Here is a 56,541-nt window from a genome sequence, read left to right as displayed (position 1 = left end):
CTCCGTCCTCGGTGTCCTCGCGATCAAGGTGTTCGTCGAGGCGCAGCGGCTCGGCCGCCAAGTGGCCGACACCACACAGAAGATCAACAAGGCCGCCGAGGACCTGGAGCGAGCCGCAGTTGAACTCTCGGCCACCGGGGAGACCTTGCGCTGACCGTGCGCGGGTCGTGCGGACTCCTGTCTGTCCGTCCCTTTAGGTACGCTTCAGAGCGCGGACCACGGAGCGAGGCAGTGGGCCGTGTCACGGGAGTACGCACGGGGATTGCCCAGCGTTTACCCCTGCGCGTTACGATCGCTGCACGCATGCGATCGGACACCAGTCCGGTCGAACCCACGCAGCCCCACCCATGTCGCCTCGGTGAGAAGGTAAAAGCTTATGTTCGGAAGGCTCGGCGCCCCCGAGATCATTCTCATCCTCGTCGTCATCGTCCTGCTGTTCGGCGCGAAGAAGCTTCCGGACATGGCGCGCTCGCTCGGCAAGTCCGCGCGCATCCTCAAGAGCGAGGCGAAGGCGATGAAGTCCGAAGGCCAGCAGACCGCCCCCGCCGACCCGCCGCACCCGGGCGAGCAGCCGCCGGTGCAGCGCACCATCCAGTCGGCCCCCGGCGACGTCAGCAGCTCGCGTCCCGTCACCGAGCCGACCGACTCCACCCGCTGACACCTGGGCCGAAGCAGGCACTGATCACCAAGGTGCCCTGCCGCACGAGATGAGGACGTGGGTTGCTGAAGTCTGCCCGCAATCAGCAGAAGGACCCGGAGGGGCGGATGCCCCTCTCGGATCATCTCCGTGAGCTGCGCAACCGGCTCGCCAAGGCGGTCCTCGCGATCCTGGTCTGCGCCGTGGTGGCGGCGTTCTACTACAAGGACATCGTCGACCTGATCATCAAGCCGATCAAGGAGTCGGTCGGCTGCACGCAGGGCTTCGGCGAGCTGGCCAAGCAGGGTGACAAGGACCACTGCGGCAACGTCACGATGTCCGGCCTCATGTCGCCGTTCACCTTGATGATCAAGACGTCCCTGGTGGCGGGCGTCGTGGCGGCCAGCCCGGTCTGGCTCTACCAGCTCTGGGCGTTCGTCGCCCCGGGCCTGCACAAGAACGAGAAGAAGTACTCCCTGGGCTTCGTCGCGGCGGGCTTCCCGCTCTTCGTCGCCGGCGGCTGGTTCTCCTACCACGTGCTGCCCGCGGCGGCGAAGGTCCTCCTTGAGTTCACCCCCGACGGCGCGCTGAACCTGCTCCCGCTGAACGAGCTCATCGACCTCGTGCTGCGGATGATCATCGTCTTCGGCCTCTCGTTCGAGCTGCCGCTCTTCCTGGTCATGCTCAACTTCAGCGGAGTGATCACCGGCCGCCGGATGCTGGGCTGGTGGCGCGGCATGATCATGGGCGTCACGGTCTTCGCGGCCTTCGCGACGCCGACCGTCGACCCCGTCTCGATGCTCTCGCTGGCCACCCCGATCGTGCTGCTCTACTTCATCGCCGTCGGCGTCTCCATGCTCAACGACAAGCGCCGCCGCCAACGCGAGGAAGCCAAGCCCGCCGACGACGAGGCCTCCGACCTCGACCTCACTCCGGCGGACATCGGCGAGATCGAGCCGGTCACCACCCCGTCCCTGCCCGAGCAGGCCGACGGCGGCCGCTCCAGCAGCCGGGTCAACGGCTACGACGACATCACCTGATCCCACGCCGCGAAGCGGCCGGGGCGCGCACGGCGCGCACCCGGCCGCTTCCGCGTTCCCGGCCGCCCCGCACTCCGTCCCGGGCCCCGGTCCCGATAAAGATCGAGACCTCTGTCAGAGGCGGCGGGTAGGCTCGAAGACAAGATGACAGAGGACCTCTCACCAGCCGAAGCGTACGCAGCTGCCCGGCTCCGCGCCGCCGAGCAGGCCACCGCGCTCGCACCCTTCCGCGACCTGTACGACTTCGATCTGGACCCCTTCCAGATCGAGTCGTGCCAGGCACTCGAAGCCGGCAAGGGTGTGCTCGTGGCCGCCCCGACCGGCTCCGGCAAGACCATCGTCGGCGAGTTCGCCGTGCACCTGGCCCTCCAGCAGGGCCGCAAGTGCTTCTACACCACGCCGATCAAGGCGCTCTCCAACCAGAAGTACGCCGACCTGGCCAGACGCTACGGCGCGGACAAGGTCGGCCTGCTCACCGGCGACAACAGCGTCAACTCCGAGGCGCCGGTGGTCGTGATGACCACCGAGGTGCTCCGCAACATGCTCTACGCGGGCTCCCAGTCGCTGCTCGGCCTCGGCTACGTGGTCATGGACGAGGTGCACTACCTCTCCGACCGCTTCCGGGGCGCCGTCTGGGAAGAGGTGATCATCCACCTGCCCGAGTCGGTGACGCTGGTGTCGCTGTCGGCGACCGTCTCCAACGCGGAGGAGTTCGGCGACTGGCTGGACATCGTCCGCGGCGACACCGAAGTGATCGTCTCGGAGGACCGCCCGGTCCCGCTGTGGCAGCACGTGCTGGCCGGACGGCGGATGTACGACCTCTTCGAGGAGTCCACCGACCACGGCGGCCGCGGCGGCGCCCGCCGCGAGGTCAACCCGGACCTGCTGCGCATGGCCCGGATGGAGAACCAGAAGACGTACAACCCGCGCGACCGCAGGCGCGGCAAGATGGTCCGCGAGGCCGACCGAGAGCGCGAGCGCCGCCAGCGCTCCCGGATCTGGACGCCGGCTCGCCCCGAGGTCATCGAACGGCTCGACGCCGAGGGCCTGTTGCCCGCCATCACGTTCATCTTCAGCCGGGCCGGCTGCGAGGCCGCGGTCCAGCAGTGCATGTACGCGGGCCTGCGCCTCAACGACGAGGAGGCGCGCCACAAGGTGCGCGAGATCGTCGAGGAGCGCACCGCCTCCATCCCCGGCGAGGACCTGCACGTCCTGGGGTACTACGAGTGGCTGGAGGGCCTGGAGCGGGGCATCGCGGCCCACCACGCGGGCATGCTGCCGACCTTCAAGGAGGTCGTGGAGGAGCTGTTCGTGCGCGGCCTGGTGAAGGCGGTGTTCGCCACCGAGACGCTCGCCCTGGGCATCAACATGCCCGCCAGGACGGTGATCCTGGAGAAGCTGGTGAAGTGGAACGGCGAACAGCACGCCGACATCACCCCCGGTGAGTACACCCAGCTGACCGGCCGCGCCGGGCGCCGCGGGATCGACGTCGAGGGCCACGCCGTGGTGCTCTGGCAGCGCGGCATGGACCCGGGTGCGCTGGCGGGTCTCGCGGGCACGCGTACGTATCCGCTGCGCTCCAGCTTCCGGCCGTCGTACAACATGGCGGTCAACCTGGTCGAACAGTTCGGCCGGCACCGCTCGCGCGAGCTCCTGGAAACCTCCTTCGCCCAGTTCCAGGCGGACAAGTCCGTCGTCGGCATCTCCCGCCAGGTGCAGCGCAACGAGGAGGGCCTGGAGGGCTACCGCGAGGGCATGAGCTGCCACTTGGGGGACTTCGAGGAGTACGCGCGCCTGCGCCGCGACCTCAAGGACCGTGAGACGGAGCTCGCCAAGCAGGGCGCCAGCCAGCGGCGGGCCGCGGCGGCCGCGTCCCTGGAGAAGCTCAAGCCCGGCGACGTGATCCATGTGCCGACCGGGAAGTTCGCCGGGCTCGCGCTCGTGCTCGACCCGGGCATCCCGGCCGGGCGCTCCAACGGCCACCGCGGCTTCGAACAGCACGACGGGCCGCGCCCGCTGGTGCTGACCGCCGAGCGGCAGGTCAAGCGGCTCGCCGCGATCGACTTCCCGGTGCCGGTGGAGGCGATCGAGCGGATGAGGGTCCCCAAGTCCTTCAACGCGCGCTCGCCGCAGTCCCGTCGCGACCTCGCCTCCGCGCTGCGCACCAAGGCGGGCCACATCGTGCCCGACCGGCACCGCAGGGGCCGCGCCGAGGCCGCCGACGACCGCGAGATCGCACGGCTGCGCGCCGAGCTGCGCGCCCACCCGTGCCACGGCTGCGACGAGCGGGAGGACCACGCGCGCTGGGCCGAGCGGTACTACCGGCTCAAGCGGGACACCCAGCAGCTGGAGCACCGCATCGAGGGGCGGACCAATACGATCGCCCGCACCTTCGACCGGATCGTGGCGCTCCTGACCGAGCTGGACTATCTGCGCGACGACGAGGTCACCGAGCACGGCCGCCGCCTCGCCCGGCTCTACGGCGAGCTGGACCTGCTGGCCAGCGAATGCCTGCGCGCGGGCGTCTGGGAGGGCCTCAGTCCGGCCGAACTGGCCGCGTGCGTCTCGGCGTTGGTGTACGAGGCCCGTCAGGCCGACGACGCGGTGGCGCCCAAGCTGCCCTCGGGCGCGGCCAAGGCGGCGCTCGGCGAGATGGTCCGCATCTGGGGCCGGCTCGACGCGCTGGAGGAGGACCACAAGATCAACCAGGCGGAGGGCGTCGGCCAGCGCGAGCCCGACCTCGGCTTCGCCTGGGCGGCCTTCCAGTGGGCCTCGGGCCAGGGGCTGGACGAGGTGCTGCGCGAGGCGGAGATGCCCGCGGGCGACTTCGTCCGCTGGTGCAAGCAGGTCATCGACGTACTCGGCCAGATCGCGGCGGCGGCCCCCGGCTCCTCGGCCGGAAGCACGGTCGCCAAGAACGCCCGCAAGGCGGTGGACGCGGTGCTGAGGGGCGTGGTGGCGTACAGCTCGGTGGGCTGAGGCGTAGTCCCTCCGGGGGTGCGGGTTTCTTCTGCGGGCAGGTGGGGGCTGGTCGCTCCCCCCTGTTCTCGGCTTCGCTCGAACAGGGGCCCCCATCGCGGCGGAGCCGCACATGTCGCAGGCCCGCGCCCCTGGATGGGGTGGGGGCCCCGGAGAGGGCCCCCGGGCCTCACGCCGCCTCCTGCTCCCGTTCCACCTGCTCGTTCCATTCGCGCTTGACCGCGCGCCAGGCCTCGTCGCTCTGGCCGAGGCGCCAGTAGCCGGAGATGGAGAGGCGGTCGCGGGGGATCTCCCGGTCCAGGCGCAGATGGCGGCGGAGTTCCTTCACGAAGGCCGCCTCGCCGTGGACGAAGGCGTGCACGTCGCCCTCGGGGAAGGCCAGCTCCCGCACCGCCGCGACCAGCGCGTCGCCCACCGGGGCCTCGCCGCGGTGCAGCCAGGTCACCTCGACCCCGTCGGGAGCGGGGATCTTCTGCTCCTCCTCCGGGCCGGGGACCTCCACGAAGGCGTGGACCACCGCGCCCTCGGGCATCTGCTCCAGCGTGGCGGCGATCGCCGGGAGGGCGCTCTCGTCGCCGACCAGGAGGTGCCAGTCGGCGGCCGGGTCCGGCCCGTAGCCGCCGCCGGGGCCGGAGAGGTGGATGACGTCGCCGGCCTGGGCGCGGGCGGCCCACGGTCCGGCCAGGCCCTCGTCGCCATGGACCACGAAGTCGATGCTCAGCTCGTCCCGCTCGGCGTCCCACGTCCGGACCGTGTACGTCCGGTTGCTCGGCCACTGGTCGCGCGGGAACTCGGCGCGCACGCGCTCCAGATCGAACGGCTCGGGGTAGGTCACCCCGGGCGCCGGGAAGAGCAGCTTCACATAGTGGTCGGTGTACTCGCCGACGGCGAAGCCGCTCGCCGCCGCGCCCCCCAGGACCACCCGGACCATGTGCGGAGTGATCCACTCCGTGCGCACCACGTGCGTCTCATGAGCCCGTGACCCCTTGCGGGCCGGTCGTTCTGCCACAGCGTTGCTCCCCTGATGTGTGCCGGACTCGTCTGCCCGGCGCGCTGAACCGTCTGCTCTTCTTAGGTTTGCCTAAGTTAGCATCCCGGCCATCTGGGCTCACCCTTTTACCGGCCCCCCGAACCTCAGCGCCCCAGCGTCGTCAGCAGCCGGGTCAGCGAGCTTCCCAGCCCCCATCGCTGCGCCAGTTCGTCCACCGTCTCCGGGTGCAGCGCCTCGGCCGGGAGCGCCGGGTCGAACGCCGGCAGCGGCACGTCCAGCGCCACCCGGACCACCTTCGGGGCCACGTCCAGATACGCGGCGGCCTCGGCGATGCCCCGGCGCTTGGCGGGGGTGAGGCGGGAGGTGCGGTCCCCGGCCGCCGTGCGCACGCCCGCCAGATCGCCGTACTCCGTGATCAGCTGCGCGGCCGTCTTCTCGCCGATGCCCTTCACGCCCGGCAGGCCGTCGCTGGCGTCGCCGCGCAGGGCCGCGAAGTCCGCGTACTGATCGGCCCGTACTCCGTACTTCGTACGGATCAGGTCCTCGTCGACCGTGTCGCAGTCGCCCACGCCCTTGCGCGGGTACAGGACCCGCACCCCGCGCTCGTCGTCGACCAGCTGGAACAGGTCGCGATCGCCCGTGACGATGTCCACCGGGCCGGGGGCCGCCGAGGCCAGGGTGCCGATCACGTCGTCCGCCTCGTACCCCGCGACGCCGACCCGGGCGATGCCCAGCGCGTCCAGGACCGCCTCGATCACCGGGACCTGCGGGGCCAGCGTGTCCGGGACCTCCTCCTCGTCCGGGACGCCGTCGGCCGTCTCCGCCGCCACCCGGTGCGCCTTGTACGACGGGATCAGCTCCACGCGCCAGTGCGGGCGCCAGTCCGCGTCCATACAGGCGACCAGGTCGTCCGGATGGTGGTCCTGGACCAGGCGGGTGATGAAGTCGAGCAGGCCGCGCACGGCGTTGACCGGGGTGCCGTCCGGGGCCCGGACCGAGTCGGGGACCCCGAAATAGGCCCGGAAGTACAGGGAAGCGGTGTCGAGGAGCATCAGGCGTCGCGTCACACCCCGATGATGCCGTACGCCACTGACAGTCACCGTGCGCCGACAGTCACTACGCGCGGTAGTGAACTGGATCACGTTGGCGTTTGCCCCGGGTAAAGCCGGGCAGGCGCGGCGCCGGAGCGGACCCTCGTATCGGTCTCAACGACTACGGCACCGCATACACAGGGCGACGGACCGAATCCGCGCCGCTCCACGGCCCGCCCGCGGGGGATGCGGGCCGTTCTCAGTTCTACCCGTGAGGTTTATGTGTCCACGCTGCAAGCCGAGCAGCTCTACAAGGTGTTCGGCAGACGACCCGACGACGCGGTGCGCAAGCTCGAAGGCGGCGCCGACCGCGAGGAGCTGCGGGCCGACGGGACGACCGCGGCGGTGATCGACGCGTCGTTCACGGTCGAGCCCGGCGAGATCTTCGTCGTCATGGGTCTGTCCGGGTCCGGAAAGTCCACGCTGCTACGGATGCTCAACGGGCTCCTGGAGCCCACCTCCGGGCGGGTGCTCTACGACGGCCAGGACCTGACCGGCCTGAGCCCGCGCGAGCTGCGCGCCGTACGCTCCACCAAGATCAGCATGGTGTTCCAGCACTTCGCGCTCTTCCCGCACCGCAACGTCCTGGAGAACGCCGCGTACGGCCTGGAGGTCCAGGGCGTGCCGCGCGCCGAGCGCGAGAAGCGCGCCGCCGAGGCCCTGGAGCTCACCGGGCTCGCCGGCTGGGGCGACTCCTGGCCGGACGAGCTCTCCGGCGGTATGCAGCAGCGCGTGGGCCTGGCCCGCGCCCTCGCCACCGACGCCGACCTGCTCCTCATGGACGAGTCGTTCAGCGCGCTCGACCCGCTGATCCGGCGCGACATGCAGGACCAGCTCCTCGAACTCCAGAAACGCCTGAAGAAGACCATCGTGTTCATCACCCACGACCTCAACGAGGCCATGCGGCTCGGCGACTCCATCGCCGTGATGCGCGACGGGCGGATCGTGCAGCTCGGCAGCGCCGAGGACATCCTCCTGACGCCCGCCAACGACTACGTCGCCTCGTTCATCCAGGACGTCGACCGCTCCCGGGTGCTCAGCGCCGTGTCCGTGATGACCGCACCGCACCGCCCCGACGCCGGGGACTGCGCCTGCGAGAGCGTGACCGCGGACACCAGCGTCGCGGACCTCTGCGCCGTCGCCGCGCGCGTGCCGCACCCCGTGGCCGTCAAGGACACCGACGGGTCGCTGCTCGGCGTCGTACCGCAGGAGCGGCTGATCGCCTTCCTCGGGGACGACCAGCGCGGGCCGGTCGCCTGCTCGATGCAGGAGGTGGCCCGTGCCTAGGCTCCCTCTCGGCGAGTGGGTGGACAGCGCCGTCACCTTCCTCCAGAACCACCTCTCCTGGCTGTTCGACGCCATCACCAAGGTCGTCAACGGCATGTACGACGGCATCGACGCCGTCCTGTCCGCGCCGCACCCGCTGCTCTTCGCGGGCATCCTCGCCGTCGTCGCCTGGTGGCTGCGCGGTCTGGTCGCCGGTGTGCTCGCCTTCGGCGGGTTCGCGCTCATCGACTCGATCGAGCTGTGGGACGAGGCCATGTCGACGCTGTCGCTGGTCCTCGTGGCGACCGTCGTCACACTGCTCCTCGCGGTGCCGCTCGGCATCTGGTCGTCCCGGTCCAAGACCGTGAGCGCGATCAGCCGCCCGGTCCTGGACTTCATGCAGACCATGCCCGCCATGGTCTACCTGATCCCCGGCATCATCTTCTTCGGCGTCGGCGTGGTCCCCGGCATCATCGCCACCATCGTCTTCTCGCTGCCCCCGGGCGTGCGCATGACGGAGCTCGGCATCCGCCAGGTCGACCCCGAACTGGTCGAGGCGGCCGAGGCGTTCGGCACCACCCCGCGCAACACGCTGCTCAGGGTCCAGCTCCCGCTGGCGCTGCCCACGATCATGGCGGGCGTCAACCAGGTCATCATGCTGGGCCTGTCCATGGTCGTCATCGCGGGCATGGTCGGCGGCGGCGGGCTCGGCGGCGCGGTCTACCGGGCCATCGGCAACGTCGACATCGGCCTCGGCTTCGAGGCGGGCATCTCCATCGTCGTCCTCGCCATGTACCTCGACCGGATGACCGGTGCGCTCGGCCGTCAGGTCTCGCCGGTCGGCCGCCGGGCACTGGCCCGGGCCAGGACGTCCGGCGCCAAGATCTGGAACCACCGTCCGCAGCCCGCCGTCGCGGTCGTCGGCGTGGTCGTCCTCGCGCTCGTGGCCGGCGGCATGGGCATGTTCGGCTCCTCGTCGACGGCCACCGCCTCCGGCGCCGAGAACGTCGGCAAGGGCAAGAAGGTCTCCCTGGGCTACATCCCCTGGGACGAGGGCATCGCCTCCACCTTCCTCTGGAAGGAACTCCTTGAGCGCCGCGGCTACAAGGTGGACACCAAGCAGTACGAGGCGGGCGCGCTCTACACCGGCATGGCGGGCGGCCAGATCGACTTCGAGACGGACTCCTGGCTCCCGGTCACCCACGCCACGTACTGGCAGAAGTACCACGACAAGCTGGAGGACCTCGGCTCCTGGTACGGCCCGACCTCGCTGGAGCTCAGCGTGCCCTCGTACATGAAGGGCATCGACTCGCTCGACGACCTCAAGGGCAAGTCCGGCCAGTTCAAGGGCAGGATCATCGGCATCGAGCCGAGCGCCGGAATGATGGGCCTGCTCAAGGACAAGGTCCTCAAGGAGTACGGCCTGGACGGCGAGTACAAGGTCGTCGACGGTTCGACGCCGTCCATGCTCGCCGAGCTCAAGCGCGCGTACGCCAAGAAGGAGCCCGTCGTCGTCACGCTCTGGTCGCCGCACTGGGCGTACAGCACGTACGACCTGACGAAGCTCAAGGACCCCAAGGGCAGCTGGGGCAAGGGCGACGGGGTGCACACCCTGGCCCGCAAGGGCTTCTCGGACGACAACCCGAAGGCCGGCGCCTGGCTGAAGAACTTCAAGATGACCGAGCAGCAGCTCACCGGTCTCGAAGCGAAGATCCAGTCGACCGGCAAGGGCCAGGAGCAGCAGGCGGTCCGCGCCTGGCTCGACGCCAACCCGGGCCTCGCGGACAAGTGGACGCCCACCGCCGGGTAGCCGCGCGGGCACGGCGAACGGGCGAATGGTTCCAGCCGCCCGCACACGGATGGGGCCCCGCCGGACACCGGCGGGGCCCCATCCGTGCGGATAAGCCCAGCACGCCGTCCGGGCACTCTTCTTCCACGTGATGGTGCCCCCGGGCGCCGAAGCTGCGTAGGGTGCATGCAGTGCGGCGGCCGCAGTGGTCCAGGTGACGGGGAGGGAGCCGGAGAGATGGACGACAAGGAAACTCTTCGGGTGGGAGTGGCGGTGCGGCGGCTACGCCGCGAGCTGGGGCTGACGCTCGCCGCGGTCGCGCAGCGCAGCGGCCTCTCGGTGCCCTTCCTGAGCCAGATCGAGAACGAACGGGCCCGCCCCAGCGCCCGCTCCCTCGCGCGCGTGGCCGACGCCCTGGGCACCACCGTCCCCGAGCTGTACGACGCCGCCGACACCGCGCGTACGGTCGAGGTCGCCCGCGCCGACGACAGCGACGGCGGCGGGGTGCGCCAGCTGCTGCGCGGCCACCACCAGCTGCACGCCATGGAGTTCACCGGCGAGCACGACACCGCGCGCGAGTTCCAGCACCGCAACGACGAGTTGATGTACGTGGCCGACGGCGCCGCCGAGGTCGAGGCGGAGGGCCGGGCCTACCGGCTGGAGCGCGGCGACACGCTGTGCCTCTCCGGCGGGGTGCGCCACCGCTGGCGCGCGGCCGTGCCCGGCACCCGGATCCTGCTCGTCGCGGTCGCCGACCACATCGAGGCGATCGAGGAGACCCGCCACTGATGGCGTCCCCGGCGGCCGGTCCCCGGGTCGTCTCGCTGGTGCCCTCGCTGACCGAGGCGGTCGCGGCCACGGCCCCCGGGCTCGTCGTCGGCGCCACCGACTGGTGCACGCACCCGCCGGACCTCGCGGCGGCGCGGATCGGCGGCACCAAGAACCCCGACACGGAGGCGATCGCGGCGCTGCGCCCTGATCTGGTGATCGCCAACGAGGAGGAGAACCGGGAGCCCGACCTCGATGCCCTGCGCGCGGCGGGGCTGGAGGTCCTGGTCACCGAGGTCCGCGTCCTGGACCAGGCGTTCGCGGAGCTGGAGCGGGTCCTGGTGGACGCCTGCGGGCTGCCCCTGCCCCGCTGGCTCGACGAGGCGCGCGAGGCCTGGGAGCACCTGGTGCCTCCGGCCGAGCCGGTCGCCGCCGTGGTGCCGGTGTGGCGCCGTCCCTGGATGGTGCTCGGCCGCGACACGTTCGCGGGGGACCTGCTGCACCGGCTCGGCGTCCGCAATGTGTACGCGGAGCACGCCGAGCGCTATCCGCGCGTCCCCCTGGACGAGTTGAGGGCCGCCGGGGCGGACCTGGTGGTCCTCCCCGACGAGCCCTACCGCTTCACCGCCGACGACGGCCCGGAGGCGTTCCCGCAGCTCCCGGCCGCGCTGGTCGACGGCCGTCTGCTCACCTGGTACGGGCCGTCGCTCGCGGCGGCGCCGGGCGCGCTCAGCGGGGCGCTGCGAGCAGCCTGCCGGTGACCAGGCCGCGTACGGTGTGGGCGCCCGCCACCAGCCAGGCCGCGGCGAGCAGCGCGTACAGGCCGTAGGCGAGCCAGGTGAAGGCGTCCAGTCCGGTGTGGTGGGCCAGGCCCTCGGCGCCGGTGACACAGGTCCCGACGGGGAAGGTGAACGCCCACCAGGTCATCGCGAAGGGCATCCCGGAGCGGGCGGCGCGGACCACCATGGCGGTGGCCAGGGCGAGCCACATCAGGACGAAGCCCATCACGGGGACGCCGTAGATGACGGCGAAGGCGCTCAGGCCGCCCGCGTTGGTGGCGTCGATCGCGCCGGGGGCCACGTCGGCGAGCTTGTTGACGGCGGTGGTGGACTGGCCGAGGGGGCCGAGCACCAGGAACAGGGCCGGGGTCAGGGCGAGGGGCAGCGGGCCCTGGTGGACCAGGCGCGCGAAGACCAGGGGCAGCAGCACCAGCACGGCGAGCAGGCTCATGCCGAACATCGCGTACGAGGCGAGCAGCATCGCCTCACGGGGCTGGCCGGCCGGGAGGTGGGAGACCAGGAGCGCGCCGAGGGTCGCGGAGACCATGGGGGCCACCACGGGCAGCAGCCAGACCGGGGAGGCGGTGCCGGGGGCGACCTGGTGGCGGACCACCATCAGGTACGGGATGCCCACGGCGACGGCGAGGCCGGTCGCGGTGCCGATCGCGTACAGCGCCCAGGCCAGCGGGACCGCCGCGCCCTCGCCGATCACGTCCTTGCCGACGGTGAGGGTGCCGATGCCGACGGCCAGGAACGCCATCGACATACAGCCGTAGAAGGGAGCCACGCCCGGGTCCATGAGGTGGGCGCGGGCCCGGTCGCGGTGGTGGCGCCAGTGTGCGGCGCGGGCGGCGACGAGGACGGTGAGCATGGCCAGCGACAGGGCCCACACCACCGGCAGTCCCGGCACACGGAACGGCAGCCCGGCGCCCGCGTTGGCGATGATCGCGGTGCCCATGACCGTGGCGTACCAGTTGGGACCGAGGTGCCGCAGGGGTGCGAAGCGCGCGGTGACCGTGTCGGCGCGGGGGTGGGTGAGGGTGACCATGTATCCACCTTCGCGCCGGTCCGAGGGGGGTCACCAGACCGGATCTCCCTATGGGGACATAAGCTGGGCTTATGAGTATGAGCAGTGCGGAGGACGCCGGTCCGCTGTCGAAGCGGGTGCCCGACCTGAGCGCGATGGAGCTGCTGATCGCGGTCGCCCGGCACGGCAGCCTCGGGCGCGCCGCGCGCGATCTGGGGATCACCCAGCCCGCCGCGAGCAGCCGCATCCGCTCGATGGAGCGGCACCTCGGCGTCGCCCTCGTCGACCGCTCGCCGCGCGGGTCCAAGCTGACCGCCGAGGGCGCGCTGGTGACGGACTGGGCGCGCCGGGTGGTGGAGGCGGCCGAGGCGTTCGACGTGGGCGCGCAGGCGCTGCGCGGGCGGCGCGACTCGCGGCTCCGGGTCGCCGCGAGCATGACCATCGCCGAATATCTGCTGCCGGGCTGGCTGATCGCGCTGCGCGCCGAACGACCGGGCACCGCCGTCTCGCTGCTCGCCGGGAACTCGGTGTTCGTGGCCGAGCGGCTGCTCTCCGACGAGGCGGACCTCGGGTTCGTGGAGGGCCTGACCGTACCGGCCGGGCTCGACGGGGCCGTGATCGGCCACGACCGCCTGGTGGTGGTCACCGCGCCCTCCCACCCGTGGGCCCGGCGCCGCACCCCGCTCGGCGCGGCCGAACTGGCCGCGACCCCGCTGATCCTCCGCGAGGAGGGCTCGGGCACCCGGCAGGTCCTGGATGCGGCGCTCGCGGATCACGGCGGGGTGGCCCGGCCGCTCCTGGAGCTCGCCTCCACCACGGCCGTCAAGGCGGCGGTGGTGAGCGGCGCGGGTCCCTCGGTCCTGAGCGAACTCGCTCTGGGGGAGGAGCTGGCGGGCCGCCGCCTGGTCCGCATCCCCCTGGACGGGCTGCGGCTGCGCCGGGATCTGCGCGCGGTCTGGCGCACCGGCCACCGCCCCACGGGCCCGGCCCGCGACCTGCTGTCGCTGACGCGGTCTGGGCCGGGGAAGGGGACGGGGAAGGGGACGGGGACGGGCTGAGGGCCCTCAGGGCCCCCAGGGCACCGGCACCGCCGTCCGGGCCCCCGCTGCCGCCACCAGCGCCCGCATCACCTCGGTGTCCTCGCCCATCTCCGGGTGCCACTGGACGCCGAGCACCCAGGCCTCGCCCGGCAGTTCGACCGCCTCGACGGTGCCGTCCTCGGCGCGGGCCGACACCACCAGGCAGTCCGCGAGGCGGTCCACGGCCTGGTGGTGGTAGGTCGGCACGGACGCCTCGTACGGCTCGATCCCCGCGTAGCGCGTGCCGGGCACGGGGCGCACGGTGTGGCGGCCGACGACGCCGTGGCCGCCGGTGTGCCCGTCCAGGTGCTGGACGAGCGTGCCGCCGAGCGCCACGTTCAGGAGCTGCATCCCCCGGCAGATGCCGAGCAGTGGCGTCCCGGACGCCAACGCGGCCTCGATCAGGGCGGTTTCCCAGGCGTCCCGCTCCGGCGCGGGCGGCCCGGTGCGGGCGTCGAGAGTGGCCCCGTACCGTACCGGCTCCACATCCGGGCCGCCCGCGATGACCACGCCGTCGAGCCGGGCCACCACCTCCGCGGCCGTCTCCGGGTCGTCCGGCGGGAGCATCGCCGTGAGGCCGCCCGCGGCCCTGACGAGGCGCGGGTAGTGGGCGGGCAGCAGGGCGGCGGGCCAGTCCCACACCCCCCAGCGCACCGAACCCTCCAGATATGTGCTGACACCGATCAGTGGCCGTCCCACCGCGTTCTCCCTCTCGTGCTGCCGATCCCGAACTGCCTGGACACTCACTCGCGCTCCAGCTCGGCCTCCGCCGCCGCGAGCGCGGCGAACTCCTCCTCGGGTGCCCGCGCGACCAGGTGCTTGCGGCTGTAGAGGCCGAAGTACGCGACGGCGACCGCGTACACCCCCAGCGCGATCAGCGCCGCCACCACGTCCACCAGGAACGTGGCCACCAGCGCCGCGCACGCGAGGACCAGCGCGACCGAGGAGGTCAGCGCTCCTCCCGGCGTACGGTAGGGCCGCTCCAGGTCCGGCTCACGGCGGCGCAGCACGATGTGGGAAAGCGACATCAGTGCGTACGAGACGGTGGCGCCGAAGACCGCGGCGTTCAGCATCCGCGCTCCGTCGCCGGTCGCGGCCGCCAGCGAGAAGGCGATCGCGCCGGGGACGAGCAGGCCCAGGTAGGGCGCCTTGCGGCGGCTGGTCAGGGACAGGAAGCGCGGCAGATAGCCCGCCCGGGACAGGGCGAAGAGCTGGCGCGAGCCCGCGTAGATCAGCGAGAAGAACGACGCCACCAGCCCTGCCAGGCCCGCGTAGTTGACGATCCGGCTCAGCGCCGTGGCCTTGCCGTCCGGCTGGAGCGCCTCCACCAGCGGATTGCCCGCGTCCTGGATCGCGGCCGAGCCGCGGGCGCCCGCCGAGGCGAAGAAGGTGAGCAGGGCCAGGACCACCAGGATGCCCATGGACCAGCGGATCGCCTTGGGGAGCGTACGGGCGGGGTCGCGGGTCTCCTCGGCGGCCAGCGGCACGCCCTCCACGCCGAGGAAGAACCACATACCGAACGGGAACGCCGCCCAGATGCCCATCAAGCCCATCGGCAGCCAGGAGCTCGCGCCGACCGCGTCCCTGTGGACGGCGATGTCGTCGAGCTTGGAGGCGTCGAAGTCGAGGAACGCGCCGACCGCGAAGACCAGCAGGGCCACCACCGCCACGCCCGTCACGATGAAGCTGAACCGCAGCGCCTCGCCGACGCCCCACAGATGGATGCCGATGAAGACGACGAAGCAGGCGAGGTAGACCGGCCAGCCGGAGGTGAGGCCGAACAGGCCCAGGGACTCCACGTAGTCACCGATGAAGATGGAGATCGCGGCGGGGGCCAGGACGTACTCGATGAGGATGGCTGTGCCGGTCAGGAAGCCGCCCCAGGGGCCGAGCGCGCGCCGGGCGAAGCCGTACCCGCCGCCCGCCGTGGGCAGGACGGAGGAGAGCTCGGCGAGCGAGAAGACCATACAGACGTACATCAGGCCCATCAGGGCCATGGCGATGGCGAGGCCGCCGAAGCCGCCCTCGGCGAGGCCGAAGTTCCAGCCGGAGTAGTCGCCGGAGACGACGTACGCCACGCCGAGGCCGGTCAGCAGCAGCCAGCCTGCGCTGCCGCGGCGGAGCGTACGGCGCTCCAGGTAGTCGTCCGCCGGTTCGGCGGTGGCGGCGGGCTTGGCGGATTCCGTGGACTCCATGGTCATGACGCGGCTCCCGAACTGGACGGTGGCACGCAGGGCACGGCGATGCGGCGCCGGGCAGAGCGGCGGGCTCAAAGGACTGGGGCCATACCTTTGCGGTGTTGACGGCCGGAAATCAAGCCCCCTGCGTTACGTCGCGGTAAACGGCCGGTCGGCGCGGCCACGGCCGGGGTGCCGCGAGCCGCGTCCCGGCCCCGGGGTCCGCCCCCGTCACGTCAGGAAGCCCCGCAGCAGCGCCGCCGTCCCCGCGCAGTGCTCGCGCATCATCTCCCGTGCCCCGTCCGCGTCCCCGTCGAGCACCGCCTCGACCAGCGCGGTGTGCTGGCGCTGGGAGTGCTCCAGGTTCCGTACCAGCAGCGGGATGCAGTCCAGCAGGTCGTTCACGGTCGCGCGGACGGCGGCGTACTGCGCGGTCAGCGTCGCCGAGCCGGAGAGCTCGGCGAGGGTGAGGTGCAGCAGGGTGTCGAGCCTGCGGTAGTCGCCGAGCGGCGCGTCATGGGTGCGGGCCAGGGCGTCCCGCAGCCGGTCGGCCTGCTCGTCGGTGAGCCCGTGCGCCGCGCAAAGGCCGGCCGCGCCCACCTCCAGGACCTCGCGGAAGCGCAGCGCGTCCTCCACGTCGACCCCGGCCACCCGGCGCCGCAGCTCGTCCTCGCCGGGCGACTCGGTCCTGGGCAGCACGAACGTTCCGCCGTACCGGCCGCGCCGCGCCTCCACCAGGCCCTGGTCGGTCAGCACCTTCAGGACCTCGCGCAGCGTCACCCGGCTGATGCCGAGGCGCTCGGCCAACTCCCGCTCCGACGGCAGCCGTTCGCCACCGGGCACCAGCCCCAGGCGTACGACCTGGAGGATCTGCTCCAGTGCCTCCTCGAAGCCGTTGCCGGCCCGTACGGTCCGCAGTACCGGCGCGAGCCGGTCCGAGGAATCCGGTTGCGACATCTGGCCGCACCCCCTTCCCAAGCAATGGTTCTCGGCAATACCTTATGGGTTCTCGGCTGACCGAAGGAGGCTTTTCCCGTGGCAGACCGCACACCCCCGCTCGACATCGAGGCGCTGCGCGCCCTCGTAGAGAGCGACGAGATCGACACTGTGGTCCTGGCGTTCCCCGATATGCAAGGGCGGCTCCAGGGCAAGCGGTTCGCCGCACGATTCTTCCTCGACGAGGTCGTGGCACACGGCACCGAGGGCTGCAACTACCTCCTCGCCGTCGACCCCGAGATGAACACCGTCGACGGCTACGCCATGTCGTCCTGGGAGCGGGGGTACGGCGACTTCGCCATGCACTCCGACCTCGCGACCCTGCGCCGCGTCCCCTGGAACGAGGGCACCGCGCTGCTCATCGCGGACCTCGCCTGGAACGACGGCTCGCCCGTCGTCGCCGCTCCGCGCCAGATCCTGCGCCGCCAGCTCGACCGGCTCGCCGAGCTCGGCCTGACCGCCCAGGTAGGCACCGAGCTGGAGTTCATCGTCTTCCGGGACAGCTACGAGCAGGCCTGGGACGCCGACTACCGGGGCCTGACCCCGGCCAACCAGTACAACATCGACTACTCGGTGCTCGGCACCGGCCGGATCGAGCCGCTGCTGCGCCGCATCCGCAACGAGATGGCGGCCGCGGGCCTGACCGTCGAGTCCGCCAAGGGCGAGTGCAACCCGGGCCAGCACGAGATCGTCTTCCGCTACGACGAGGCCCTGGTCACCTGCGACCAGCACGCCGTCTACAAGACCGGCGCCAAGGAGATCGCCTCCCAGGAGGGCGTCTCGCTCACCTTCATGGCGAAGTACAACGAGCGCGAGGGCAACTCCTGCCACATCCACCTCTCGCTCACCGACGAGGAGGGCCGCAACGTCATGCAGGGCGACGGGCCCGAGGGCATGTCGCCGCTGATGCGCCACTTCCTCGCGGGCCAGCTGGCCGCACTGCGGGACTTCTCGCTGCTGTACGCGCCGAACATCAACTCCTACAAGCGCTTCCAGCCCGGCTCCTTCGCGCCCACCGCCGCCGCCTGGGGCCACGACAACCGCACCTGCGCACTGCGGGTCGTCGGCCACGGCCGCTCGATGCGGTTCGAGAACCGGCTGCCCGGCGGCGACGTCAACCCCTACCTCGCGGTCGCCGGACTCGTCGCCGCGGGCCTGTACGGCGTCGAGCGGCAGCTGGAACTGCCGGACGCCTGTACCGGCAACGCCTACACCGGCGACTACGAGCACGTCCCGACCAGCCTGCGCGAGGCCGCCGAGCTGTGGGAGAACAGCCCCATCGCCAAGGCCGCCTTCGGGGACGAGGTGGTCGCGCACTACCGCAACATGGCGCGCGTCGAGCTGGACGCCTTCGACGCCGCGGTGACCGACTGGGAGCTCCGCCGCTCCTTCGAACGCCTGTGAGGCTCCCGTTGTCCGACACGTACGACCCGCACGAGCACCAGGTGCTCAACCCGGCGACGGAGGAGGTCATCGCGACCGTCCCCGCCGCCACCGCCGCAGACGTGGACGCGGCGGTCGCGCGGGCCTCGCGGGCGCAGACCAAGTGGGCCGCGCTCGCCCCCGCCGACCGCGCCCGGCTGCTGCGCCGCTTCGCCGCCGCCGTCGACGAACACCTCGAAGAGCTCGCCCAGTTGGAGGTGCGCGAGGCCGGGCACACCATCGGCAACGCCCGCTGGGAGGCGGGCAACGTCCGCGATCTGCTCGACTACGCGGCCGGGGGAGTCGAGCGTCTGACCGGGCGCCAGATCCCGGTCGCGGGCGGCCTGGACATCACGATCCTGGAACCGCTCGGTGTCGTCGGCGTCATCGCGCCCTGGAACTTCCCGATGCCGATCGCCGCCTGGGGCACCGCCCCCGCGCTGGCGGCCGGCAACGCGGTGATCCTCAAGCCCGCCGAGACCACCCCGCTCACTGCCCTGCGGCTCGCCGAACTCGCCCTGGCGGCGGGCCTGCCCGAGCACCTCTTCCAGGTGCTGCCGGGCGCGGGCGCCGTCGCGGGCGACGCGCTGGTCGAGCACCCCGGCGTCGCCAAGATCGTGTTCACCGGCTCCACCCGCGTCGGCAAGCAGATCATGGCCAAGTGCGCCCAGCGGGTGAAGCGGGTGACCCTCGAACTCGGCGGCAAGAGCGCGAACATCGTCTTCGCGGACGCCGACGTCGAGGCCGCTGCGGCCGCCGCCCCCATGTCCTTCCTCGACAACAGCGGCCAGGACTGCTGCGCCCGCACCCGCATCCTCGTCCAGCGCCCGGTCTACGACCGCTTCCTGGAGCTCGTCGCCCCCGGCATCGAGTCCGTCGTGGTCGGCGACCCGGCCGACGAGAAGACCCAGATGGGCCCGCTGATCTCGCGGACCCAGCTGGAGCGGGTGCGCGCGTACGTCCCCGGCGACCTGCCGGGCATCCGGGGCACCGCCCCCGAGGGCCCCGGCTTCTGGTTCGCACCGACGCTCGTCACCGGCGCGGCGCCGGACGCCCCCGTGGCGGTCGAGGAGGTCTTCGGGCCGGTCGCCGTCGTCCTGCCCTTCGACGACGAGGCCGACGCCGTACGGCTGGCCAACGCGACGGAGTACGGCCTGTCCGGCTCGATCTGGACCCGTGACGTGGGGCGCGCACTGCGCGTGTCCGGCGCCGTCGCCGCCGGCAACCTCTCCGTCAACTCGCACTCCAGCGTGCGCTACTGGACCCCCTTCGGCGGCTACAAGCAGTCCGGCCTCGGCCGTGAACTCGGCCCGGACGCACTCGCCGCCTTCACCGAAACCAAGAACGTCTTCATCAGCACGGAGGCCTGAGCACATGACCGAAGCGAACAACGTCTGCCGCCGCCTGGTCGGCCGTACCGCCGTCATCACCGGAGCCGGCAGCGGCATCGGTCTGGCGACCGCGCGCCGGCTCGCCTCCGAGGGCGCCCACGTCGTCTGCGGCGACATCGACGAGGCGGCCGCCAAGAAGGCCGCGGACGAGGTCGGCGGACTCGCCGTACGCGTCGACGTCACCGACGCCGAGCAGGTCGACGCGCTCTTCAAGGCCGCGTACGACACCTACGGCAGCGTCGACATCGCCTTCAACAACGCCGGTATCTCGCCCCCCGACGACGACTCCATCCTGGAGACCGGTCTGGAGGCCTGGAAGCGGGTCCAGGAGGTCAATCTGACCTCCGTGTACCTGTGCTGCAAGGCGGCCATCCCGTACATGCGCGAGCAGCGCCGGGGGTCGATCATCAATACCGCGTCCTTCGTGGCCCGGATGGGCGCGGCGACCTCGCAGATCTCCTACACCGCGTCCAAGGGCGGCGTCCTCGCCATGTCCCGCGAGCTGGGCGTGCAGTTCGCCCGCGAGGGCATCCGTGTCAACGCGCTCTGCCCGGGGCCGGTCAACACCCCGCTGCTGCAGGAGCTGTTCGCCAAGGACCCGGAGCGGGCCGCGCGGCGCCTGGTGCACATCCCGCTCGGCCGGTTCGCCGAGGCCGACGAGATCGCCGCCGCCGTGGCGTTCCTGGCCAGCGACGACTCCTCGTTCGTCAACGCGACCGACTTCCTGGTGGACGGCGGAATCTCCGGCGCGTACGTGACGCCGCTCTAGGCGTTCACCCGTACCCCATCCTCCCGACAGCCGGGCGTCGCACGACGCCCGGCTGTTCTGTCCACCGTCCCCGGTGATCTTCCGTTTGTGACAGGAGTGTTCATGCGCAGTGCACGTCGTTGGCAGGCCGCGGCCGCCGCCCTGGCGATCGCGGGCAGCGCCTTCGCCGCCGCCCCCGCCGCCCAGGCGCGGACCGGCGCGTGCCCCGAACTCACCGTGACACAGGGCTGGTACGGGCAGAACAAGGCCCGCCTCCAGGAGCTCGTCGACACCTACGGCAAGTGCGACGGCGCGGCCCGGGCCAAGGGCCACAAGCCCGTCGCGGTCTTCGACTGGGACAACACCGTCGTCAAGAACGACGTCGGCGACGCCACGATGTACTGGATGCTGCGCCACTCCAGGATCCGCCGCCCGCAGCACGGCGACTGGCACACCACCAGCCGCTACCTCACCGGCCAGGCGGCCACCGCACTCGCCACCGCCTGCCCGGCCGCCCGCGGCACCACCCTGCCCACCGCCACCGACACCCGCTGCGCCGACGAGATACGCACGGTCTACGGGGACGGGAAGACCACGGGCGGGGCCACCGCCTTCGCGGGCTGGGACCGGCGCACCGTCGAGCCGCAGTACGCCTGGCTCGCCCAGCTGATGAGCGGCTGGCGCACCGCCGACGTCCGCTCCTTCGCCCGGGCCGCCCGCGCCGAGAACCTGGCCGCGCCGACCGGCACCGAGCAGCGGGTCGGCACGGCCCATGTGACGGGCTGGGTGCGCTACTACGACCAGCAGCGCGATCTGATCCGTACGCTCCAGAAGGCCGGGTTCGACGTCTGGATCACCTCGGCGTCCCCCGAGCCGGTCGTCGATGAGTGGGCGGGCGGCGCCGGCGTCGCGCCGGACCACACCATCGGCATCCGGCCGGTCACCGCGCACGGGCGGCTCACCCCGCACCTCAAGGGCTGCGGCACGGTCGCCGACGGCGAGGACGCCATGATCACGTACATCGACGGCAAGCGGTGCTGGATCAACCAGGAGGTCTTCGGGGTGCGCGGGGCGGCCGCCGAGCGGGTGCAGCCCGCCGCGCGGCGCCAGGTGTTCGCGGCCGGCGACTCCGACACGGACGTCTCCTTCCTGCGCGACGCGACCGGGCTGCGGCTCGTCCTGAACCGCAACAAGAACGAGCTGATGTGCCGTGCGTACGACAACGGCGACGGGCGCTGGATCGTCAACCCCATGTTCATCCAGCCCAAGGGCCCAAAGAGCGGCGCCTACCCGTGCGCCAGCACCGCGTACACCGACCGTGACGGCACCGCCGCGCCGGTCCGCCGGGCCGACGGCTCGGTCGTGCCCGACCAGAAGGACACGGTGTACGGCGGCTGAACCGCCGCTTTAGGGTGGCCCGATGAGCATGACGACACCGCCCGGCTGGTACCCGGATCCGGGCACCCCCGTGCTGGAGCGCTGGTGGGACGGCACCGCCTGGACCGGGCACACCAGGGCCGCCGGTCAGCCGGCGGTGCCGCCCGCGCCGCCGACCGTTCCCCTGGGCCTGGGGCCCGTCGCCCCGCAGCCCCGGCCGCGCGGCCGGGGCCCGGTGGTCGCCGTGGCCGTGGCCGCCGCGGTGCTCGTCACGGCGCTGGTGGCCGGGGTGATCGTCCTGAACGAGGACGACGGGGGACCGGCGGCCGACGCGGCGCCGGGCGGCGGCGCGACCCGGACGACCGCCTCGCCGACGCAGAGCACGGCCCCCTCGACCGCGGCCCCGTCGCCTGCGGCTTCCGCGAGCGACGACCCGAACCTCCTGGTCGACCAGCTCAACGGCATCACCCTGCCGGTCCTGCCGGGCTGGGAGAAGGCCGAATCCAGGATCGACGGCCTGCCCACCATGCAGACCAAGGACACCTTCGACTGCCCGGGCGACTCGGGCGCGTTCTGCCACCACGCGACGGTCAACACCCGTACGCCGACCGGCACCGACCTCAAGACCGCCGAGGCCCTCGCCAAGCACGACATCGCGGACGCGGCCGACGCCGCGTTCGAGAAGGACGCCCTCGGCCGTCAGCGCTACGGCGGGATCGTCTCGCACCGCGAGGTGAGGTCCGCGTCCGTGGTGGTCGCCGGGCGCACCGGGTACGTGGTGCGCTGGAGCGTCAAGACGGGGGCGGGGCCCGGCGGTTACGTACAGTCGCTGGCCTTCCCGTCGAGCGTCGGCAGCGAGTCGATGATCATCGTCCGCTTCGCCTTCGACGCGGTGAAGGGCGCCCCGCCGCTCGCCGTGCTGGACCGGATCACGGCGGGGATCCGGGTCCTCGGCGGCCAGGGGAGCGGCGGGGTGGGCAGCAGCGTGGCGCCCCCGGCGCCGGCGCTGTGAACAACCGCGAGGCCTGTTCAAGGGGCCGCGTCGTCCTCAGAGGAAGGTGCGCCCCTCGCCCCGGTACGTGGGGACGGTCGCGGTGACGCGGTCGCCCTCCACCAGCTGCAACTCGTCGAACCGCTCGCACAGTTCACCGGCCTTGGCGTGCCGGAACCACACCTTGTCCCCGATCAGCAGATCGTCGGCGGCCGTGCCGAGCAGCGGCGTCTGCACCTCCCCGGGGCCTTCCTGCGGGTCGTAGCGCAGCCCCTCCGGGAGGTACGGAACGGGCAGCCGGTCGACGCCCGCCGCCCCGGAGGCGGGGTAGCCGCCGCCGAGCACGGTGACGACGCCCACGCCCGGGCGGCGCACCACGGGCTGGGCGAAGAGCGCGGCGGGACGCCCGGTGAACGACGTGTAGTTGTCGAAGAGCCGTGGCACATAGAGCCCCGACCCGGCGGCGATCTCCGTGACGGCGTCCTCGGCCGCGGTGTGCTGCACGCTCCCCGTCCCGCCGCCGTTGACGAACTCCAGGTCGGGCGCGACGGCCCGGACCGCCCGCACCACCTCGGCCCGGCGGGCCGCGAGCTCCTTGCGCGCGGCGGCCTGCATCAGCCGGATCGCCCGCGACCGCACCGGCCGCCCCGCGATGTCGTCCCCGACCCCGGCGACATGCCCCTCGTACGCCATCAGCCCGACCAGACGGAAGCCCGGGCGGCGGGCGACGGCACGGGCGAGCTCGGCGAGTTGCGCGGGCTCGCGCAGCGGGGAGCGGCGGGCCCCGACGCGCACGCGCCCGCCGAACAGCTGGAGCGAGGTGTCCAGTTCCAGACAGATCCGTACGGGCAGGTCGTCGCGGTCCCGGGCCCGGTCGATGAGGTCGAGCTGGACCGGGTCGTCGACCATGACGGTGACGGCGGCCGCGAGCTTGGGGTCGGCGGCGAGCTCCGCGAAGCGGCCCCGGTCGGCGGACGGATACGCCAGGAGGACGTCCTCGAACCCGGCCCTGGCCAGCCAGATCGACTCCGCCAGCGTGAACGACATGATCCCGGCGAATCCGTCCCGGGCCAGCACCCGTTCGAGCAGCGCCCGGCAGCGCACGGACTTGCTGGCGACCCGGATCGGTTTGCCCTGGGCGCGCCGGACCAGGTCGTCGGCGTTGGCGTCGAACGCCTCCAGGTCCACGAGCGCGAGCGGGGCGTCGAGATGGGCGGTGGCCCGGTCGTACCGGGCCCGGTCTGCGGCGCGGGGAGTCATGCGCAGAGCCTGCCAGAACGGCTTACCCGGGGGTAGGGGGACGAGTCGGTGCAGATCCCCCGAGCGCGGACCGCCGCCCTGCTCCCTGGCCCCAGCCCGTAAAGTAGCGACCACGCGGCGACGAACGGCCCTGCGGCCAAGCCGATCCGCAGCGCACGCACGAGGGGTACGAGGGGGGCCATTGACCACGGACGCACAACGCCCCCCGTCCGCGGCGCGCCGCCCCGCCGAGGGGGAGCCGGGCCACGAGTCCCCGGCCGGGCCCACGCGGGCACCGAACCCGCACGGCTCGACGACGCCGGCCCCCGGGCTCCCGCACCGGCCCGGCCACACGCCGTCCGCCCCGGCGCCCCGGCGTCCCGCCCGGTCCGAATCCGTGCCGTCGGCGCCGGTGCCCGCAGGCGCTTCGTCGTCGGGTGACGCGCTGCCCGCTTTCGCGACCGGGCGTCCTGCCTCGTCCGGGGAGGCGCTGTCCGGGTCGGTGCCCGCAGGCGCTTCGTCGTCGGGTGACGCGCTGCCCGCTTTCGCAACCGGGCGTCCTGCCTCGTCCGGGGAGGCGCTGTCCGGGTCGGTGCCCGCAGGCGCTTCGTCGTCCGGTGACGCGCTGCCCGCTTCCGCGACCCGGCGTCCCGCCTCGTCCGGGGAGGCGCTGTCCGCGCCCGGGCGCGCGTCGTCCGGTGGCGCGCCTGACTCCGCGCCTCGACGTCCTTCCCCGTCCGGGGACGGTGACGGGTCCGCCGTTCCCGCTCGTACCGAGGGGCCGCCGCGTTCGGCCATCGACCTCCTCGACGCGGCCCTGATGCCCCGGCCTCCCATACCCGCGAAGCCCCCGACGGCTCCGGTGGCCGAGGCGCGCACGGCCGCGCCGACGCGTACGTCTCCGCAGCCCGCGCGCCCGCCCTTCCCGCCGCACCCCACCCCGACGCGGCCCCCGGCCCCGCCGACGCCACCCCCGGCCGCCGTGCCCGCGCCGCAGCCCGCCGTGGCCCCGTCCGCCCGGCCCGCGACGCCGCCGCAGCCCACCGTGCCCGCGCCCCGGTCCGCCGCGCCGCCCTTCCCCGGGACCGTTCCGCACCCCGCGATGCCGCACCCCGCGATGCCGCACCCCGCGATGCCGCACCCCGCGATGCCGGTTCCCGCAGTACCGGTTCCCGCCGTGCCGCCCATACCCGTCGCCGCGCCGGCGGCCCGTCGCCGTGGCCGGGTCGTCGCGGCCGCCGTCTGTCTCATGCTGGGGGTCGGGCTGCTCGGGGGCGCCGCCGCCGGGAGCTGGCTGAGCGGGGGGTCCGGGGGAACGGACGCGCGCGGCGGGTACACCGCCGCCCGGGAGATGTGGCACAGCACCCCCGTGGACACCCTCTTCCCGCCGACCATCACCGGGGGCGGCGCCGGGCCGGGCGGCGCCGACCGCGTCTGGACCCGCGTCGGGGTCGCGCCCGACGCCGGGTGCGCCGGGGCCCTTGACCCGCTGCTGCTCAAGGTGCTCCGACCCGTGGGCTGCGCACGGCTGTTGCGGGCCACGTACACCGACGCCACCTCCACCGCCGTCACCACCGTCGGGCTCGTCTTCACCGAGGCCGACGCCGACGCGATGGCCGCGCTGCGCACCCGGTTCAGCGACGAGTCCCTCGGTGACCGCGACGACCTGATGCCGCGCCCGTACGCCGTCAAGGGCACCCCCGCCGCCAGGTTCGGCGACAGGCAGCGGGCGAGCTGGACCGTACGCGTCCTCACCGACGCCCCCGTCGTCGTCTACTCGGTCACCGGCTTCGCCGATGCCCGTACCGTCACCGCCCCCCAGCCCGCCGACCGCGCCCTCGACGAGGGCGCGACGGACGCACCCGTCGAGGCGGGGCTCACCTACGACGCCAAGGGCATCGCGGACCGGGTGGAACGGGCCCTGCGCAAGACCGCCGCCACCGGAACGAAGAAGCCGTCATGACCACCCCACGGGCCACTCCCCGCCGGGCCGGGCGGTACCGCGCGGCCGCCCTGGCCACCGCCGCCGCCCTCGCGCTCCTCCTGCCCGCCGCCCCCGCGCACGCGGACTCCATCCGGGACCGCCAGTGGGAGCTCGCCGCCATGCACACCCAGCAGGCGTGGCGGACGACCAAGGGCAAGGGCATCACCGTCGCCGTGCTCGACACCGGTGTCGACGCCACCCACCCCGACCTCGCCGGACAGGTCCTCACCGGCAAGGACCTCGTCGGCTTCGGGGCGGGCCGGGGCAGCCGCGACTGGGCCCGGCACGGCACCGCCATGGCCGGGATCATCGCGGGCCACGGACACGGTCCCGGCGGCCAGGACGGCGTCCTCGGCATCGCCCCCGAAGCCAGGATCCTGCCGGTCCGGGTGATCCTCGAATCCACCGACCCGGCGCGCAAGAAGGCGCGCGAGTCACGCGGCGGCGCGCTCGCCGAGGGCATCCGCTGGGCCGCCGACCACGGCGCCGACGTCATCAACCTCTCCCTCGGCGACGACAGCGCCTCCGCGCACCCCGAGCCGTCCGAGGACGCCGCCATCCAGTACGCCCTCGCCCGGGGCTCCGTCGTCGTCGCCTCCGCGGGCAACGGCGGCGAACAGGGCGACCACGTCTCCTACCCCGCCGCCTACCCGGGCGTCATCGCCGTCGCCGCCGTCGACCGCTACGGCACGCACGCCGCGTTCTCCACCCGCCGCTGGTACGCCACCGTCTCCGCGCCCGGCGTGGGCGTGGTGATAGCGGACCCGGACCGCAAGTACTACGAGGGCTGGGGCACCAGCGCGGCCTCCGCCTTCGTCTCCGGCGCCGTCGCCCTGGTCCGCTCGGCCCACCCCGGCCTCTCCCCGGCCCAGATCAAGACCCTGCTCGCGGACACCGCCCGCAACGCGCCCCGGGGCGGCCGCGACGACGCCCGGGGCTACGGCAGCGTCGACCCGGCCGCCGCCCTCGCCGAGGGCGCCCGCCTCAAGCCCGAGGTACGGACGAACACGGCGACCGGCCGCGCCCGCACGTACTTCGGCGCGGGCCCCGACAAGGAGAAGGAGCGCGACCACCGCGGCGACTGGCTCGCCGCCCTCGCGGCGGCCGCCGGCGCCCTCCTCCTCACCGCGTCCCTCACCCTGTGGCGCGGCAGCCGCCCCGCCGAACACGCCGGAGCCTGAGGCGCCGCCCCTCGGCGTCGTCAGCCTTGTGCCCCGGTCGGCGATTCCCCTGGTGCGGGGGCCGGGGCGGGCCCCGGTTAGGCTCGTGCCGTGGCGCTCAAGAACATCCCGGACCCCGGTTTCTCCGACGACGACGGCACCGCCGACCCCGAACTCACGGCGGCGCTCGCCGCCTGGGCCGAGGACAGGGGGAGCGGCGCGGCCCAGGCGCGCGTCCTGGCCGCGCTCAAGGGCGCGCGGCTGCTCGTCCCCGTCGTCGCGGTGCTCGGCGAGGTGGAGACCGACGAGAACGGACTGCGCCGGGAGAAGACCAGCGACATGGCGGTGCCCACGCTCACCGCGGGCGACCGCAAGGCGCTGCCCGCCTTCACCTCTCTCGCCTCGCTCGCGCTGTGGGACCCGGAGGCGCGGCCCGTCGCCGTACCGCTGCACCAGGCGCTCCAGGCCGCCGCGCACGAGCGCGCCGACACGGTCGTCCTCGATCTGGCGGGACCCGTCGCGTACGAGCTGAAGGGCGGGGCGCTGCTCGCCCTGGCCGAGGGGCGCACCAGCGCGGACCCCCTCGACGACCCGGCGGTCGTCGAGGCCGTGCGCACGGCGGTCGCCGCCGAGCCGGCCGTCCTGCGGGCCCACCTCGGCCCTGGCAGCGCCGACGGCACGCTCGCCCTGGTCCTGGCCGACGGCGCGGTGCCGGCCGACGCCGCGCGCCGGGTCGTCGAGCTGCTCGCCGCCGACGAGGTGCTGCGCGCCCGTCTCGTCCGCGGCCTCGACCTGGCCCTGCTCCCGGCCGCGGCCCCGCAGCCCAACGAGCCCCTGTTCACGCGCTGAGCGCGGGCGGTCCGTACACATGAAGAAGCGCCCCCGGTTCTTCCGGAGGCGCTTCACTTCGTAACGTCGTAGGCGTACGGAAGGGGCCGGCGACTAGCCGTACACCGGGCCCGTGTACTTCTCGCCCGGGCCCTGGCCCGGCTCGTCCGGGACGACCGACGCCTCGCGGAAGGCGAGCTGGAGCGACTTCAGGCCGTCGCGCAGCGGGGCGGCGTGGAACGAGCTGATCTCGGTGGTGCTTGCGTCGAGCAGACCGGCCAGCGCGTGCACGAGCTTGCGGGCCTCGTCCAGGTCCTTGTGCTCGTCGCCCTCCTCCGTCAGGCCGAGCTTCACCGCGGCGGCGCTCATCAGGTTCACGGCGACCGTGACGATCACTTCGACGGCCGGGACCTCCGCGATGTCGCGGGTCATGGTGTCGAAGTCGGTGGTCTCGGGGGACTGGGGGGAGGTCTCACTCATGCCCCACACGATAGGCGGTGGGGCGGGGTGTGCACGATTGGCCCCCGCGCCGGTGTCCTGCTAACCTTGTGTAACGACCGGCCAGACACTCCCATGTGTCCGGCCCACAAGTGGAGGCTCCGATCTCCCACCTGACTGCCCTCCGGGGCGGCGGGTCATCCGGTCAGACGGCCGCCATCGTTCCGTACGGACGATGGAGCCGTCCGATGTGCGCCCCGCGGTTGACCGCGGCGGTGCTCCGGTTGTTCATGGAGCCCCGCCTGTGTCCCGTCGGGGCATTTTTCATATGCCGCGCCGGTTGGTCCGAGTGAGAAGACATACGCGGCTGTCTGCCGGACAGTCGTGTGGTGCTACCGAGGAGGATCCATCAGCGCCGAGCCCCGCATCAACGACCGGATTCGTGTTCCCGAAGTACGACTGGTCGGTCCCAGCGGCGAGCAGGTCGGGATTGTTCCGCTTGCCAAGGCCCTGGAGCTCGCACAGGAGTACGACCTGGACCTGGTCGAGGTGGCGGCGACCGCCCGTCCGCCCGTGTGCAAGCTCATGGATTACGGGAAGTTCAAGTACGAGTCGGCCATGAAGGCCCGTGAGGCGCGCAAGAACCAGGCGCACACGGTCATCAAGGAGATGAAGCTCCGGCCGAAGATCGACCCGCACGACTATGACACCAAGAAGGGTCACGTCGTCCGGTTCCTCAAGCAGGGCGACAAGGTCAAGATCACGATCATGTTCCGTGGTCGCGAGCAGTCCAGGCCGGAACTCGGCTTCCGACTGCTGCAGCGTCTCGCTTCGGACGTCGAGGACCTCGGGTTCATCGAGTCGAACCCGAAGCAGGACGGCCGAAACATGATCATGGTTCTCGGTCCGCACAAGAAGAAGACCGAGGCGATGGCCGAAGCCCGCGAGGCGCAGGCCGCCCGCAAGGCGGAGCGCCAGGGTCTGCCTGCTGAGGCCGAGGCCGAGGCCGAGGTCGAGGAGTCCGGCGCGGAGCCCGTCGCCGAGGCGCCGGCCGAGGCGTCTGCCGAGGAACCCGCCGAGGCCTGATCCCGGGCAGCCCGCCCAGGACTACCGATACATATGACGCTCCCGCGCGCCGGTCTCCGGACCGGCTGGGGGCGCCACTGACGAGGAGATAACGGCGCTATGCCGAAGAACAAGTCGCACAGCGGTGCCAGCAAGCGATTCAAGATCACTGGCTCCGGCAAGGTGCTCCGTGAGCGTGCCGGCAAGCGCCACCTGCTTGAGCACAAGTCGTCCAAGAAGACCCGCTCGCTGACGGGCACGGTCGTCCTGGCTCCGGCCGACGCCAAGAAGATCAAGAAGCTTCTCGGCAAGTGACGTTCCTCCGCCTCCGGTCGACGGGGGCGGGACGTCGAGACCGGGACCTATTCGATTTCGGGTCGTGTGAGTCCAACCACGGCCCCGCTACAAGGAGTTAACAAGTGGCACGCGTCAAGCGGGCAGTAAACGCCCACAAGAAGCGCCGGGCGATCCTCGAGGCGGCCTCCGGCTACCGCGGTCAGCGTTCGCGCCTGTACCGCAAGGCCAAGGAGCAGGTCACCCACTCGCTGGTCTACAACTACAACGACCGCAAGAAGCGCAAGGGCGACTTCCGTCAGCTGTGGATCCAGCGCATCAACGCCGCTGCCCGCCAGAACGGCATGACGTACAACCGCCTCATCCAGGGTCTGAAGGCCGCCAACATCGAGGTGGACCGCAAGATCCTGGCCGAGCTCGCGGTCAACGACGCCAACGCGTTCGCCGCGCTCGTCGAGGTCGCGCAGAAGGCGCTTCCGAGCGACGTCAACGCGCCGAAGGCTGCGTAAGCGCCTGACGGCTTGTTGAGCCGGACCGGACCCGCAGGCCATCGGCCTGCGGGTCCGGGTGCGTTGGGGTGACTTCCGGGGCTTGGGCCCCGGACCCCCGTTCGTCACCAGCCCCCACCGGCCCGCAGACAACCCTCGGGCCAAGGCCCCCGCCCCCCTCGTAGAGAGAACCCCGCGAGCACATGCCCATGCCCGAGCTGATCTCCCCCCGTTCCCCCCGCGTCGCCGCCGCGAAGCGGCTCGCGCGGCGCAACTTCCGGGGGAAGGAGCGGCTGTTCATCGCTGAGGGGCCGCAGGCCGTGCGGGAGGCCGTGGAGCACCGGGTCGGCGGGGAGGCGACGCTCGTCGAGCTGTTCACCACCGCCGAGGCGGCGGAGCGGTACGCGGACATCGTGGACGCCGCCCGCGACGCCGGGGCCCGGGTGCACTACGCGGACGACGAGGTGCTCGCCGAGGTCTCGCAGACCGTCACCCCGCAGGGGCTCGTCGGCGTCTGCCGCTTCCTGGACTCGCCGTTCGAGGAGATCCTCAAGGCGCGGCCCAAGCTCGTCGCCGTCCTCGCGCACGTCCGCGACCCCGGCAACGCCGGCACCGTACTGCGCTGCGCGGACGCCGCCGGCGCCGACGCGGTCGTCCTCACCGACGCCTCCGTCGACCTGTACAACCCCAAGTCGGTGCGCGCGTCGGTCGGCTCGCTCTTCCATCTTCCGGTCGCCGTCGGTGTGCCGGTGGAGCAGGCCGTACAGGGGCTGAGGGACGCGGGCGTACGGATCCTGGCCGCCGACGGGGCGGGCGAGGACGACCTCGACGACGAGCTCGACGCGGGCACCATGGGCGGCCCCACCGCCTGGATCTTCGGCAACGAGGCCTGGGGCCTGCCGGAGGAGACCCGCGCCCTCGCGGACGCCGTGGTGCGCGTCCCGATCCACGGCAGGGCCGAGAGCCTCAACCTGGCGACCGCCGCCGCCGTGTGCCTGTACGCCTCGGCGCGGGCCCAGCGCATCCGCACTCCTCGCTGAGGGGGTCCGCACCGTCACCTCCAGCTAGTAGTGTGGCGGGCTCGGGGGCCCACTGTGCGCTTCGGAGAGGTGGGATACGGGGATGGCTGTCGGCGTGAGGACCATCGGTGAGAACGCCCTGGTGTGCCCTTCCGTCGGCCGGGGCGCCCTGGGGATAGACCCCGAGGACCTGCCCGACGGCCTCGTCGTCGCCGACGAGAAGGGCCGGGTCATCTGCTTCAACGCGGCCGCCGCCCGGATCACCGCGGTCTCCAAGCGCGACGCGCTCGGCGTGGAGCTGGAGCGCGCCCTGCCCCTTGAGGACCTCAAGGGCCGCCGCTGGTGGCAGCTGACCGACCCGTACGGCGGCCTCGCCATCCGCGTCGGCCAGCCCGAGCGCAATCTGCTGCTGCCCGGCGGACGCGAGGTGCTGGTCTCCGCGCGGTACGTGCGCGAGCACCCCATGGGCCCGGTGCGCCGGGTGGTGGTGAGCCTGCGTTCGACCGAGGCCCGGCGGCGCACCGAGCGCAGCCACGCCGAGCTGATCGCCACCGTCGCCCACGAGCTGCGCTCGCCGCTGACCTCGGTCAAGGGGTTCACCGCGACGCTGCTCGCCAAGTGGGAGCGGTTCACGGACGACCAGAAGCGGCTGATGCTGGAGACCGTCGACGCCGACGCCAACCGCGTCACCCGGCTGATCGCCGAGCTCCTGGACATCTCCCGGATCGACTCGGGCCGCCTTGAGGTGCGCCGCCAGCCCGTGGACATAGCGGCCGCCGTCGGCCGGCACATCCAGGCACATGTCGCCGCCGGGCAGGCCCCCGACCGCTTCCTCGTCCGCATCCAGCGGCCGCTGCCCGATCTGTGGGCGGATCCGGACAAGATCGACCAGGTCCTGGGCAACCTGCTGGAAAACGCGGTGCGCCACGGCGAGGGAACCGTCACCATCGAGGTGGCACCCGCGCCCGTCCGCATCGACGAGCACGACGAGAAGGGAACGGCCGTCACCGTGAGCGACGAAGGCCCCGGCATCCCCGAGGAGTCGATGGGCCGTGTCTTCACCCGCTTCTGGCGGGGCAGCAAACGCGGCGGCACCGGCCTCGGCCTCTACATCGTCAAGGGCATCGTGGAGGCGCACGGCGGGACGATCGCGGTGGGCCGCGGCTCCGGCGGCGGCGCCGAGTTCCGATTTATCCTGCCCGTCAGCGCCCCGGCCTACCTCCAGTAGCGACCGCCGGGCCGCCCACGGGCGCATCCGCATTCACCCACCCCGTTAGACTCGACCTTTGGCGCGTTCGTGTCCGTGCTGTCGCGCGGCCCAGTCGCTGTCGCGGTGGCGGGACCCCCAGCCAAGCCAATCGGAAGTACGGGAAGAGATGTCGGCACCCAATAAGTCGTACGACCCTGTTGAGGTCGAGGCGCTGAAACCGGAAGAGATCGAGCGCATGCGGGACGAGGCGCTCGCCGCCTTCGCCGCGGCCGGTGACCTCGACGCGCTCGCACACGCGAAGACCGCGCACGCCGGTGGCACCTCGCCCCTGTCGCTCGCCAACCGTGAGATCGGCGCCCTGCCGCCGCAGGCCAAGGCCGAGGCGGGCAAGCGCGTGGGCATGGCCCGCGGCGCCGTGAGCAAGGCGCTGGCCGCCCGCCAGACCGAGCTGGAGGCCGAGCGCGACGCGCGCGTCCTGGTCGAGGAGGCGGTGGACGTCTCGCTGCCGTACGACCGCGTACCGGCCGGCGCCCGCCACCCGCTGACCACGCTCTCCGAGCGCATCGAGGACATCTTCGTGGCCATGGGCTACGAGGTCGCCGAGGGCCCGCAGGTCGAGGCCGAGTGGTTCAACTTCGACGCGCTCAACATCGGCCCGGACCACCCGGCCCGCGGCGAGGCGGACACCTTCTTCGTCCAGGCCGCCGACGGCTCCGCGAACTCCGGCACGGTGCTGCGCACGCACACCTCCCCGGTGCAGATCCGCTCGCTGCTCGACCGTGAGCCGCCGGTGTACGTGATCTGCCCCGGCCGGGTCTACCGCACGGACGAGCTGGACGCCACGCACACCCCGGTCTTCAACCAGGTCGAGCTGCTCGCCGTGGACGAGGGCCTGACCATGGCGGACCTCAAGGGCACCCTGGACCACATGGTCCAGTCGCTCTTCGGCCAGGACATGAAGACCCGGCTGCGGCCGAACTTCTTCCCGTTCACCGAGCCGTCCGCCGAGATGGACATGGTCTGCTACGTGTGCCGCGGCGAGTCCGTCGGCAACCCCGACCGCCCCTGCCGCACCTGCTCCAGCGAGGGCTGGATCGAGCTCGGCGGCTGCGGCATGGTCAACCCGAAGGTGCTCACCGCCTGCGGCGTCGACCCCGAGAAGTACAGCGGATTCGCCTTCGGCTTCGGCATCGAACGCCTGCTGATGTTCCGCCACAACGTCGAAGACATGCGAGACATGGTCGAGGGTGACGTCCGGTTCACCCGGCCGTTCGGGATGGAGATCTGATGCGGGTCCCGCTTTCTTGGCTGCGGGAGTACGTCGACCTGCCGGCGACGGAGACCGGCCGTGACGTCCAGGCCAAGCTCGTTTCCGCCGGCCTGGAGGTCGAGACCGTCGAGCAGCTCGGCGGCGGCCTCAAGGGGCCCCTGGTCGTCGGCAAGGTGCTGACCATCGAGGAGCTGGAGGGCTTCAAGAAGCCCATCCGCTTCTGCACGGTCGACGTCGGCACGGCCAACGGCACCGGTGAGCCGCAGGAGATCGTCTGCGGCGCGCGCAACTTCCAGGTCGGCGACAAGGTCGTCGTGGTGCTCCCCGGCGCCGTGCTGCCCGGCGACTTCGCCATCGCCGCCCGCCAGACGTACGGGAAGACCTCGCACGGCATGATCTGCTCCGGCGACGAGCTGGGCATGGGCGACGACGGCAGCGGCGGCATCATCGTCCTGCCGCCCGAGCACGAGGCCGGCACCGACGCCATCGAGCTCCTGGAGCTCGTCGACGAGGTCCTGGACATCGCCGTCACCGCCAACCGCGGCGACTGCCTGTCGATGCGCGGCGTGGCCCGCGAGACCGCCATCGCGTACGGCCTGCCGCTGCGCGACCCGGCGCTGCTCGACGTGCCCGCGCCGAACTCGTACGGCTACCCGGTGAAGATCGCCGACCCGATCGGCTGCGACCGCTTCACCGCGCGCACCGTGGGCGGCCTCGACCCCGAGGCCCGCTCGCCGATCTGGCTCCAGCGCCGCCTCCAGAAGGCCGGCATGCGGCCGATCTCGCTCGCCGTCGACGTCACCAACTACGTGATGATCGAGCTCGGCCAGCCGCTGCACGCCTACGACCGCACGCTGGTCGACGGCCCGATCGGCGTTCGCCGCGCCGAGCCCGGCGAGGTGCTCACCACCCTCGACGGCGCCAAGCGCAAGCTGGACGCCGCCGACCTGGTCATCACCGACAACCGGGGCCCGATCGGCCTGGCCGGTGTGATGGGCGGCGCCAACACGGAGATCGCCGACTCGGTCACCGACCCGGAGACCGGACAGGTCAGGGGCACCACCGAGGTGGTCATCGAGGCCGCGCACTTCGACCCGGTCGCCATCGCCCGCACCGCGCGCCGCCACAAGCTGTCCTCCGAGGCGTCCAAGCGCTTCGAGCGCGGCGTCGACCCGCAGGCCGCCTCCGCGGCCGCGCAGCGGACCGTCGACCTGCTCGTGCTGCTCGCGGGCGGCACCGCCGAGGCCGGCGTCACCGAGGTCATCGCGCCCTCCGCGCCGCGCACCATCTCCGTCGCCGCCGACCACCCGGACCGCGTGGCGGGCGTCGACTACGGCCGCGAGACCGTCGTGCGCCGCCTCCAGGAGATCGGCTGCGACGTCTACGGGCAGGACGAGCTCGTCGTCACCGTGCCCTCGTGGCGCCCCGACCTCACCGAGCCGAACGACCTCGCAGAAGAGGTCATCCGGCTGGAGGGGTACGAGAACCTGCCCTCCACCCTGCCGAAGCCGCCCGCCGGCCGCGGTCTGACCGAGCGCCAGCGGCTGCACCGCCGGGCGGGCCGCGCGCTCGCCGGGGCCGGCTACGTCGAGGCACTGAACTACCCGTTCGTCTCCGAGCAGGTCTTCGACCAGCTGGGCCTGGAGGCCGGGGACCCGGCCCGCCGCGTCGTGAAGCTGGTCAACCCGCTCAACGACGAGGAGCCGGCGCTGCGCACCACGCTGCTGCCGGGGCTGCTCACCGCGCTGCGCCGCAACGACGGCCGCGGCAGCCACGACCTGGCCCTCTTCGAGACCGGTCTGGTCTTCCAGCCGGGCGAGCAGCAGGGCGTCGCCGTCCAGCTGCCCGTCGACCGCCGTCCCACCGACGAGGAGATCGCCGCGCTCGACGCCGTGCTGCCCGCGCAGCCCCGGCACGCGGCCGTCGTCCTCGCCGGTGCGCGCGAGCAGGCCGGCTGGTGGGGCAAGGGCCGACCGGCGGACTGGGCCGACGCGGTCGAGGCCGCCCGGACCCTGGCCCACGAGGCCGGCGCCGAACTCATCGTCCAGCAGGGCCAGTACGGGCCGTGGCACCCGGGCCGGTGCGCCGAGCTCGCCGTCGTCATCGACAGCGAGATCGTCGTCATCGGCCACGCGGGCGAGCTGCACCCGCGCGTGGTCAAGGCGCTGAGCCTGCCCGAGCGCACCTGCGCCATGGAGCTCGACCTGGACCTGCTCGCGAAGGCCGGAGAGGGCGCCCTGCAGGCGCCGCGGATCTCCACCTTCCCGGTGGCAACCCAGGACGTGGCGCTGGTCGTCGACACGGAGGTCCCGTCCGCCGTCGTCGAGTACTTCCTGCGCGGCGGCGCCGGTGAACTCCTGGAGTCCATCCGGCTGTTCGACGTCTACACCGGCGAGCAGATCGGCGAGGGCAAGAAGTCGCTGGCGTACGCGCTGCGCTTCCGCGCCGCCGACCGCACGCTGACCGTCGAGGAGGCTTCGGCCGCCCGCGACGCGGCGGTGGCCCTGGCCGCCGAGCGCACGGGCGCGGTGCTCCGCGGGGCGTAACGCGCAGGCAGGACCCCTGAAGGGCGCATCCGGATCTCCGGATGCGCCCTTCGCACATGTCCTCACGTCCTCTCACTCGTTCGGGTGAGATGAGGTAGCGATGTACGCGGAAGGGGGCGCACCGTCGACAGAATCAAACCGGTCGTGAAGGCCGGGGCAGCCGGTGAGAGCCGGTACAGGGGTGAACGGTGCAGGGGCCTAGGGGGGCCGACGGCATGATCCGTACCAGGAGTTGGACGGCGGCCTGCGTGAGCGCCCTCGGTACGGGCCGGGGCCTCGCCCTCGCGCTGCCCGGCCTGTGGCTGGCCCTGGTGGTGGGCTGGCAGCTGACCTGCCCGCCGGCCACCGACGAGTCCATGGGCCTGCGGATCGCCACCTGCGTGGCCTTCCTGATCGCGGTGGTCTGCCTGGTGCACGGCGTACGGCTGACCGCGGCACGGGAGTTGCGGCAGGTGCAGGAGGTTGCCGACGCCGCCCAGCGGGTGCTGCTCCGCCCGCCGCCGCCCCGCCTCGACGGGCTCACCGTGGCCGCCGGACAGCTCTGCGCGGCCCGGGGCGCGGAGGTCGGCGGCGATCTGTACGAGGCGATGGCCACGCCGTACGGGGTGCGGGTCGTCATGGGCGATGTGCGTGGCCACGGCCTCGGCTCGCTCGGCGTGGTCGCGGCGGTGCTCGGCAGCTTCCGCGAGGCCGCCCACGACGAGCCGGATCTCGCGGGCGTGCTGCGGCGCCTGGACCGGGCGCTGCAACGGCACTTGCGCGAGCGGGCCCGCGGCGAGCATCCGGCCTGGTGTGCGGGCGAGCCGGAGAGCCCGCTCGCCGAGGAGTTCGTGACCGTACTGCTCCTGGAGATCCGGGACGACGGCCTGGTGCTCGCCCTCAACTGCGGCCATCCGTGGCCCTACCGGCTGTGCGGCGGCGCCGAGCCGCTGCTGCCCGGCGACCCGCTGCCCCCGCTCGGCTCCTTCCCCCTCCCCGCCGAACTGCCGCTGCACCGCTGCACCCGGCTGCTGCCAGGGGAGGCGCTGTGTCTGCACACGGACGGCGCCGAGGATGCCCGGGACCGCGCCGGGCGGTTCTTCCGGCTGCAGGAGGTACTCGCCCGGGCGGCCCTGGACACCCCGCTGTCACCCGCCGCGGTGGTCCACTGCGTACAGCGGGAGCTGTTGCGCCACACCGGCGGACGGCTCGCCGACGACGTGGCGCTGATGGTGCTGCACAACGACCGGGTGCGCGTGTCCGCACAGCCCGCGGCCGTCGGGAGCGCAGGCACGGCGCTGAGCTGAGCCGGTTGCGCGTGCGCCGTCGGTCCTGCCGCGGAGTGACGGGCAGTTCGGCAGGACCGGCGGCGCCGGGAGCGGGCCGCCGCACTGTACGAGGGGGAGCCGGCGGCCCGGCACGCCTCTGTGGAGAGGCAGTTCAGTCAATCGGCAGCCGCCATCGCGCGGCAGAGTGCGCGGCGCATAAATGCGAGTACTCCCTTCGCACCCCGTGTGAACGCGCCTCGTCTACGCTGGGCGCACCGAGCCAACGGAGGGCCTGATGCAGCCCAATACCCTGCTCGACGCGCTGGTCGACGAGGCGGGCATCTCGAACGCCGGGCTCGCGGCCCATGTGAACCAGGCCGGCCGTGCCAGAGGCCTGGCACTGAGGTACGAACACACTGCGGTGGCACGGTGGTTGAAGGGCCAGCGGCCGCGCGGCCAGGTGCCCGATCTGATCTGCGAGGTGCTCGCGGCCCGGTTGCACCGGCCGGTCACCCTCGACGACATCGGGCTGGGCGTGCCGGGCGAGCCGGTCGCGCCGGTGGGTTCGCCGCTCGCCGGGTTCGTGGAGCGCGCCACCGCCCTGTGGCGCTCCGACGAGCAGCAGCGTCCGCACATACTGGGCGCGGCCGCGGTCACCGGCACCCCGGCCGTGATGCCGGTGTGGGAGTGGGAGAACCCGCCGGAGGACACCGATGTGTCCCGGCACGGCCAGACCGCGGTGAGCGAGAGCGACATCGAGATGCTGCGGGCGGCCCGCGCGCACTACGAGCTGATGTACCGCAAGGCCGGGGGCATCGCCACCCGCTCGCGCATAGTGGGCTTCCTCAACTCCGAGACCGCGCCCCTGCTGCGCGGCTGCTACACCGACCAGACCGGCCGCCAGCTGCACCGGGCGACCGGGGGGCTGGTCGCGATCGCCGGGATCTGCGCGTACGACTCCAACGCCCAGGGCCTGGCCCAGCGTTACTTCCACCAGGCGCTGCGGCTGGCGAAGGCGAGCGGGGACCGGGGGCTCGGCGCGTATGTGATCGCCCTGCTCGTCAACCAGTCGCTGTACATGCACGACTACCGCCAGGCGGTCGCCTTCGCGGAGGCGGCGCTGCGGACGGCGGGCCGGCAGCTCACCCCGGCGCTCGCCGCGGATCTGCACGCGATGCAGGCGAAGGCGTACGCACACCTCGGCGACGGGCGCAGCGCGCTCGGCGCGATCCGCGGCGCCGAGCGGGCGGCCGAGCGGATCCGGCCGAAGAACGAACCCGCCGAGACCGGCTACGTCCAGCCGGGCCTGGTCAACGTCCAGGTGGCGGAGGCCCTGCTGCGGCTCGGTGATCTGCCGGCCGCACGCGAGCAGGCGGGACTGGCGGCGCACGCCCCCTCGCACGACCGGGGCAGGGTGCACCGCCTCGCGATGCTCGCGCAGATCGAGCTCCGGCAGGGCGAGGCGGACCGGGCCGTCGCGACGGCGGTCGAAATGGCCGAGCGGGCCCGGGGGATGGAGTCGCAGCGGTTGCGCGACCGGTTGCGCGTCGTACGCGAGCATCTGATCGAGAGCGGTTGCGCCGGCGCCGACCAAGCCGCCGAGCTGATCGACGGGGCGCTGCGCGTTCCCCTGTGAGCGCGCGCCTGCTGCGATATTGCCATCTACTTGTCGGAAGGTGGCAAAAACGTGCAGTGGACGAACCTGAGTGAACAAACTGTGTATGAGAACCGCTGGTTCCGCGTCAATCTCGCCGACGTCGCCCTCCCGGACGGGCGGCACCTGGACCACTTCGTGATCCGGCTCCGCCCCGTCGCCGTGGCGACCGCCGTCAACGAGGCCAACGAGGTGCTGCTGCTGTGGCGGCACCGGTTCATCACCGACAGCTGGGGCTGGGAGCTGGCCGCCGGGGTCGTCGAGGACGGCGAGGACATCGCGGCCGCGGCCGCCCGCGAAATGGAGGAGGAGACCGGGTGGCGGCCCGGCCCGCTGCGCCATCTCCTCACCGTTGAGCCCGCCAACGGGCTCATCGACGCCCGGCACCACCTCTACTGGTCGGAGTCGGCCGAGTACATCGGTCACCCCGAGGACGACTTCGAGTCGTCACGGCGCGAGTGGGTACCGCTCAAGCTGGTACCCGACATGATCGCCCGCGGCGAGGTCCCGGCCGCCAACATGGCGGCCGGACTCCTGCTCCTGCACCATATGCGGCTCGGCGACGGCTAGGGCCTGTCCGGTGGAGCTGGTCGGCTCTGGCCCCGGGGTGCCCTTTTCGGTGCTGGTGAGCGGGGGTCTGGCGCGTGCGGACGCAAGGCGGAGGAGGGCGTCGACGCGTTGGGGCCTCCCCTGCTCGAGCGAAGCCGAGAGCTTGGGGAAGTCGGCAACCGACGACAACGCCGCTGGGGGTCCCCCCTGGCCCTTGAGGCCTTGGGGGAGGGCGTGTCAGACCCCCGCGTGCCGACCGGATCCGCCGGACAGGCCTTGGGCCGTCACCCGCTCACCGCCCAAGCGCCTGCCACACCGCCACGGTCAGCGCGCCGAGGGCGGTGAGCACCGTGAGTGCGGGCAGCGGCCACCTCGTGTGTTCCAGGGACGCCACCCGCACGCCCAGCTCGGTCAGTTCGCGTTCGCTCTGGTCGTCCCGGTGGGTGTGCAGCGTCAGCTGTCCGTCGATGCGGGCCAGGCCCACTTCCAGGGAACGGCGTAACTCGAACAGTTCGTCGACGGCCAGAGGGTGGCCGGGGTCGCTCGGCACGGCGAGGCTCCTTCGTCGTTGTGGCGGAATGCCATTGACTTTTCGCCACGGAGTCAACTCGCCCTGTTCCAGGGGCGGGAGAGTGTGCGAAGAGCATATGCGGGCTCGCGGCGCACACCGGGTGTGAACGCGGCGGGCCCGGCCCTCACGCAGAGGAGCCGGGCCCGGCGGCAGACGTCTCGGACGTCTCAGGCGTACGAGTAGAAACCGGACCCGGTCTTGCGGCCCAGGCGCCCCGCGTCCACCATGCGCTGCAGCAGCGGCGGCGCCGCGTACAGCGGCTCCTTGAACTCGTCGTACATCGAGTCCGCCACCGAGGCGACCGTGTCCAGACCGATGAGGTCGGACAGCTTGAGCGGGCCCATCGGGTGGGCGCAGCCCAGCTCCATGCCGTTGTCGATGTCCTCGCGGCTGGCGATGCCCGACTCGAACATCCGGATCGCGGAGAGCAGATACGGGATGAGGAGGGCGTTGACCACGAAGCCCGAGCGGTCCTGGGCGCGGATCGCGTGCTTGCCGAGGACCTTCTCCACCATGGCCTGGGCCCGGCTGAGGGTGCCCTCGGAGGTGGTGAGCGCCGGGATCAGCTCCACGAGCTTCTGCACCGGGGCCGGGTTGAAGAAGTGGATGCCGATGACCTGGTCGGGCCGCGAGGTCGCCACCGCGAGCTTCACCAGCGGGATGGACGAGGTGTTGGAGGCCAGGATCGCGTCCGGGCGGGTCACCACCTGGTCCAGCACCTGGAAGATCTCGGTCTTGACCTGCTCGTTCTCGACGACGGCCTCGATGACGAGATCGCGGTCGGCGAACTCGCCGAGGTCGGTGGTGAAGCTCAGCCGGGCGAGCGTCTCGTCGCGCTCTGCCACGGTGATCTTGCCGCGCTCGGCGGCCTTCGAAAGGGAGTTGTGCAGCCGGGTACGGCCGATCTCCAGGGCTTCGCCGGTGGTCTCGGCGACCCTCACGTCCAAGCCGCTGCGGGCGCACACCTCCGCGATGCCGGCCCCCATCTGGCCGCAGCCCACCACTCCGACGCGTTCGATGTCGGTCACATCGTGCCTTTCGCTTCTGACAGAAAAGTCCTGGCGGGTCCCCCGTGTGATTCCGGCGCCCGTCTCGGCCCACGACGTTACTCCGCGCCCGCGTGTGGATCACGGGGTGGGGCGGGCATGCTGTGCGCAACACCGGACATTCGTAGCGACGAGGGGGTCACCAAGTGGGACGGATCACTCGGCGGGGACTGTTGGCGGGGACCCTCGCGGCCGGAACGGCGGGCGCGATGAACGGGCTGGTCACAGCGGGTGCGGCCAGTGCCGCGGAGGGTGCGCCCGGGGTCCTGGCGACCCCCGGCCCGGCCCGGCCCTGGAACCCGCCCCGGCCCCTGGAGTTCCGCGGGATGTGGCTGGCCACGGTGTCCAACCTCGACTGGCCCTCACAACCGGGTCTGCCCCCGGCCCAGCAGGAGGCCGAGCTCCTCGCCCACCTCGACCGGGCCGCGGACCGAAGACTCAATGTGGTGGCGCTCCAGGTCCGCCCCACCGCCGACGCCCTGTGGCCCTCGCCGTACGAGCCGTGGGCCCAGTACCTGAGCGGTGAACAGGGCCGGGACCCGGGCTGGGACCCGCTGGGCACGGCCGTCCGCGAGGCCCACCGGCGCCGCCTGGAGCTGCACGCCTGGTTCAACCCGTACCGGGTGGCCAACCACACCGACCCGTCCCGGCTGGTGCCGACCCACCCCGCGCGCGTGCACCCCGACTGGGTCGTGGCGTACGGCGGACGGCTCTATTACAACCCGGGGCTGCCCGAGGTCCGCCGGTTCGTGCAGGACGCGATGCTGGACGCGGTCGCGCGCTACGACCTGGACGCGGTGCACTGGGACGACTACTTCTATCCGTACCCGGTGGCCGGTCAGACCTTCGCGGACGACGACGCGTACGCCCGGTACGGCGCGGACTTCCCGGACCGCGCCGCCTGGCGCCGGGACAACATCGACAAGCTGGTGCGGGAGACGGCCGCCCGGATCAAGCAGATCCGCCACCGCGTGAAGTTCGGGATCAGCCCGTTCGCGGTCTGGCGCAACGCGGCGACCGACCCGCTCGGCTCGCCCACCACGGCAGGCGTGCAGACCTACGACGACCTGCACGCCGACACCAGGAAGTGGGTGCGCGAGCACTGGATCGACTACATCTGCCCGCAGGTGTACTGGAACATCGGCTTCCAGGCCGCCGACTACGCCAAGCTCGTGCCCTGGTGGGACGCGGTCGCGCGGGGCAGCGGCACCCAGCTGATCATCGGGGAGGCCCTCCACAAGGCCGGGAACCCGGCCCAGCCCGCGCCGTGGCAGGACCCGGCCGAGCTGTCCCGCCACCTCACGCTCGCACGGAAGTACCCCTCCGTGCGGGGGCACTGCTTCTTCTCGGCGAAGGACGTCGCACAGGACCGGATCGGCGCGATGGCGCGCGTGGTCGCGGACCACTATCCGGGACGGGTGCGGCCGTGACCGCGCCGCCTACTCCTCCGCCACATGCCTGACGACGGTGTCGGGACCCGGTGACATCAGGGTCTCGTGCCCGTCCTCGAAGCGCACCCGGTACGGCGGTGTCCCGTCGGGGCCCAGTACCTCGATGACTTCCGCGCTCCGGTCGTGCTGCCCGACGGTTCTGCCGTGAACCAGCAGCCGGTCGCCCACGCTCGCTCGCATGTGCCCATTTTAAGGCGGGCAGCCCGAGTTGAGCCCGTACGGATGAGCCATGCGTGGCGTGGCCCGGGCGGTTTCAGGCCGCCGCGCGCTGGGTCACGGCGATGCAGACCAGCACCCCCGCGGCCGCCAGCGGGGCGGCGGGGGAGAGGTGCTCGCCGAGCAGCAGGACCGCCCAGACCAGCGTGAGCAGCGGCTGCGCCAGCTGGAGCTGGCTGGCCCGGGGCACGCCGATGGCGGCCATGCCCCGGTACCAGACGTACAGCCCGAAGAACTGCGACCCGGCCGCCACCCACAGCACCCCGAGGACGCCGTGCGCGTTCAGATGGACCGGTTCGGCGGCGAGTGCGACCGCCGAGCCGAGGACGGCGAGCGGCAGGGTGAGGATCAGCGCCCAGCCGATCACCTGCCACCCCGGCATCACCCGGGCAAGGCGTCCGCCCTCGGTGTATCCGGCGGCGCAGATCAGCAGCGCCCCGAAGAGGTAGAGGTCGCCGGTGGAGAGGGCGCCGCCGCTCTGCTGGACGGTGAAGGCGACCACCACCCCGGCTCCGGCCAGCGCCGCCGCCCAGAAGGCGCGGGAGGGGCGGCGGCCGGTCCGCAGCGCCGAGAGCGCGGCCGTCGTCAGCGGCAGCAGGCCCACGACGACCGCCGCGTGCGAGGTCGTCGACGTCTGCAGGGCGAGCGTGGTGAGGAGCGGGAAGCCGACCACGGTCCCGGCCGCGACCACCGCGAGCCCGGCCCAGTGCCGCCGCTCGGGCAGCGATACCCGGCCCACCAGCAGGAACGCACCCGCGATCAGCCCGGCGAGCAGACTGCGGACGGCGACGAGCGACCACGGGCCGAAGCTCTCCAGGCCCCACGCCGTGGCCGGGAAGGTCAGCGAGAAGGCGAGGACGCCGAGCCCGGCGAGGAGCGCGCCCTGCCGCGAGGCGGCGGCGGCCGGGGCGGCGGCAGGCACGGCCGGGGACGTGGCTCGGGCGGGTGTGGTGCGGGCCGAGGGCCCGTCGACCGCTATCGATGTCCGGGCAGTAGCGCTATCCTGTGCTGTCATGCAAGAGCGTAGCAGTGAGGCCGAACTGGCGACCATCCTCAAAGGTGAGCTCGACCGCTACTCCGTAGGTGGAAAGCTGCCGTCGAGCAGGGCGCTCGTCGAGCGGTACCGGGTCTCGCCGGTCACCGTCTCCCGGGCGCTCGCCCGGCTCGCCGCCGAGGGCCTTGTCGTCACCCGGCCCGGCGCCGGGGTCTTCCGCGCCGAGCCCCGTACGCCCGCGTCCCGCCCCGGTGACACCTCCTGGCAGGAGGTGTCGCTCAGCGCCGACGGCGCCACCGACGCGGTGCCGCGCGCGGTCGACGCCTCCGGGGTCCTGACCACCCTCGCCGCGCCACCGCCCGGGGTGATCGAGTTCAACGGCGGCTATCTCGCCCCCGCCCTTCAGCCGGAGCGCGCGATGGCCGCCGCCCTCGCCCGGGCCGGCCGCCGGCCGGGCGCCTGGGGGCGGCCGCCCACCGACGGGCTGCCCGAGCTGCGCGACTGGTTCGCCCGCGAGATCGGCGGCACGGTCACCGCCGCCGAGGTGCTGGTCTGCGCCGGCGGCCAGTCCGCGCTCACCACGTCGCTGCGGGCGCTCGCGGCGCCGGGCGCGCCGGTCCTGGTGGAGTCGCCCACCTATCCCGGCATGCTCGCGGTGGCCCGCGCCTCGGGGCTGCGGCCGGTGCCGGTGCCGGTCGACACCGACGGGGTGCGCCCCGATCTGCTCGCGGCCGCCTTCCGGGCCACCGGCGCCCGCGTCCTGGTGAGCCAGCCGCTCTTCCAGAACCCGACGGGCGCGGTGCTCTCCCCGGCCCGGCGGGCCGAGGTGCGCGCGGTGGCCCGGGAGTTCGGGGCGTTCGTCATCGAGGACGACTTCGCACGCCTGCTCGTCCACGCGGACGCGGGCCCGCTGCCCGCGCCGCTCGCCGCCGACGACCCGGACGGCGTGGTCGTCCACGTCCGCTCGCTCACCAAGGTGGCCTCGCCCAGCCTGCGGGTCGGCGCGCTCGCCGCCCGCGGCCCGGTCCTGGAACGGCTGCGCGCGATCCAGGTCGTCGACAGCTTCTTCGTGCCGCGCCCGCTCCAGGAGGCGGCCCTGGAGCTGGTCGGCTCCCCGGCCTGGCCCCGCCATCTGCGTTCCGTGTCCCAGGAGCTGGGGGACCGCAGACAGGCCATGGCGGCCGCCCTGGCCGTCCACCTCCCCGAGCTGGACTTGCCGCACCTGCCGTCCGGCGGCTACCACCTCTGGCTGCGGCTGCCGGACGGCACGCCCGAGGACGCGGTCGCCGCCGCGGCCCTGCGCTCCGGTGTCGCCGTCGCCCCCGGCCGCCCCTACTTCAGCGCCGAGCCCCCCGCCGCCCACCTCCGGTTGTGCTTCGCGGGCGTGGCGGGCCGGGCCGAGATCGACGAGGGCGTACGGCGGCTGCGCATGGCGTACGACGAGGTGGGCGCCCAGAGGGCGGTCTGAGCGGGCCGCCGGGACTGCTCACGGTCGCAGCCTCTTGACCAACCGCCCGTTCGGTCGCACGATCTCGGCCATGACTGTCCGGCTGACGCTGGTCGCGGCGGCGCGCTGCTCGGCGCTGCTGGCCGAGCGCTTCGACGACGACCGCCCGCTCGACGGGGCGGGCTGGCACGAGGTCGCCCTCGCCGCCCACGCCCTGGTGCCGCTCGGCGCGGCCGAGCTGCGCTACTGCTCGCCGACCGCGCGCAGCCGGGCAACCGGCGACGCCCTCGGCTACGCGCCGATGGCCCAGCCCGCGCTGCGCGACTGCGACATGGGCCGCTGGCGCGGGTACACCCTGGCCGAGGTCGCGGCCCGCGAGCCCGATGCCGTCGACGCCTGGCTCGCGGACCCGCGCGCGGCCCCGCACGGCGGGGAGCCGCTGCTCGGCTTCATCGCCCGGATAGGGGGCTGGCTGGACACCCGGCCCGCCGACGACGGCGCGATGGTCGCGGTGGCCGAACCCGCGGTCGTACGGGCGGCGCTGGTGTACGCCCTGAAGGCGCCGCCGTCGGCGTACTGGAACGTCGACGTCCGGCCGCTGTCGACGGTGACCCTGACCGGCGGTGCCCACCGCTGGCACCTGAGCCTGATGAGCCTGGCGGGGTAGCGGGCGGGCGGTTCTCAGCCGAGCTCGCGGATCACCCGGGCCGGGTTGCCGACGGCCAGCACCCCGGCGGGCAGGTCTGCGGTGACCACCGCCCCGGCGCCGACCACCGTGTCGGCGCCGATGCTCACCCCGGGGCAGACGATCACCCCGCCGCCGAGCCACACGTTGTCCCCGATCGTCACCGGCTCGGCCTTCTCCCACCCCTGGCGCCGCCGCGCGGCGTCCAACTCATGCGTGGGTGTGAGGAGTTGGACGTTCGGCCCGATCTGGACGTCCTTGCCGACGGTGATCCGGCCGGTGTCCAGGAACACCGCGCCGAAGTTCACGAACGTACCGGCGCCGATGCTGATGTTGTAGCCGAAGTCGCAGTGGAACGGCGGCCGCACCCGTACGCTCTCGTCGACCTCGCCCAGCAACTCGGCCAGCAGCTTGTGCCGTTCGGCGGGCGGGGCCCCGGCCGCCGCGTTGTAGGCGGCGCACCGCGCGATCCGGTGCTCGGTGTCCGCGCCCAGCTCGGGGTCGTCGGGCAGATACCACTCACCGGCCAGCATGAGCCGCTTGTTCTCACCCACGGGAGCTCCTCCTCGTCCTGGTGACAAAGGATCTCACCGCCGCCGCGGGGCAGTTCGGCGACCCGCACCCCCTACCCGTAGTACTTCAGAGCTACGCGGAAGATGCCCTCCCTGGTCCGACGCGGACGACGGGCCTTGATCCATAACGTCGGTACCGCAAGCACGCAAGCCAATCACGCAAGCCAATCACGCAAGCCAATCACGCAAGCCAGTCGGGCACGTCACCGCGCAGGCCGTCCTCCGGGCCGTCGCGCGAGGCACCCGGTACGGAAGGACCTCCGCCCATGGCCCCCCGCCCCCGCGTCAGCAGCCGCGCGCTCCGCACCCTGCTCGCCGCGCTCGTCGTCGCCTCGGTGGCGGTGCCGCTCTCGGGCGCGGTGCGCCCCGCGGCCGTACCGGCGCCCGCCCCGGCCGCCCTCGCCCCGCTGACCGCCGCGACCTCCACGGCGCTCGACGCGCGTTACCGCGCCGCCCGCGACGGCATCAGGGCGGCCGAACGCATGGCCGCCGACCACGGCGACCGCAGACGGGCCGCCGCGCTGCGTGCCATGGCCGGGCCCGGGCGTCACTTTCTCTCCTTCGACGGCCGCGACGGCGGGCGCACCGCCGAGGTCGTCGGCGACCTCGCGCACGCCGACCGGATCGCCGTCCTGGTGCCTGGCTCGGACACCAGCCTCGACACATACGGGCGCCTGCGGGCCGGGGCCGGGGCCCTCCAGCGGCAGATGCGCACCCGGTCCGCCGTGGTCGCCTGGCTCGGCTACCCGACCCCGGCCACCGGCAGCGCCGGGTCGGTGACCACGGGCCGTGCCGACCGTGCGGCGCCTCAACTGGACGCATTCGTACGGGAGTTGGACGCGGCCAAGCCGGGCGCCCTTATTGCGGTCCTCTGCCACTCCTACGGCTCCGTCGTCTGCGCCCGGGCCGCCCCTGGGCTGCGCGCCGACGCCCTGGTCCTGTACGGCAGCCCCGGCACCGGCGCCCACGACGTCGGGCAGCTGCACACCCGCGCCGCCGTCTGGGCGGGCCGGGCGTCGGGCGACTGGATCGCCGACGTGCCCCATCTGCGGCTTCCGCTCCTGGTCGCCACCGTCGGGTTCGGCACCGACCCGGTGTCGAAGCCGTTCGGGGCGCGGGTCTTCGACGCGGGCACCGGCGGCCACAGCGACTACCTGAAGCCCGGCTCCGTCTCCCTGCGCAACATCGCCCTGATCGCCTCCGGCCGGACCCCGACCGAGGAGCGCCGCCATGCGTGAGCTCGCCCGGCGCATCGACGCCGCCACCCCGCCCGACCGCGACCGGGCCGTGGACGGCCTGCGGGCCTTGGCCATCCTCGGCGTGGTGCTCGGCCACTGGCTGGTCACCGCGCTGGTCGTGGACAGCGGCACCCTGCGCGCCGTCAGCCCCCTCCAGCACCTGCCCGAACTGGCGCCGGTCTCCTGGATGTTCCAGACCCTGGCCGTGTTCTTCTTCGTCGGTGGGCAGGTGGCGGCGGGCGGCCACGCCTCGGCACGCGCCCGGGGCGCCACCCACGGGCAGTGGCTTCGCGCCCGTCTGGCCCGCCTCTTCCGGCCGGTCGCGGCCGTCCTCGTGGTGTGGACGGTGGCCGTGGTCGCGCTGTTCGCCGCCGGGGCCGGCTACGACACCGTGCACGCACTGCTCAAGCTGGTCCTGTCGCCGCTCTGGTTCCTGCTGGTCTTCACCGCGCTGACGGCGGCGACCCCGCTGCTCGCCCGGATGCACCCGCTGTGGCCGCTGGCCGTCGTGCTCTACGTCGACCTGTTCCGCTTCGGGCTCGACGGCCCCGCCGCCCTCGGCTGGATCAATGTGGCGGCGGGCTGGATGGTCCCGTACTGCCTGGGCGCGCTGCGGGCGCGCGGCGGTCTGCGCTCCCGCACCACGGGCTGGGTGCTCCTCGCCGGGGGCGCCGCCGCCACCGCCGCTCTGGTGCTGTGGGCGGGCTACCCGGCGTCCATGGTCGGCGTGCCGGGCGCCGCCGTCTCCAATCTGAACCCGCCCACCCTCGCGGCCGTCGCCTTCGGCCTCGCCCAGTGCGGCGCGGCGCTGCTGCTGCTCGGCCCGCTGCGGCGGGTCCTCGCCCGCCCGGCGGCCTGGGCGGCGGCGGCCCTGCTCAACCTGTACGCGATGACCGTCTTCCTCTGGCACCAGACCGCGATGATCGCGGTCACCGCGACCGGACTGCTCGCGGGCCGCCCGCTGCCCGGTCTGCACACCGTGCCCGACGGCGCCGGCTGGGTGGTCGCCCGGCTCGCCTGGCTGCCGGTGTTCGCCGGGGCGCTGCTGGTGTGCTGGGCGGCGTTCCGCATGTACGAGCAGGGCGCCAGGCGCCCGCGCGGCGGCGGTCGGGTCGTGCGCGTGCACCGGGCGGAGAGCGAGACGGCGGTGCCGCATGCCTAGGGTGAGCGACGTGATCAAGGGGGGCGTAGCAGTGGCACGGGTGGACACGAAACGGCTGGTGACGGCCGTACGGGCGGGGGCGCGCGGGATGCGCGGGGAGCTGTGGACGGTGGCACGCGACCCGCTGCCGCGCCAGGGTGTGCTGGGCTGGCTGCCGCACGTCCATGTGGTGCTGTTCGCGCTCGGCGTCGGGATCGCCAACGGGGTGGAGTACACCTACGCGGCGGGGCCGGCCAAGGCCGCCGTCGCGGTGTGCGCCGTGGCCCAGGCCGGAGCCGTGATCATGGCGCTCTCCCGCCCGGTGGCCGCCTGGTGGCTCTCCACGGCCGCGCTCTTCGTATCGGCGGAGTCCGTGGGTGCCACCGTCCCCGAGGGCCGGGTGTGGCCGTGGAGCATCGCCGGGATCGCGCTGCACACGGTGGTGCTGCTCCTGCTGTCGCTGCGGGTCCGGCCCCGGGCCGCCGCCGCGGCGCTGGCGATCACCGTCGGGTCGGGGCTGCTCGACCTGGCCCTCTCGGGCCGGAGCCACAACCAGGACGTCACCCGGGCCGCCATCGCCTTCGGGATCGCCGTGGTGGTCGGAGCGTCGCTGCGCATCAGCCGGGTGGCCCGCTCCCGGCTGGTCGAGCAGGAGGTGCTCACCGCCGACGAACGGGCCCGGCGCACCCTCCTGGAGGAGCGCGGCCGCATCGCCCGCGAGCTGCACGACGTGGTCGCCCACCACATGTCGGTGATCTCCATCCAGGCCCAGGTCGCCCCGCACCTGGTGGCCGATCCGCCCGCGGAGCTCACGGAGAACCTGGCGGGCATCCGCGAGAACGCCGTCCAGGCGCTCACCGAACTGCGCCGCGTCCTGGGCGTGCTGCGCTCGGCGGACCCGGAGGCGGAGGGCGTACGGCACGCTCCGCAGCCCACCCTCGACCGGCTCGGCGAACTGGTCGCCAATGTGCGGGCCGCCGGTCTGGAGGTGGCCACCGAGACCACGGGCACCGCGCGCCCGCTCTCTCCGGGCGTCGGGCTCTCGGCGTTCCGTATCGTCCAGGAGGCGCTGAGCAACGCGATGCGGCACGCGCCCGGGGCGAGCGTGCGGGTGGCGATCGGCTACCACCCGTCCTCGGTCACCGTCCGCGTCACCAACTCCCGGCCCACCGGGACCGCCCCGCCCTCGCCGGGCACCGGCCACGGCCTGCTGGGGATGCGGGAGCGGGCTGCGATGCTGGGGGGCGAACTGGCCACCGGGGCAACCCCGGAGGGCGGCTACGAGATCACGGCCCTCCTGCCCACGGCCCGCACCACCACCTCCACGAACCCCACCGAGGAAACCCCATGACGACGCCCGCCATCCGCGTCCTGATCGCCGACGACCAGATGATGGTCCGGCAGGGTCTGACGGTGCTGCTCAACGCCGAACCCAGCATCGAGGTGGTCGGCCAGGCGGTCGACGGCCTCGACGCCGTGGCCAAGGTCGCCGAACTGGCCCCCGACGTCGTCCTGATGGACGTCCGCATGCCCGAGCTCGGCGGCATCGAGGCCACCCGCCGCGTCACCGCCCCCGCCGACGCCACGGTCAAGGTCCTCATCCTGACCACCTTCGACCTGGACGAGTACGTGTACGAGGCCCTGCGCGCGGGCGCCTCCGGCTTCCTCCTGAAGGACGCCTCCGCCGCCGAACTGGCCCACGCGGTAAGGGTGGTGGCGGCCGGCGACGCCCTGCTCTCGCCGGGTGTGACCAAGCGCCTGATAGCCGAGTTCTCCCGCACCGTCGGCGCCCCCCGCGCCCCGCTGAAGGACCGCGTGGCCACCCTGACCGAACGCGAGACGGAGGTCCTGTCCCTGATCGCCCAGGGCCTCTCCAACGCGGAGATCGCCGCAGCGTTGACGGTGGCCGAGCAGACGGTGAAAACCCACGTCAGCCGCATCCTGGTCAAACTCGCCCTCCGCGACCGCACCCAGGCCGCGGTCTTCGCGTACGAGACGGGGCTGGTGCGGCCCACGGGGTACTGAGGGGCGGGTGCCGGGGGAGCGGACAGGGCTCACATGCCGGGGTGTCGTCAGGCTCCGCCTGGGGCCGGGGCGAGGACGCAGAACTCGTGGCCCTCCGGGTCGGCCAGGCACGTCCTCGGGACGTCGCCCTGGCCCACGTCGACGGGCGTCGCACCGAGAGCCTTCAGGCGCGCGACCAACTCCGCCTGATGGGCCGCGGAGGTGGCGGCGAGATCGAGGTGCACCCGGTTCTTTGCTGTCGTCTTGGGTTCCGGGACGGTGACGACGTCGACGTCGACGCAGACGGCGACCGGGTCCGGTCAGACGAAGCCGCCACCGGGTTCCACGTTGGTCACGCCAGGTCCCTCGCTGGAAACACCCCAGCCGAGCGCCTCCGCCCAGAACCGGCCGACCGCCGAGTCGTCAAGAGCCTGCATGTTCACCTGAACGGGGCGCAGTGCCATGCCGTTGATCTTATGCACCCGTCTGCCACGACCATTCACGGGAGAGCGGCGGCGGCTCGAAAGGACCTTTGCATAAAACTGCATAGATGCGTATAGTCATGCCATCGACGAGGAGGCTTCGATGGCGGTACGAGCGGCAGTGGCCGGGGCGAGTGGGTATGCGGGCGGGGAACTGCTGCGGCTGCTCATCGCGCACCCCGGTGTCGAGATCGGCGCCCTGACCGGGAACAGCAACGCCGGGCAGCGGCTCGGCGCGCTGCAGCCGCACCTGCTGCCGCTGGCCGGACGTGTGCTTGAGCCGACCACCGTCGAGGTGCTCGCCCGCGACCACGACGTCGTGTTCCTGGCGCTGCCGCACGGGCAGTCCGCCGCCGTCGCCGAGCAGCTCGGCGACGAGGTGCTGGTCGTGGACATGGGAGCCGACTTCAGGCTGAAGGACGCCGCCGACTGGGAGAAGTTCTACGGCTCGCCGCACGCCGGGACCTGGCCCTACGGGCTGCCCGAACTGCCGGGCGGCCGCGCCGCGCTGGAGGGGTCCAGGCGCATCGCGGTCCCCGGTTGCTACCCCACCGCCGTCTCGCTGGCGCTCTTCCCCGCGTACGAGAGCGGCATCGCCGAGCCGGAGGCCGTGATCGTCGCGGCCTCCGGCACCTCCGGCGCGGGCAAGGCCCCCAAGCCGCACCTGCTCGGCAGCGAGGTGATGGGGTCGATGTCGCCGTACGGCGTCGGCGGCGGCCACCGCCACACCCCCGAGATGATCCAGAACCTGAGCGCGGCCGCCGGGGAGCTCGTCACCGTCTCCTTCACGCCGACCCTCGCCCCCATGGCCCGCGGCATCCTCGCCACCTGCTCCGCCAAGGCGAAGCCGGGGGTGGGCGCCGAGGCCGTACGGGCGGCGTACCGGAAGGCGTTCGCCGACGAGCCGTTCGTCCACCTGCTCCCCGAGGGGCAGTGGCCCGCCACCGCGTCCGTGTACGGCTCCAACGCCGTGCAGATCCAGGTCGCGTACGACGAGAGCGCCCACCGGATCGTGGTGGTCGCCGCCCTCGACAACCTGACCAAGGGCACCGCGGGCGCCGCGGTGCAGAGCATGAACATCGCCCTGGGGCTCGACGAGACCACGGGCCTGACCACGATCGGAGTCGCTCCGTGAGCTGGGGGCACCTCCCAGCGGTAGCTGGGGGAGCACGCGCGGCCACCGGTCCGCAGTCGACGAGGAAAGCCGCAGCGGCGCGCCGCGCGGGCGGAGAAGCGAACGAGGAGACACAGTGAGCGTGACGGCAGCCAAGGGATTCACGGCGGCGGGCATCGCCGCCGGGATCAAGGAGAACGGCAACCCGGACCTGGCCCTCGTGGTCAACACCGGGCCCCGCCGAGCCGCCGCCGGCGTCTTCACCTCCAATCGCGTCAAGGCAGCTCCCGTCCTGTGGTCGGAGCAGGTCCTGAAGGGCGGGGCGGTCACCGCCGTCGTCCTCAACTCCGGTGGCGCCAACGCCTGTACGGGACCGAAGGGCTTCCAGGACACCCACGCCACCGCCGAGAAGGTGGCCGAGGTGCTGGAGGGCCACAGCGCGGGCGAGGTCGCCGTCGCGTCGACGGGGCTCATCGGCGTACTGCTCCCGATGGACAAGCTGCTGCCGGGCATCGAGAAGGCCGCTGCTGAGCTCTCCGCGCACGGCGGCGAGAAGGCCGCCATCGCCATCAAGACCACCGACACCGTCCACAAGACGTCCGTCGTGACCAAGGACGGCTGGACCGTCGGCGGTATGGCCAAGGGTGCCGGCATGCTCGCCCCCGGCCTCGCCACCATGCTCGTCGTCCTCACCACCGACGCCGACCTGGACACCCCGGTCCTGGACCGCGCCCTGCGCGACGCCACCCGCACCACCTTCGACCGGGTCGACTCCGACGGCTGCATGTCCACCAACGACACCGTGCTGCTGCTCGCCTCCGGCGCCTCCGAAGCCGCCCCGGAGTACGCGGAGTTCGCCGAGGCCGTACGGACCGTCTGCGACGACCTCGCCCGGCAGCTCATCGGGGACGCCGAGGGCGCCAGCAAGGACATCCGCATCGAGGTGGTGAACGCGGCGAGCGAGGACGACGCCGTCGAGGTCGGGCGTTCCATCGCCCGCAACAACCTCCTCAAGTGCGCCATCCACGGCGAGGACCCCAATTGGGGCCGGGTGCTCTCCGCCATCGGCACCACCAAGGCGGCCTTCGACCCCGGCCTGCTGAACGTCGCCATCAACGGCGTGTGGGTCTGCAAGAACGGTTCTGTCGGAGAGGACCGCGACCTCGTCGACATGCGCTACCGGGAGGTCCGGATCACCGCCGACCTCGCCGCCGGATCCGCCGAGCCCGTCGTCATCTGGGCCAACGACCTCACCGCCGACTACGTCCACGAGAACAGCGCGTACAGCTCATGAGCACCCGCAAGCACACCGCGCTCCCGAAGGCGCAGATCCTCATCGAGGCGCTGCCGTGGCTGACCCGCCACCACGGCAGGACCGTCGTCATCAAGTTCGGCGGCAACGCCATGGTCGACGAGGCGCTCAAGGCCGCCTTCGCCCAGGACGTCGTCTTCCTGCGGCACGCCGGCCTCAAGCCCGTCGTGGTGCACGGCGGCGGCCCCCAGATCAGCGCCCAGCTCGACAAACACGGCCTGGTCAGCGAGTTCAAGGCGGGCCTTCGCGTCACCACGCCCGAGGCCATGGACGTCGTACGGATGGTGCTCGCCGGGCAGGTCCAGCGCGAGCTCGTCGGGCTGCTCAACCAGCACGGCCCGCTCGCCGTCGGAATGACCGGCGAGGACGCCCACACCATCACCGCCACCCAGCACCGCCCCGAGATCGACGGCGAGCTCGTCGACATCGGCCGGGTCGGTGAGATCACCGCGATCGACACCGGCGCCATCGAGGCGCTGCTCGACAACGGCCGGATCCCGGTCATCTCCTCGATCGCCCGCTCCCAGGACGACGGACATGTCTACAACGTCAATGCTGATACGGCGGCTGCGGCTCTTGCGGCTGCGCTGGGCGCCGAGACCCTGATGGTCCTCACCGACGTCGAGGGCCTGTACGAGGACTGGCCGCACAGCGACGAGGTCATCAGCAGGCTCACCGCGAGCCAGCTGGAGAAGCTGCTGCCCGACCTCTCCAGCGGCATGGTCCCCAAGATGGAGGGCTGTCTGTTCGCCGTGCGCAACGGCGTCACCACCGCACGCGTGATCGACGGCCGCGTCCCGCACTCCATCCTTCTTGAGATCTTCACGGACGAGGGCATCGGCACGATGGTCGTGCCCGACAACCAGCAGGGGGAAGCGCAGTGACCGGTCAGGAGCTGGCCCAGCGCTGGCAGCGGGTCATGACGGACAACTACGGCACCCCGGGCCTGGCGCTCGTGCGCGGCGCGGGCGCCAGGGTGTGGGACGCGGACGGCACCGAGTACACCGACTTCGTCGGCGGCATCGCGGTCAACGCCCTCGGCCACGGCCATCCGGCCGTCGTCGAGGCGGTGTCCCGCCAGATCGCCTCGCTCGGCCATGTCTCCAACCTGTACATCGCCGAGCCCCCGCTGGCGCTCGCCGAGCGGCTGATCGAGCTCTTCGGGCGGCCGGGCCGGGTCTTCTTCTGCAACTCGGGCGCCGAGGCCAACGAAGGCGCCTTCAAGATCGGGCGGCTGACCGGGCGCGGGCACATGGTCGCGACCGACGGCGGCTTCCACGGCCGGACGATGGGCGCGCTCTCCCTGACGGGCCAGCCGAAGAAGCAGGAGCCCTTCCGCCCGCTGCCCGGCGACGTCACGCACGTGCCGTACGGGGACATCGAGGCGCTGCGGGCCGCGGTCACCGAGGAGACCGCGCTGGTCGTCATCGAGCCCATCCAGGGCGAGAACGGCGTGGTCGTACCGCCCAAGGGCTATCTGCGGGCGGCCCGCGAGATCACCGCGGCCACCGGCACGCTGCTCGTCCTGGACGAGGTGCAGACCGGCATCGGCCGCACCGGCACCTGGTTCGAGTACCAGCAGCACGAGGGCGTCCTGCCCGACCTCGTCACCCTGGCCAAGGGCCTCGGCGGCGGTCTGCCCATCGGCGCCACCGTCGCCTTCGGCCCGGCCGCCGACCTCCTGAAGCCCGGTCAGCACGGTACGACCTTCGGCGGGAACCCGGTGGCGTGCGCGGCCGGAATCGCCGTTCTGGACACCCTCGCCGCCGACGGCGCCCTCGACCGCGTGAAGCGGCTGGGGGAGCGGCTGCGGGGCGGAATCGAGGCGCTGGGGCACCCGCTGGTCTCCCATGTCCGTGGCGCGGGCCTGCTGCTGGGTATCGTGCTCACCGAGGCCGTCGCAGCTCAGGTGCAGCGGGCGGCCCAGGACGCCGGCTTCCTGGTCAACGCGCCCGCCCCCGATGTCGTACGGCTCATGCCGCCGCTGATCATCGGTGACGCGGAGGTGGACGCGTTCCTCCAGTCGCTGCCCGGTGTCCTCGACGCAGTGACCAACGGGGACGGAAGATCCGGAGAATGAGACGACGATGACCGACGAGGCGCAGGACTCCGAGCCGGGCGGCCCCGCCGTACCGCAGACCCGCACCGCCCGCCACCGCCGGATCGTGGACATCCTCAACCGGCAGCCGGTGCGGTCCCAGAGCCAGCTCGCCAAGCTGCTCGCGGACGACGGGCTGAGCGTCACCCAGGCGACGCTCTCCCGCGACCTCGACGAGCTGGGCGCGGTGAAGATCCGCAACACCGGCGGCGAGCTGATCTACGCGGTGCCCAGCGAGGGTGGCTTCCGCACGCCCAAGGCCCCCCTGGGCGAGTCGGCCAAGGAGGAGCGGATGCGCAGGCTCTCCGCGGAGCTGCTGATCTCCGCGGAGGCCTCCGCCAACCTGGTGGTGCTGCGTACGCCGCCGGGCGCCGCCCAGTTCCTCGCCTCGGCCATCGACCAGGCCGAACTGCACGACATCCTCGGCACGATCGCGGGTGACGACACCCTGATGCTGATCAGCCGCGACCCGGCCGGCGGCCAGGCCCTGGCCGACCACCTGCTGCGCCTGGCGCAGAACGACCGCTAGGGCGTGTTTCGAAAGTAGCGTCGTCCGCCCGAAGGGCGGGCCCGGCGGCGTCTGGTGCGTGCGATCGCAAGGCGGAGGGTCGCCCCGACACTGGTTGTATCG

Annotated in this window: 52 protein-coding genes and 1 pseudogene (1 of these 53 only partly in view); 39 read left to right on the top strand and 14 right to left on the bottom strand. The window is 72.8% G+C overall.

Annotated features, from left to right (window positions below; all coding sequences use genetic code 11):
• From ACZ499_RS27585 to ACZ499_RS27570, 4 genes are all read left to right on the top strand, one after another.
• Nucleotides 1-154, top strand: partial view of a hypothetical protein gene (locus tag ACZ499_RS27585; RefSeq protein ID WP_468409170.1) — the 3' portion only. Its footprint begins 44 nt before the window's first position; 154 of the gene's 198 nt are visible here — the last part of the coding sequence; the start codon falls outside the window, past its left edge; its stop codon occupies nt 152-154.
• A gap of 222 nt (nt 155-376) precedes the next feature.
• On the top strand, nt 377-658 hold the full coding sequence (gene tatA / locus ACZ499_RS27580; protein ID WP_385541814.1) for a Sec-independent protein translocase subunit TatA: 282 nt from the start codon (nt 377-379) through the stop codon (nt 656-658).
• Between the two features lie 62 nt (nt 659-720).
• A complete protein-coding gene (gene tatC, locus ACZ499_RS27575) occupies nt 721-1,677 on the top strand; it encodes a twin-arginine translocase subunit TatC (protein WP_468409167.1) in 957 nt (318 codons plus the stop codon).
• A gap of 144 nt (nt 1,678-1,821) precedes the next feature.
• The gene (locus ACZ499_RS27570) at nt 1,822-4,656 is read left to right on the top strand and encodes a DEAD/DEAH box helicase (protein WP_468678878.1); all 2,835 of its coding nucleotides are present in this window, start codon (nt 1,822-1,824) and stop codon (nt 4,654-4,656) included.
• 169 nt (nt 4,657-4,825) lie between these two features.
• On the opposite strand, the gene ACZ499_RS27565 is transcribed toward ACZ499_RS27570, so the two are convergent.
• Complete coding sequence (locus ACZ499_RS27565; protein WP_468678876.1) at nt 4,826-5,665, bottom strand: siderophore-interacting protein; 840 nt, start codon at nt 5,663-5,665, stop codon at nt 4,826-4,828.
• A gap of 125 nt (nt 5,666-5,790) precedes the next feature.
• On the bottom strand, nt 5,791-6,699 hold the full coding sequence (locus tag ACZ499_RS27560) for a 5'-3' exonuclease (RefSeq protein ID WP_468679021.1): 909 nt from the start codon (nt 6,697-6,699) through the stop codon (nt 5,791-5,793).
• Nucleotides 6,700-6,960: 261 nt separating this feature from the next.
• On the opposite strand from ACZ499_RS27560, the gene ACZ499_RS27555 reads away from it, so the two are divergent.
• The 4 genes from ACZ499_RS27555 to ACZ499_RS27540 all read left to right on the top strand — a co-directional run bounded on the left by ACZ499_RS27555 (nt 6,961) and on the right by ACZ499_RS27540 (nt 11,322).
• A complete protein-coding gene (locus ACZ499_RS27555) occupies nt 6,961-8,025 on the top strand; it encodes a quaternary amine ABC transporter ATP-binding protein (protein ID WP_468678874.1) in 1,065 nt (354 codons plus the stop codon).
• Entirely contained in the window at nt 8,018-9,814 is a 1,797-nt protein-coding gene (locus tag ACZ499_RS27550) for an ABC transporter permease/substrate binding protein (protein ID WP_468678873.1), read from the top strand. The genes ACZ499_RS27555 and ACZ499_RS27550 overlap by 8 nt, the downstream gene beginning before the upstream one ends.
• A gap of 216 nt (nt 9,815-10,030) precedes the next feature.
• A complete protein-coding gene (locus ACZ499_RS27545; protein WP_190089632.1) occupies nt 10,031-10,582 on the top strand; it encodes a helix-turn-helix domain-containing protein in 552 nt (183 codons plus the stop codon).
• A complete protein-coding gene (locus ACZ499_RS27540) occupies nt 10,582-11,322 on the top strand; it encodes a helical backbone metal receptor (RefSeq protein ID WP_468678870.1) in 741 nt (246 codons plus the stop codon). Before ACZ499_RS27545 ends, ACZ499_RS27540 begins: the two co-directional genes overlap by 1 nt.
• On the opposite strand, the gene ACZ499_RS27535 is transcribed toward ACZ499_RS27540, so the two are convergent.
• Complete coding sequence (locus tag ACZ499_RS27535) at nt 11,291-12,388, bottom strand: TDT family transporter (protein WP_468678869.1); 1,098 nt, start codon at nt 12,386-12,388, stop codon at nt 11,291-11,293. The two genes, ACZ499_RS27540 and ACZ499_RS27535, sit on opposite strands and share 32 nt — an antisense overlap.
• A 71-nt stretch (nt 12,389-12,459) precedes the next feature.
• Between ACZ499_RS27535 and ACZ499_RS27530 the strand changes: the two genes are divergently transcribed.
• Nucleotides 12,460-13,425, top strand: a complete 966-nt coding sequence (locus ACZ499_RS27530; protein ID WP_468678866.1) for a LysR family transcriptional regulator — start codon at nt 12,460-12,462, stop codon at nt 13,423-13,425.
• A gap of 6 nt (nt 13,426-13,431) precedes the next feature.
• Here ACZ499_RS27530 and ACZ499_RS27525 read toward each other — a convergent pair whose 3' ends face one another.
• The 3 genes from ACZ499_RS27525 to ACZ499_RS27515 form a co-directional block, all read right to left on the bottom strand.
• Nucleotides 13,432-14,145 carry a gamma-glutamyl-gamma-aminobutyrate hydrolase family protein gene (locus tag ACZ499_RS27525; protein ID WP_468678864.1) on the bottom strand — a complete coding sequence of 238 codons (714 nt, stop codon included), beginning with the start codon at nt 14,143-14,145 and terminating at the stop codon, nt 13,432-13,434.
• Nucleotides 14,146-14,189: 44 nt separating this feature from the next.
• Complete coding sequence (gene eat / locus ACZ499_RS27520; protein WP_468678862.1) at nt 14,190-15,647, bottom strand: ethanolamine permease; 1,458 nt, start codon at nt 15,645-15,647, stop codon at nt 14,190-14,192.
• A gap of 207 nt (nt 15,648-15,854) precedes the next feature.
• A complete protein-coding gene (locus tag ACZ499_RS27515) occupies nt 15,855-16,580 on the bottom strand; it encodes a FadR/GntR family transcriptional regulator (protein ID WP_468678860.1) in 726 nt (241 codons plus the stop codon).
• Nucleotides 16,581-16,658: 78 nt separating this feature from the next.
• Between ACZ499_RS27515 and ACZ499_RS27510 the strand changes: the two genes are divergently transcribed.
• The 5 genes from ACZ499_RS27510 to ACZ499_RS27490 all read left to right on the top strand — a co-directional run bounded on the left by ACZ499_RS27510 (nt 16,659) and on the right by ACZ499_RS27490 (nt 22,569).
• On the top strand, nt 16,659-18,023 hold the full coding sequence (locus tag ACZ499_RS27510) for a glutamine synthetase family protein (RefSeq protein ID WP_468678857.1): 1,365 nt from the start codon (nt 16,659-16,661) through the stop codon (nt 18,021-18,023).
• Between the two features lie 8 nt (nt 18,024-18,031).
• Nucleotides 18,032-19,411 (top strand): aldehyde dehydrogenase family protein, encoded by a 1,380-nt coding sequence (locus ACZ499_RS27505; protein WP_468678855.1) that lies wholly within the window; start codon nt 18,032-18,034, stop codon nt 19,409-19,411.
• Between the two features lie 4 nt (nt 19,412-19,415).
• Nucleotides 19,416-20,201, top strand: coding sequence for a 3-oxoacyl-ACP reductase (locus tag ACZ499_RS27500; RefSeq protein ID WP_361374954.1), 786 nt, complete (start codon nt 19,416-19,418; stop codon nt 20,199-20,201).
• A 102-nt stretch (nt 20,202-20,303) separates the two neighbouring features.
• Nucleotides 20,304-21,578 carry a haloacid dehalogenase-like hydrolase gene (locus tag ACZ499_RS27495; RefSeq protein ID WP_468678853.1) on the top strand — a complete coding sequence of 425 codons (1,275 nt, stop codon included), beginning with the start codon at nt 20,304-20,306 and terminating at the stop codon, nt 21,576-21,578.
• 22 nt (nt 21,579-21,600) lie between these two features.
• Nucleotides 21,601-22,569: a DUF2510 domain-containing protein gene (locus ACZ499_RS27490; RefSeq protein WP_468678851.1), complete on the top strand. Its 969-nt coding sequence runs from the start codon at nt 21,601-21,603 to the stop codon at nt 22,567-22,569.
• A 36-nt stretch (nt 22,570-22,605) separates the two neighbouring features.
• On the opposite strand, the gene ACZ499_RS27485 is transcribed toward ACZ499_RS27490, so the two are convergent.
• Complete coding sequence (locus tag ACZ499_RS27485; protein WP_468678849.1) at nt 22,606-23,808, bottom strand: amino acid deaminase/aldolase; 1,203 nt, start codon at nt 23,806-23,808, stop codon at nt 22,606-22,608.
• Nucleotides 23,809-24,607: 799 nt separating this feature from the next.
• On the opposite strand from ACZ499_RS27485, the gene ACZ499_RS27480 reads away from it, so the two are divergent.
• The 3 genes from ACZ499_RS27480 to ACZ499_RS27470 all read left to right on the top strand — a co-directional run bounded on the left by ACZ499_RS27480 (nt 24,608) and on the right by ACZ499_RS27470 (nt 27,780).
• A complete protein-coding gene (locus ACZ499_RS27480) occupies nt 24,608-25,750 on the top strand; it encodes a hypothetical protein (protein ID WP_468678848.1) in 1,143 nt (380 codons plus the stop codon).
• Entirely contained in the window at nt 25,747-26,952 is a 1,206-nt protein-coding gene (mycP, locus tag ACZ499_RS27475) for a type VII secretion-associated serine protease mycosin (protein WP_468678845.1), read from the top strand. The genes ACZ499_RS27480 and mycP overlap by 4 nt, the downstream gene beginning before the upstream one ends.
• A 90-nt stretch (nt 26,953-27,042) precedes the next feature.
• Complete coding sequence (locus ACZ499_RS27470) at nt 27,043-27,780, top strand: SseB family protein (protein WP_468678843.1); 738 nt, start codon at nt 27,043-27,045, stop codon at nt 27,778-27,780.
• A 93-nt stretch (nt 27,781-27,873) separates the two neighbouring features.
• On the opposite strand, the gene ACZ499_RS27465 is transcribed toward ACZ499_RS27470, so the two are convergent.
• Complete coding sequence (locus ACZ499_RS27465; protein WP_371651416.1) at nt 27,874-28,239, bottom strand: DUF1844 domain-containing protein; 366 nt, start codon at nt 28,237-28,239, stop codon at nt 27,874-27,876.
• A gap of 342 nt (nt 28,240-28,581) precedes the next feature.
• Between ACZ499_RS27465 and infC the strand changes: the two genes are divergently transcribed.
• The 10 genes from infC to ACZ499_RS27415 all read left to right on the top strand — a co-directional run bounded on the left by infC (nt 28,582) and on the right by ACZ499_RS27415 (nt 39,560).
• Nucleotides 28,582-29,283 (top strand): translation initiation factor IF-3, encoded by a 702-nt coding sequence (infC, locus tag ACZ499_RS27460; RefSeq protein ID WP_468678841.1) that lies wholly within the window; start codon nt 28,582-28,584, stop codon nt 29,281-29,283.
• Between the two features lie 99 nt (nt 29,284-29,382).
• The gene (gene rpmI, locus ACZ499_RS27455) at nt 29,383-29,577 is read left to right on the top strand and encodes a 50S ribosomal protein L35 (RefSeq protein WP_362721830.1); all 195 of its coding nucleotides are present in this window, start codon (nt 29,383-29,385) and stop codon (nt 29,575-29,577) included.
• Between the two features lie 104 nt (nt 29,578-29,681).
• Entirely contained in the window at nt 29,682-30,065 is a 384-nt protein-coding gene (gene rplT / locus ACZ499_RS27450; RefSeq protein WP_003970214.1) for a 50S ribosomal protein L20, read from the top strand.
• 182 nt (nt 30,066-30,247) lie between these two features.
• Nucleotides 30,248-31,084 carry a TrmH family RNA methyltransferase gene (locus ACZ499_RS27445; protein ID WP_468678838.1) on the top strand — a complete coding sequence of 279 codons (837 nt, stop codon included), beginning with the start codon at nt 30,248-30,250 and terminating at the stop codon, nt 31,082-31,084.
• An 82-nt stretch (nt 31,085-31,166) separates the two neighbouring features.
• On the top strand, nt 31,167-32,291 hold the full coding sequence (locus ACZ499_RS27440) for a sensor histidine kinase (protein ID WP_468678836.1): 1,125 nt from the start codon (nt 31,167-31,169) through the stop codon (nt 32,289-32,291).
• A 148-nt stretch (nt 32,292-32,439) separates the two neighbouring features.
• On the top strand, nt 32,440-33,561 hold the full coding sequence (gene pheS / locus ACZ499_RS27435; RefSeq protein ID WP_468409122.1) for a phenylalanine--tRNA ligase subunit alpha: 1,122 nt from the start codon (nt 32,440-32,442) through the stop codon (nt 33,559-33,561).
• Nucleotides 33,561-36,089, top strand: a complete 2,529-nt coding sequence (pheT, locus tag ACZ499_RS27430; protein ID WP_468678834.1) for a phenylalanine--tRNA ligase subunit beta — start codon at nt 33,561-33,563, stop codon at nt 36,087-36,089. Before pheS ends, pheT begins: the two co-directional genes overlap by 1 nt.
• Nucleotides 36,090-36,304: 215 nt before the next feature.
• Nucleotides 36,305-37,375, top strand: a complete 1,071-nt coding sequence (locus tag ACZ499_RS27425) for a PP2C family protein-serine/threonine phosphatase (protein WP_468678833.1) — start codon at nt 36,305-36,307, stop codon at nt 37,373-37,375.
• 256 nt (nt 37,376-37,631) lie between these two features.
• On the top strand, nt 37,632-38,972 hold the full coding sequence (locus tag ACZ499_RS27420; protein ID WP_468409116.1) for a transcriptional regulator: 1,341 nt from the start codon (nt 37,632-37,634) through the stop codon (nt 38,970-38,972).
• 51 nt (nt 38,973-39,023) lie between these two features.
• Nucleotides 39,024-39,560, top strand: coding sequence for an NUDIX domain-containing protein (locus ACZ499_RS27415; protein ID WP_468678831.1), 537 nt, complete (start codon nt 39,024-39,026; stop codon nt 39,558-39,560).
• Between the two features lie 271 nt (nt 39,561-39,831).
• On the opposite strand, the gene ACZ499_RS27410 is transcribed toward ACZ499_RS27415, so the two are convergent.
• Both ACZ499_RS27410 and ACZ499_RS27405 read right to left on the bottom strand, forming a co-directional pair.
• Nucleotides 39,832-40,089: a hypothetical protein gene (locus ACZ499_RS27410; protein WP_385539823.1), complete on the bottom strand. Its 258-nt coding sequence runs from the start codon at nt 40,087-40,089 to the stop codon at nt 39,832-39,834.
• Nucleotides 40,090-40,277: 188 nt separating this feature from the next.
• Nucleotides 40,278-41,138: a 3-hydroxybutyryl-CoA dehydrogenase gene (locus tag ACZ499_RS27405; RefSeq protein WP_468409114.1), complete on the bottom strand. Its 861-nt coding sequence runs from the start codon at nt 41,136-41,138 to the stop codon at nt 40,278-40,280.
• Between the two features lie 164 nt (nt 41,139-41,302).
• Between ACZ499_RS27405 and ACZ499_RS27400 the strand changes: the two genes are divergently transcribed.
• Nucleotides 41,303-42,586: a glycoside hydrolase family 10-like protein gene (locus tag ACZ499_RS27400; protein ID WP_468678826.1), complete on the top strand. Its 1,284-nt coding sequence runs from the start codon at nt 41,303-41,305 to the stop codon at nt 42,584-42,586.
• A gap of 9 nt (nt 42,587-42,595) precedes the next feature.
• Here ACZ499_RS27400 and ACZ499_RS27395 read toward each other — a convergent pair whose 3' ends face one another.
• Together ACZ499_RS27395 and ACZ499_RS27390 are read right to left on the bottom strand one after the other, a co-directional pair.
• A complete protein-coding gene (locus tag ACZ499_RS27395; protein WP_468678825.1) occupies nt 42,596-42,787 on the bottom strand; it encodes a DUF1918 domain-containing protein in 192 nt (63 codons plus the stop codon).
• Nucleotides 42,788-42,860: 73 nt separating this feature from the next.
• A complete protein-coding gene (locus ACZ499_RS27390) occupies nt 42,861-43,838 on the bottom strand; it encodes a DMT family transporter (protein WP_468678823.1) in 978 nt (325 codons plus the stop codon).
• On the opposite strand from ACZ499_RS27390, the gene ACZ499_RS27385 reads away from it, so the two are divergent.
• The gene (locus tag ACZ499_RS27385) at nt 43,837-45,285 is read left to right on the top strand and encodes an aminotransferase-like domain-containing protein (RefSeq protein ID WP_468678822.1); all 1,449 of its coding nucleotides are present in this window, start codon (nt 43,837-43,839) and stop codon (nt 45,283-45,285) included. The genes ACZ499_RS27390 and ACZ499_RS27385 overlap by 2 nt on opposite strands.
• A 70-nt stretch (nt 45,286-45,355) precedes the next feature.
• Nucleotides 45,356-45,931, top strand: a complete 576-nt coding sequence (locus ACZ499_RS27380; protein WP_385539833.1) for a histidine phosphatase family protein — start codon at nt 45,356-45,358, stop codon at nt 45,929-45,931.
• A 14-nt stretch (nt 45,932-45,945) separates the two neighbouring features.
• Here ACZ499_RS27380 and ACZ499_RS27375 read toward each other — a convergent pair whose 3' ends face one another.
• Complete coding sequence (locus ACZ499_RS27375) at nt 45,946-46,503, bottom strand: sugar O-acetyltransferase (protein ID WP_468678820.1); 558 nt, start codon at nt 46,501-46,503, stop codon at nt 45,946-45,948.
• A 284-nt stretch (nt 46,504-46,787) separates the two neighbouring features.
• On the opposite strand from ACZ499_RS27375, the gene ACZ499_RS27370 reads away from it, so the two are divergent.
• The 4 genes from ACZ499_RS27370 to ACZ499_RS27355 are packed head-to-tail and all read left to right on the top strand — an operon-like array spanning nt 46,788 to nt 50,925.
• Nucleotides 46,788-47,759 (top strand): alpha/beta hydrolase, encoded by a 972-nt coding sequence (locus ACZ499_RS27370; protein WP_468678818.1) that lies wholly within the window; start codon nt 46,788-46,790, stop codon nt 47,757-47,759.
• Complete coding sequence (locus ACZ499_RS27365; protein ID WP_468678815.1) at nt 47,752-48,921, top strand: acyltransferase family protein; 1,170 nt, start codon at nt 47,752-47,754, stop codon at nt 48,919-48,921. The genes ACZ499_RS27370 and ACZ499_RS27365 overlap by 8 nt, the downstream gene beginning before the upstream one ends.
• A gap of 31 nt (nt 48,922-48,952) precedes the next feature.
• Nucleotides 48,953-50,251, top strand: coding sequence for a sensor histidine kinase (locus tag ACZ499_RS27360; protein WP_468678813.1), 1,299 nt, complete (start codon nt 48,953-48,955; stop codon nt 50,249-50,251).
• Nucleotides 50,248-50,925: a response regulator gene (locus tag ACZ499_RS27355; protein ID WP_468678812.1), complete on the top strand. Its 678-nt coding sequence runs from the start codon at nt 50,248-50,250 to the stop codon at nt 50,923-50,925. Before ACZ499_RS27360 ends, ACZ499_RS27355 begins: the two co-directional genes overlap by 4 nt.
• A 65-nt stretch (nt 50,926-50,990) precedes the next feature.
• Here ACZ499_RS27355 and ACZ499_RS27350 read toward each other — a convergent pair.
• Nucleotides 50,991-51,368: pseudogene (locus tag ACZ499_RS27350) on the bottom strand (VOC family protein); the annotation flags it as partial.
• A 121-nt stretch (nt 51,369-51,489) separates the two neighbouring features.
• Here ACZ499_RS27350 and argC point away from each other — a divergent pair.
• From argC to ACZ499_RS27325, 5 genes are all read left to right on the top strand, one after another.
• Nucleotides 51,490-52,521 carry an N-acetyl-gamma-glutamyl-phosphate reductase gene (argC, locus tag ACZ499_RS27345; RefSeq protein WP_468678810.1) on the top strand — a complete coding sequence of 344 codons (1,032 nt, stop codon included), beginning with the start codon at nt 51,490-51,492 and terminating at the stop codon, nt 52,519-52,521.
• A 115-nt stretch (nt 52,522-52,636) separates the two neighbouring features.
• The gene (argJ, locus tag ACZ499_RS27340) at nt 52,637-53,794 is read left to right on the top strand and encodes a bifunctional glutamate N-acetyltransferase/amino-acid acetyltransferase ArgJ (RefSeq protein WP_468678809.1); all 1,158 of its coding nucleotides are present in this window, start codon (nt 52,637-52,639) and stop codon (nt 53,792-53,794) included.
• Nucleotides 53,791-54,696, top strand: coding sequence for an acetylglutamate kinase (gene argB, locus ACZ499_RS27335; protein WP_468678807.1), 906 nt, complete (start codon nt 53,791-53,793; stop codon nt 54,694-54,696). The genes argJ and argB overlap by 4 nt, the downstream gene beginning before the upstream one ends.
• Complete coding sequence (locus ACZ499_RS27330) at nt 54,693-55,892, top strand: acetylornithine transaminase (RefSeq protein ID WP_468678805.1); 1,200 nt, start codon at nt 54,693-54,695, stop codon at nt 55,890-55,892. The genes argB and ACZ499_RS27330 overlap by 4 nt, the downstream gene beginning before the upstream one ends.
• 7 nt (nt 55,893-55,899) lie before the next feature.
• Complete coding sequence (locus ACZ499_RS27325; protein WP_067155970.1) at nt 55,900-56,439, top strand: arginine repressor; 540 nt, start codon at nt 55,900-55,902, stop codon at nt 56,437-56,439.
• Nucleotides 56,440-56,541: the final 102 nt, after the last annotated feature.

This window comes from Streptomyces sp. NPDC031265 (assembly GCF_055570295.1).
Note: the sequence above shows the minus strand (reverse complement) of the source record. Positions and strands in the feature narration are given on the sequence as shown.

Excerpts from the sequence above, each read along its gene's own strand:
- ACZ499_RS27440 (WP_468678836.1), top strand. The coding sequence starts at position 31,167 with ATGGCTGTCGGCGTGAGGACCATCGGTGAGAACGCCCTGGTGTGCCCT.
- tatA (WP_385541814.1), top strand. The coding sequence starts at position 377 with ATGTTCGGAAGGCTCGGCGCCCCCGAGATCATTCTCATCCTCGTCGTC.
- ACZ499_RS27570 (WP_468678878.1), top strand. The coding sequence starts at position 1,822 with ATGACAGAGGACCTCTCACCAGCCGAAGCGTACGCAGCTGCCCGGCTC.
- ACZ499_RS27420 (WP_468409116.1), top strand. The coding sequence starts at position 37,632 with ATGCAGCCCAATACCCTGCTCGACGCGCTGGTCGACGAGGCGGGCATC.
- mycP (WP_468678845.1), top strand. The coding sequence starts at position 25,747 with ATGACCACCCCACGGGCCACTCCCCGCCGGGCCGGGCGGTACCGCGCG.
- ACZ499_RS27540 (WP_468678870.1), top strand. The coding sequence starts at position 10,582 with ATGGCGTCCCCGGCGGCCGGTCCCCGGGTCGTCTCGCTGGTGCCCTCG.
- ACZ499_RS27515 (WP_468678860.1), bottom strand. The coding sequence starts at position 16,580 with ATGTCGCAACCGGATTCCTCGGACCGGCTCGCGCCGGTACTGCGGACC.
- ACZ499_RS27500 (WP_361374954.1), top strand. The coding sequence starts at position 19,416 with ATGACCGAAGCGAACAACGTCTGCCGCCGCCTGGTCGGCCGTACCGCC.
- ACZ499_RS27495 (WP_468678853.1), top strand. The coding sequence starts at position 20,304 with ATGCGCAGTGCACGTCGTTGGCAGGCCGCGGCCGCCGCCCTGGCGATC.
- ACZ499_RS27365 (WP_468678815.1), top strand. The coding sequence starts at position 47,752 with ATGCGTGAGCTCGCCCGGCGCATCGACGCCGCCACCCCGCCCGACCGC.
- ACZ499_RS27530 (WP_468678866.1), top strand. The coding sequence starts at position 12,460 with ATGAGTATGAGCAGTGCGGAGGACGCCGGTCCGCTGTCGAAGCGGGTG.
- ACZ499_RS27395 (WP_468678825.1), bottom strand. The coding sequence starts at position 42,787 with ATGCGAGCGAGCGTGGGCGACCGGCTGCTGGTTCACGGCAGAACCGTC.
- ACZ499_RS27480 (WP_468678848.1), top strand. The coding sequence starts at position 24,608 with ATGCCCCGGCCTCCCATACCCGCGAAGCCCCCGACGGCTCCGGTGGCC.
- ACZ499_RS27485 (WP_468678849.1), bottom strand. The coding sequence starts at position 23,808 with ATGACTCCCCGCGCCGCAGACCGGGCCCGGTACGACCGGGCCACCGCC.
- pheT (WP_468678834.1), top strand. The coding sequence starts at position 33,561 with ATGCGGGTCCCGCTTTCTTGGCTGCGGGAGTACGTCGACCTGCCGGCG.
- ACZ499_RS27380 (WP_385539833.1), top strand. The coding sequence starts at position 45,356 with ATGACTGTCCGGCTGACGCTGGTCGCGGCGGCGCGCTGCTCGGCGCTG.
- argC (WP_468678810.1), top strand. The coding sequence starts at position 51,490 with ATGGCGGTACGAGCGGCAGTGGCCGGGGCGAGTGGGTATGCGGGCGGG.
- rpmI (WP_362721830.1), top strand. The coding sequence starts at position 29,383 with ATGCCGAAGAACAAGTCGCACAGCGGTGCCAGCAAGCGATTCAAGATC.
- ACZ499_RS27560 (WP_468679021.1), bottom strand. The coding sequence starts at position 6,699 with ATGCTCCTCGACACCGCTTCCCTGTACTTCCGGGCCTATTTCGGGGTC.
- ACZ499_RS27535 (WP_468678869.1), bottom strand. The coding sequence starts at position 12,388 with ATGGTCACCCTCACCCACCCCCGCGCCGACACGGTCACCGCGCGCTTC.
- ACZ499_RS27390 (WP_468678823.1), bottom strand. The coding sequence starts at position 43,838 with ATGACAGCACAGGATAGCGCTACTGCCCGGACATCGATAGCGGTCGAC.
- eat (WP_468678862.1), bottom strand. The coding sequence starts at position 15,647 with ATGACCATGGAGTCCACGGAATCCGCCAAGCCCGCCGCCACCGCCGAA.
- ACZ499_RS27325 (WP_067155970.1), top strand. The coding sequence starts at position 55,900 with ATGACCGACGAGGCGCAGGACTCCGAGCCGGGCGGCCCCGCCGTACCG.
- ACZ499_RS27385 (WP_468678822.1), top strand. The coding sequence starts at position 43,837 with ATGCAAGAGCGTAGCAGTGAGGCCGAACTGGCGACCATCCTCAAAGGT.
- ACZ499_RS27425 (WP_468678833.1), top strand. The coding sequence starts at position 36,305 with ATGATCCGTACCAGGAGTTGGACGGCGGCCTGCGTGAGCGCCCTCGGT.
- ACZ499_RS27370 (WP_468678818.1), top strand. The coding sequence starts at position 46,788 with ATGGCCCCCCGCCCCCGCGTCAGCAGCCGCGCGCTCCGCACCCTGCTC.
- ACZ499_RS27445 (WP_468678838.1), top strand. The coding sequence starts at position 30,248 with ATGCCCATGCCCGAGCTGATCTCCCCCCGTTCCCCCCGCGTCGCCGCC.
- ACZ499_RS27490 (WP_468678851.1), top strand. The coding sequence starts at position 21,601 with ATGAGCATGACGACACCGCCCGGCTGGTACCCGGATCCGGGCACCCCC.
- ACZ499_RS27355 (WP_468678812.1), top strand. The coding sequence starts at position 50,248 with ATGACGACGCCCGCCATCCGCGTCCTGATCGCCGACGACCAGATGATG.
- ACZ499_RS27465 (WP_371651416.1), bottom strand. The coding sequence starts at position 28,239 with ATGAGTGAGACCTCCCCCCAGTCCCCCGAGACCACCGACTTCGACACC.
- pheS (WP_468409122.1), top strand. The coding sequence starts at position 32,440 with ATGTCGGCACCCAATAAGTCGTACGACCCTGTTGAGGTCGAGGCGCTG.
- argB (WP_468678807.1), top strand. The coding sequence starts at position 53,791 with ATGAGCACCCGCAAGCACACCGCGCTCCCGAAGGCGCAGATCCTCATC.
- ACZ499_RS27545 (WP_190089632.1), top strand. The coding sequence starts at position 10,031 with ATGGACGACAAGGAAACTCTTCGGGTGGGAGTGGCGGTGCGGCGGCTA.